A 53,986-nucleotide genomic window follows, 5' to 3' on the forward strand; every position below is an offset into this window, starting at 1 on the left:
CCGCGCGCCAGGTGCTTCTTGAGACGACTGCGCACCTCGGGCTCCAGCGCACGCAGGGCCTCCGGCAGATGGATGCGCAACTCGAGATAACGGTGGTTGACGCTTTTCAGCTCCCAGTCGTAGGCCCCCTCGTCCAGCGTCATTGGCTGCCGGGCAAAGCCCGTCATGCTCGCGATCATAAAGTCCCCTTGTGATAGCCCTGCGCGTGGATGTTTCGTCGGAGCCCGCCACCGCGCCTGGTCGCGGCAACCCCCTCGCCGGGAAGACGCTCATATCAGAGCCTCCCTCGTCTCCCGTATACTGCGCGCCTCCCCAATCTAGCAAGGATGAAGCATGCGACCCAGTGGCCGACAAGCCGACGAGATGCGTCCGGTGCGTTTTACCCGCCATTTCACCCGGCACGCGGAGGGCTCCGTGCTGGTGGAGTTCGGGGACACGCGGGTGCTGTGCAACGCGACCATCGAGTCGCGCGTGCCGCCGTGGCTGAAGAACAAAGGCCGCGGCTGGGTAACGGCGGAGTACAGCATGCTGCCCCGCTCGACGCATGACCGCATGGCGCGCGAGGCGGCGCGAGGCAAGCTGGGCGGACGCACCATGGAGATCCAGCGCCTGATCGGCCGTTCCCTGCGCGCCGTGGTCGATCTCGAGGCGCTGGGCGAGCGCCAGATTATTGTCGACTGTGACGTGATCCAGGCCGATGGCGGGACCCGTACCGCCTCGATCAGTGGTGCCTATGTCGCCCTGCGCGACGCGATCCGCAAGGCGCGCGAGCAGGGCATGATCCGCAAGGACCCGCTGCACGGGCACCTCGCGGCGATCTCCGTGGGCATCTTTAACGGCACGTCGGTACTCGATCTCGATTACGACGAGGACTCCCAGGCCGAGACCGACCTGAACCTGGTGATGAACGAGGCCGGCGGCGTGATCGAGATCCAGGGGACGGCCGAGGGCCATGCCTTCCGCCGCGACGAGCTCAACCAGATGCTGGATCTCGGCGAGAAGGGCATCCAGCAGATCGTCGAGGCCCAGCGGGCGGCGCTGGCCGAGGGCTGATCATGGACTCCTCCCGTCGCGTCGTCCTCGCCACCGGCAATCCCGGCAAGCTGCGCGAGATCCGGGCCCTGCTGGAACCGCTGGGGCTGGCGATCGAGCCGCAGTCGGAACACGCGGTGCCCGAGGCCGACGAAACCGGGCTGACCTTCGTCGAGAACGCGATCCTCAAGGCGCGCAACGCCGCGCAGCATACCGGCCTGCCCGCGATTGCCGATGACTCCGGCCTGGAGGTCGATGCCCTGCGTGGCCAGCCGGGCATCTACTCCGCACGTTATGCAGGGCCGGAGGCGGACGATGCCGCGAACAACGCCAGGCTGCTGGAGGCGCTCGCGGGCGTTCCCGAGGCGCAGCGAACCGCGCGGTTTCGCGCGGTTGTTGTGTTTCTGGACCACGCCGAGGACCCTTCTCCGCTGATCGCCGAGGGTGTCTGGCCGGGCCGCATCGTCGAGCAGCCCAGCGGTGCCAACGGGTTCGGCTATGACCCGCTGTTCTTTGTACCGGAGGAGGGCTGCACCTCGGCCGAATTGCCCCCGGAGACGAAGAATCGCCTGAGCCATCGCGGTCAGGCCCTGGCCAAACTGGTGACGCAACTGCGGGAACGTGCCGATCACTGAGCCGGCACCTATGCTCCCGGGATGAACATATCCCCGATCCCGCTGGCCCTGTACGTGCACCTGCCCTGGTGCGTGCGCAAGTGCCCGTACTGCGATTTCAACTCCCACGAGCCGCGGGGCGAGGCCCCGTTCGACGCGTATGTCGAGGCGCTGATGCGCGACCTCGAGTCGCAGCTGCCGGATGTCTGGGGGCGGCGCGTGGACAGCGTGTTCATCGGCGGCGGCACGCCCAGCCTGTTCCCGCCCGAGGCGCTGGCCGATCTGCTCTCCGGAATGCGTGCGCGGCTGCCCCTGCGCGCGGATGCCGAGATCACGCTGGAGGCCAACCCCGGGACCGCGGACCGCGCCTACTTCCGTGGTTACCGCGAGGCCGGGGTCAACCGGCTGTCGCTGGGCATCCAGAGCTTCGACGACGTCATGCTCGAGCGCCTGGGACGCATCCACGGCGGGGCCGAGGCCCATGCCGCGGTCGAGCATGCCCGCGGCGCGGGGTTCGACAACATCAACCTGGATCTCATGTTCGGCCTGCCGCAGCAGTCTGTCGAGGCAGGGCTGGCGGATCTCCGGGCCGCGATCGAACAGGAACCCGAGCACATTTCCTGGTATCAGCTGACCCTGGAGCCGAATACCTATTTCGCGGCCCGGCCTCCGGTGTTGCCACCGGATTCCACGATCGAGGAATTGTTCACACAAGGACAATGTGTGCTCGCTGCGGCTGGCTATACTCGATACGAGGTTTCCGCGTATGCCACGAGGGGGCGGGAATGCCGGCACAACCGCAATTACTGGACGTTCGGCGACTACCTCGGTATCGGGGCCGGGGCGCACGGCAAGCTGACGTTGCCGTCCCAGGGGCGGGTGCTGCGGCGGACCAAGCCGCGCCAGCCCGCGGCCTACCTGGAGACGCCCGACCAGCACCGCGACCAGGCGGTCCCCGAGGCCGAGCTCCCGTTCGAATTTATGCTCAATGCGTTGCGTCTGGTGGAGGGGGTGTCCGCGCATCGCTTCGAAGAACGCTGCGGTCTGGACCTGACTACGCTGGAACCGGCACTGGGCGCGTTGCGGACGGAGGGTCTGCTGGTATCCGATCCGCAGCGCCTGCAGCCGACGGAACAAGGGCTGGCCTTTCTCAATGAGATTCTGGAGCGGTTTTTGCCGACGGATGCGGCGGATGTGACAGCCGGGACCCAGGTAATTGTGGGTCCGGAGGAGGTGCGGTGATGCGACCGGTGGAGTTTGTCGGCTTTACCTGCCCCTGGTGTGGCGAACCGGGCGAGACGACGGTGGACATGGTCAGCGCGGACGGTGAATGGATCGAAGACTGCGGGGTGTGCTGCGCGCCGATCGTGTTTCGGCGTGTCGAGGCCCCGGATGCCGAGATCCCGCAGGTAGAAGCCATTCGGGAGGGGGAATGAGCGTGACCCCACCGTATACCCCGATTGCCTGTGAACGCTATTCCGAACTGGAGCTCGCGATCCTGCGCGGGCAGCACCTGCGTACCCACTGGCGCCGGGGCGAAATGGATCGGATCGCGGTGGTGCGGCCGCTGGATCTGCGCACGCGGCGCGGGGCCGAATATCTGATACTGCGCGACACCGAGGGTCGGCGGCAGTGGTGGCGGCTGGACCGCCTGGTCAGCTTCGAGCCGGTGCCTGGCTGATACGCCGTCCTTGCGCGGCGCGCGCCTGGCGCGGCTCTGGAGATTGCCGCGCTCGCGCTGACGAAAGGCGGGCGGAGCCGGCTTTCCGTCAGCTGCGCTTCATCTGGTCGAAGAACTCGGAGTTGGTCTTCGAGGACTGCATGCGGCCGAGCAGGAATTCCATCGCCTCGATGTCGTCCATGCCGTGCAGGAACTTGCGCAGGATCCAGAGCTTTTGCAGCTCGTCCGGCGCGGTCAGTAGTTCTTCGCGACGGGTGCCGGAGCGGTTCACGTTGATCGCCGGGTAGATGCGCTTCTCGGCGATGCGGCGCTCCAGGTGCACTTCCATGTTGCCGGTGCCCTTGAACTCTTCGTAGATCACCTCGTCCATCTTCGACCCGGTCTCGACCAGCGCGGTGGCGAGGATGGTCAGGCTGCCGCCTTCCTCCACGTTGCGCGCGGCACCGAAGAAGCGCTTCGGGCGGTGCAGGGCGTTGGCGTCCACACCGCCGGTCAGCACCTTGCCGGAGCTGGGTGCGACGGTGTTGTAGGCGCGCGCCAGGCGGGTGATCGAGTCCAGCAGGATGACCACGTCGCGTTTGTGCTCGACCAGGCGCTTGGCCTTCTCGATCACCATCTCGGCGACCTGCACATGGCGCTGGGCCGGTTCGTCGAAGGTGGAGGAGACCACCTCGCCCTGGACCATGCGGTCCATCTCGGTCACTTCTTCCGGGCGCTCGTCGATCAGCAGTACGATCAGGTAGCACTCGGGGTAGTTGGTCGCGATGCTCTGGGCGATGTTCTGCAGCATCAGCGTCTTGCCCGCCTTGGGCGGGGAGACGATCAGGCCACGTTGGCCCTTTCCGAACGGCGACACGATGTCGATGACGCGGGCGGTGATGTCTTCGGTGGAGCCGTTGCCGCGCTCCATGCGCATGCGCTCGGAGGGGTGCAGCGGCGTGAGGTTCTCGAACAGCACCTTGTGTCGGGCATTCTCCGGCGGCTCGAAGTTGATCTCCGCGACCTTCAGCAGGGCGAAGTAGCGCTCGTTGTCCTTCGGCGGGCGGATCTTGCCGGCGATGGTGTCGCCGGTGCGCAGCCCGAAGCGCCGGATCTGGCTGGGGGAGACGTAGACGTCGTCCGGCCCGGCCTGGTAGGAGCTGTCGGCGCTGCGCAGGAATCCGAAGCCGTCGGAGAGGATCTCCAGGACTCCGTCACCGTAGATGGCTTCGCCGCTTTTGGCGTGGGCTTTGAGCAGGGCAAATATGATGTCCTGCTTGCGGGCGCGAGACATGTTCTCGATGCCTTTTTCTTCAGCAAAGGCGACGAGATCGGCAGCGGACATCCGCTTCAGTTCGGTCAGGTTCATTCGTGGGGTGCTGTTTTCAACGTGGATGATCGGCGACCGGGGATGGCCGCTCGGCTTGCCTTGGATTGAATATCGGGGGCAGGTAGCGGTCTGGCGACCGCCTGAACAGAACCGATGGTAAGCGACGCGCCCGACTGGGGCAAGGCCTGAAGCAGTTTTTTGGTGCTTGTTGTGCCCCGGGCCGTTCAGGCCGGCCCGGGGCGCGCAGGATCAGAGGTGCTGGTCCAGGAAGGCGGTCAGTTGCGACTTGGACAGCGCGCCGACCTTGGTGGCTTCGACGTCGCCATTCTTGAACAGCATCAGTGTCGGGATCCCGCGGATGCCGTACTTCGGCGGTGTGGACGGGTTCTCGTCGATGTTCAGTTTGGCGACTTTGACCTTGCCGGCGTATTCTTCGGCGATTTCATCCAGAATGGGCGCGATCATCTTGCAGGGCCCGCACCATTCGGCCCAGTAGTCCACCAGGACCGGCTGATCCGCCTTCAGGACGTCCTCGTCGAAACCGGCGTCCGACGTGTACACAATTTTGTCGCTCACTCCGAGCCCTCATTACTTGGGTTGGGGGGAACAGCCCGCAACGCCGGCTGCACGGCTCTTACTATCGACGATGATCGCCAGACAGTTCAAGTAATAGAGGATTCCCATGACCGATCCCGCGCAGGAAACGCTCCGCTTCGACCAGCTCGATCTGCCCGAGGCCGTACAGGCGGGCATCCGCGCCACCGGTTTCGAGACCTGTACTCCGATCCAGGCGTTGACCCTGCCGATTGCGCTGGACGGACGCGATGTCGCCGGGCAGGCGCAGACCGGTACGGGCAAGACGGCGGCCTTCCTGATCGCCACCTTCAATCGCCTGTTGCGCCAGGCCCCTGCGCCCGATCGCCGAGCGACCGATGTGCGCGCCCTGATCGTGGCCCCGACACGGGAGCTGGCCATCCAGATTCACAAGGATGCCGAGATGCTGGGGCGCGAGACGGGGCTCAAGCTGGCGCTGGCCTATGGCGGTACCGGCTACGACAGCCAGCGCGAACAGCTGGAGGCCGGGGCCGACATCCTGATCGGCACGCCGGGGCGGATCATCGACTACTTCAAGCAGAAGGTGTTCGGGCTCAAGCACACCGAGGTGGTGGTGCTGGACGAGGCCGACCGCATGTTCGATCTTGGCTTCATCAAGGACGTACGCTTCCTGATGCGTCGCTGTGCGCCGGCCAGCGAGCGGCTGTCGATGCTGTTCTCGGCCACGCTGTCGCTGCGCGTGATGGAGCTGGCCTACGAGCACATGGACAACCCGGAAAAGGTCCAGGTCGAGGCCGAGACCCTAACCGCGGATCGTGTGCGCCAGATGATCTACTACCCGGCGAACGAAGAAAAAATCCCGCTGCTGCTGGGGCTGGCACGTGATCTCAAGCCCGATCGGGCCATTGTGTTCGTGAACACCAAGCACGGTGCCGAGAAGGTCTGCGACTGGCTGAATACGAATGGCCAGAAGGCCGCGCTGCTCTCCGGCGACGTCCCGCAGAAAAAGCGCACAAGCCTGCTGGAACGCTTCACTGCGGGCGAGTACACCTTCCTGGTGGCGACCGACGTCGCGGCACGCGGGCTGCACATTCCGGCGGTGACCCATGTGTTCAACTTTGATTTGCCGCAATCGGGCGAGGACTACGTGCACCGCATCGGGCGCACGGCGCGCGCCGGGGCCGAGGGCGATGCCATTAGTTTCGGCTGTGAGGACTCCGCGTTCTATCTGCCGGACATCGAGTCGTATCTCGGCGAGCGGATCCCCACCGAGAGCGTGGACCCGGAGGCCCTGTTCAGCGACCCGGTGCGCCCCAAACCGCGCCCGCGCAAGCCGCGCGATGACCGGCGCGGTGGTGGTCGCGGGCGCGGCGATGCGCGCGGATCGGGCAAACCATCGGGAGGCGGCGGCCATCGTCGGCGCAGCGGGGGCGGCAAGCCCACGGGGGCTCCCAGCGGCGGCGCATAGAGGCCGGTGCCAGCAGGCGAAACGGGAACAGACGGAAATGGTGCCGACGGCAGGAGTCGAACCTGCGACCTATCGATTACGAATCGATTGCTCTACCAACTGAGCTACGTCGGCGAAGCGCGCCATAATAGCGGGGGTGGGGCTCGACAACAATCCCGCGCGGCCACAGGGAAACTCTGATGAGTGTTTCCCTGTGTGTCGCTGGCGGCGCGGGTGACGGATCAGGCCTTGCGGCCGCTGACCCGGATAACGACGTCTACTCCCAGCAGTTCCTTGTCTTCCGGTAGCGGGGGCAGGTTCGAGATATCGACCCGCGCCGGGTCGACATCTTCCAGCTCGCCGGTATCGGTGTGGAACAGGTGGTGGTGCGGATTCAGGTTGGAGTCGTAGAACAGCTTGGTCGGGTCGATCACGACCTCGCGCACCAGGCCCTTCTCCGCGAACAGCTTGAGCGTGTTGTAGACCGTCGCCTTGGATACGCGTGACGAATGCTGCACCAGACGACCAAGGATCTGCTCGGCGCTCAGGTGTTGATGACGCGCAAACATAACCCGCGCGATTTCCACGCGCTGCTCCGTCGGCGAGATCGAGTGTTCGCGCAGCAGGGCGCGCGCACCATCGACGTCCAGCAGATTCGGATTGTCAGATGTAGCAGACATATTCCGGACAATATAACAGCTGCTGGATCACGTCCAGATCACGGGGGTTCGATGGGGCAAGTATTTGATAGAATGGAGCGGGTGATGGGAATCGAACCCACGTTCTCAGCTTGGGAAGCTGATGTTCTACCATTGAACTACACCCGCTTGAGCCGGCGATTGTAGGCCCTGCCGGCCTTCGGCTCAACGGTACACGATCCTGACCGAGTAACCATGCAGATCCAGTTGAACGGTGAACCCTTCGAACTCCCCGACAAAGGTGAGGCTACCCTGGCCGCGTTGATCGAGGCGCGTGGCCTGAGTGGTCGCCGTCTGGCGGTGGAGGTCAACGAGGAGCTGGTGCCGCGCAGCGAGCACGCCGCGCATCCGTTGCGTCCTGGCGATCGTGTGGAAATCGTGCAGGCGATCGGGGGCGGCTGAGTCCGAATCCCCGTCCGTAACTCTTTCAACGAAGGAATCACCATGACCGAATTGGCCGCCGCGTCTGCCGACGACCTCTTCCGCGTGGGCACACGCGAGTTCACCTCCCGCCTGCTGGTGGGGACCGGCAAGTACCGCGACCTCGACCAGACCCGCGATGCCATCGAGGCCAGCGGGGCGGAGATCGTCACGGTCGCGATCCGTCGCACCAACATCGGCCAGAACCCGGACGAGCCCAACCTGCTGGACGTGATCTCGCCGGATCGCTACACGCTGCTGCCGAACACGGCCGGCTGTTTTACGGCCGATGACGCGATCCGCACCTGCCGCCTGGCGCGTGAACTGCTGGATGGTCACAACCTGGTGAAGCTGGAGGTGCTGGGGGACGAGAAGACCTTGTACCCGGACGTGTTCGAGACCGTGAAGGCCGCGGAGATCCTGGTGGCCGAGGGTTTCGACGTGATGGTCTACACGACCGACGACCCCCTGCTGGCGAAGCGCCTGGAAGAAATCGGCTGCCTGGCAATCATGCCACTGGCCGCCCCGATCGGCTCCGGGCTGGGTATCCAGAACCGCTACAACATCCGCGAGATCGTCGAAAACGCCGACGTTCCGGTGCTGGTCGATGCCGGCGTGGGCACGGCCTCGGATGCCTCGATCGCGATGGAGCTGGGCTGCGACGGGGTGCTGATGAACACCGCCATTGCGGCTGCCGACGACCCCGTGATGATGGCCTCGGCCATGCGCCACGCGATCATCGCCGGGCGCCAGGCCTACCGCGCCGGGCGCATGGCGCCGCGCCGCTACGCCTCGGCCTCCTCGCCGCAGACCGGCCTGTTCTTCAGCTGAGCATGAGTGAGTCTGCCGATTCGACTTCCGGCGACAAGCCGTTCTACCGCCGTATCCGCAGTTTCGTGCGCCGCGAGGGCCGGCTGACGCCGGGGCAGCAGCGCGCGCTGGACGCGCTGCTGCCCCGCTTCGGGCTCGCACTGCCGGAGCCCGCGGCACCGCTGGACCTGACGGCCGTCTTCGGCCGCGAGGCGCCGGTTACGCTGGAGATCGGTTTTGGTGACGGCGAGAGCCTGGCCGAGCAGGCGGCGCAGAATCCGGAGCGCGATTACATCGGCACCGAGGTCCATCGTCCGGGGGTGGGGCACCTGCTGCGCGAGGTGGAACAGCGCAGCCTGACCAACGTGCGCGTCTCCGATCACGATGCCGTGGAGCTTCTGGAACACTACATCTCGCCGGCGGCCCTGGATGGCGTGCAGGTGTATTTCCCCGACCCTTGGCACAAGAAGCGCCACCACAAGCGCCGCCTGATCCAGCCACCGTTCGTGCGCCTGCTGGCCTCGCGCATGCGCCCGGGCGGGCGGTTGCACCTGGCGACCGACTGGGCCGAATACGCCGAGCACATGATGGCGGTAATGGGGGAATGCGCGCCGTGGTTCGAGCCGGACGGCCCGGTGCCGGCCCCGGGGCGGCCGCCGGAACGCCCGGTGACCAAATTCGAACGGCGCGGCGAGCGGCGCGGACACGCGGTCGCGGATCTGCTCTACCGGCGCACGGACGCCGAGGCCTGACAGATTCAGAGCCTCCCGGGGCGACTCAGGCCTCGCCCATCCACCAGGCGCTGACCGCGCCGGCCAGGCTCATCAGGGCGAGCACGAAGATCGCAAACTCGGTGCCCGCCAGTTGAGCCAGCAGCCCGAACAGCCCACCCACGAGCAGCAGCGCCCCGATTACGGTATTGCTGACCGCGGTGAACGCAGCGCGGGTCTTCTCGGTGGCCATGTCCACCAGATAGGTCTTGCGCCCCAGCCGCACGCCGGCATGGCTGACCCCCAGCAGGAAGAACAGCAGGGCAAAGACCACCCCGCCCGGCACCAGCGCCGAGTCGGTGTCCGCCGGCGCGAACCAGACACTCAGCGCGACCAGGATGCCGAGCCCGGCGGCCAGCAGGCCCGAAAGGATCAGCACCCAGCGAGCGGAACGATCGGAAAGGCGTCCCCAGATCGGGGCGCTGACCGCCGAAGCCAGGCCGCTGGCGAGGATCAGCAGTCCCAGTGTGCCCAGATCACCCGAGGTCGCATCTTCCGCCAGCAGTACATAGAACGGCAGCGCCAGGGCCGTGCTCATCAGCAGCGCGCGGGTGAACACGAAATGCCCGAACGCCCGGTCGGTCCATAGCAGGCGCACCGAGGACAGCGCCTGGGTGATCGCGTTGCCGCCGCCCTCGGTGGAGCCCGGTGCCTCGTGCAGGCGGGTAAAGGTCGCGGCCGCCACCCACCAGGCGCCGGCGGAGGCGGCCAGCAGGGCGACGAACACGCCAATGCCGGCATCCTCCAGGTTCGCCAGGGTCAGATAGACCCCCAGCCCCAGTGTGAAGAAACCGGCCAGCGAGGCGGCATAGCCCATCACGGTGCCACGGCGCTGCTTGGCGATTGTCTTGCCGAGCACGTCCTTCGCGGCCACCGAGTTGATGCCGCGCGCCAGCGCGAACACGGCCAGCAGCCCGAGGATCGCCCAGCCCGCCGCTGCGCCCTCCAGGGTCAGGGCGACGATCGCCATCCCGGCGACCGCCAGTCCGGATAGGGCCGAGCCCAGGATCCAGAACCCCTTGCGGATGGCGCGGCGGCGAATGGAGGCGGCGACGAACAGCTGCGGGAGCAGCGACCCGGATTCGCGGATCGGGACGAGGAAGCCGGCAAACGCGGCCGGGGCGCCCAGTGCCCCCAGTAGCCAGGCCAGCACCAGCCGCGCCGATGCCAGCTCGTCGCCGATCTTGCTAAGCGTGTTGGAGACCAGGTGGACGAAGAAGTTGACCGGCTGCGCGCGGCAGGCATCCTCCGGGATGTCCTTGCAGACGCGCGCGTCCTCGTCCCCGGCGATGGTCTCGTACAGGTGCAGGATCGGACGCGGCAGCTTTTCCGAAGCGGTCTCGGCCATGGGTACCTTTGGTTACAGGAAGCCTCTCGTTATTGCGAGGCCCCGGGCGCAGCAATTGACGAAAACTGACGCGCGGGTGGAAGTCGGTGGCCCCGGGAGAGGTGACAGCCCGCTTGGCCCGCCTTCTCGGCTGCCTTAGCGCCGGCCGGCGAGCGGGTCGTTCGGGTCGACGCTGTCGCGAAACGGCTTGCGCCGGTCGAGGTTCGTCAACTGATAGACATTGCCCAGCCAGTTGTTCATCACCGCCAGCGCCGTGTCGTGCCAGGTGTTGTCCAGACGGTCGAGCAGCAGCGCCTCCGGCAGTGCCGGGATCTCGGTGCAGTGCTCGACCGCGACCTGCACATGCTCGCGGTGCTCGTCGAGGATCGCCGCCGCCTGTGGCAGCAGGTAGTTCTCCGGCAACGGCGGATAGCTTTCGCGCTCGCCCTGGATGTAGCGCACGACCTCGCGCTTGTACTCCTTGAGCAGGCTGATCGAGTCGTACTCAGGGTGGCCCTGGAAGAAGACCATGCGGAAACCATCCGGCGATGCACCCAGATGGATGCCGGACAGCTCGCTCTCCACCAGCACACGCAGGCCGTGGCGTTCGAATTGCTCGCGCGAGACATCGTTATAGCGCGAGTGTGGCACGTCGAAACGCGTGTTCACGCCGGTGACCAGCGGGTGGCCGCGGTCCACCACGCGATGGGGGAACACGCCCCACAGCTTCTCGCCCATGTGCCGGCGATGCTCGCCGTAGCGGGCCTGCAGCACGGCGTGGGTAGCGAGGCAGGAACAAAGAGTGGACGTCACGTTGTCCCAGGCCCAGTCGACGACCTCCGCCAGGGGCTCCCAGAAGGGCTCCAGCGCCAGATCGGGCTGGGTCACGTTGGCCCCGGTGATGATCAGCGCGTCGAGGCCCTCCTTCTTCAGGTCCTCGAAGTCCTCGTAGTACTGCTTGATGTGGTCGCGCCCCTTTGGCCCGCGCTTGAGCTGCGGCAGGGTGAAGGGGTGGATGTAGAACTGCGCGATCTGGTTGCTCTCGCCGATCAGGCGGAAGAACTGGCGCTCGGTGGCCGCTAGGGCGGCGTCCGGCATCATGTTCAACAGCCCGATATGCAGCGCGCGGATCTCCTGCTGCTGAGCGAAGTCGCTGGGCAGTACGGTCTCGCCCTCGCTCTTCAGGCGGGCGAAGGTGGGCAGATCGGAGTGGGCAACGAGTGGCATTACAGTCGTGCCTCCCGTTCCAGCGCCATGCAGACCAGGTCGTCGAAGTCCGCGGCGTTGCGGACCTGCGCGAGTTCCGTGGTGCTGATGGTGTAACCGTGCGCCTCGGCGATCGCCTCGTAACGTGGCAGGCGTGCACGAAACAGGCGCGAGAACACCCAGCGCACGAAGGCGTCCGGGTCGATCTGGGCGACATAGTCCAGCCCCTCGTCGCGCATGTATTCGGCCAGTTGCTGGTCGAGGAACGCCTCGCGGTAGTACAGCGGTTTCGGATCGCGTTCCGCGCGCTCGATCAACTGGCGCTCGTCTTCGTCGGTCGCCTTGATGTAGAGGATCAACGTGTGCTCGGAGAGAGTCTCCAGCACGCCGGGGCTGTCCAGCTCGCAGACCGAGCCGCCGGCATCGTTGACGAAATGCGGATAGCCAAACAGCGTCTGCGCCTTGTGGATGAAGTCCGGCACGTCGAGCATCGCCTGCACCTCGGCCTCGTGGTGCAGGTTCTGGCGCCGCTTGAACTCGGTCAGGGGCAGACCGCCCAACTCCGGGTTGCCGAGCTTGCCGAGAAAGCTCGCGACCGGGTGCAGGTTGTCCACCGTGATGTTGTTGATGATCTGGATCGAGTCCGAGCGCAGCAGGTCGCGCAGAAACGGAACGGCCATCGCCTGGGCCTTGATGTTGTCCAGGATCGGCTCGCTCAGGTAGCGCGTACCGATGCGGTAGTCACCCGAGTAGTGGAACCATTCCTCGCGCCGGAGCATGTTGGACAGGCGCGTCTTGCCGACACCGGACATCCCCAGCAGGGTGATCCGGCGGTGGTCGAGTTGGCGATATTCCTCGGGCGTCAGGCGCATGTCTGGGCTTCGGTTAACGTCGCAGGATGAACAGGATACCTGCGATCACGGCCAGACCGCTGATCACATAGTGGTCGTACTGAAACTGAAGGCCCAGCAGGCCGCGCAGGCCGAACAGGATCAGCCACGCGCCCAGCAGAATGTTTCCTAGCATGCGCATCCCTGCGTTTCTCCCTGTTATTGGTTAGCGGATCAGTTGGCTGAGCTCGCGGAACTGTGGGTCGGCCGCGTCGCGCAGCCACTCGAACAGCACCGATTCGTGGTTGGTGATGATCGCGCCCGCCGCGCGCAGGCGCTCCAGTCCGTTGCGTTTGCGCGTCGCGTCACGCGAGCAGACGCCGTCCTCGACGACGAATACGGTAACACCTGCGTCCAGCAGTTCCAGCGCGGTCTGTGTGACGCAGATATGCGCTTCGGCCCCGGTCAGGATGACCTGGTCGCCGCCGGTCAGGCGCGCGTGCAGGTCATCTTCTGCACAGCAGGAGAAGGCCGTCTTGTCGGTCAGTATGCCGTGGCCGTCCAGCGCCTGCTGCAGACTCGCGGCGACCTCGCCCAGCCCCTTCGGATACTGGCGCGAGACTTCGATCGGGATTTCCAGCTTGCGCGCGGCCTCGACGAGCCGAGCTGTGTGGCGTTCCACTGCCTCGCGCTCGTTGTCCGGCATCGCCGCTAGCAGCCGCTCCTGCAGGTCGATCAGGACCAGGCGGGAACGGGCACGGTCGCAGCGGGCGCGTGGATCGGCCGTCATCGCTCCAGCAACTGGTTGATCGATTCCAGGTCCGCGACACTGAGGCGGCCCGCGGCGCGCTGAAGGCGCAGGGAGTCGGTGAGGAATCCGTAGCGCGCCTCGGCGTAGTCCCGCTCGGCGCGGAACACCTCGCGCAGGGCCAGCAGCACGTCGACCTGCGTGCGCGTACCAACCTCGAACCCGGCCTCGGCCGCTTCAAAGGCGGACTGGGTAGAGATCAGCGCCTGTTCCAGGGCGCGCACGCGCGAGCTGTTGGCGATGACCGACAGGTAGGCGTTACGGGTGTCCTGCGTCGTACGGCGTTCCACCAACGACTGGCTTTCCTGTGCGGCCTGGAAGTCCTCGCGGGCCTGTCGTGTGAGTGCGTTTACACGCCCGCCCGAGTAGAGGGGGAACTCCAGGCGCACTCCCACTTGTGCCTCGGTTCCCTCGTTGAAGAACGGGCCCACACCCTGCTGAGTTGTGCCACCGTCATCGATGCCGTGGAAGCGGTTTTCGCTGACCGATGCGTTGAGGTTCAGCCTTGGGTAGCCCTCGGCGCGCTGACGATCGATCTGCTCGCGGGCCGTCTCCGTGGTCAAGCGCTGGGCGGCCAGTTCCAGGTTGTTCTCCAGCGCGATATCCACCCAGGCTTGGGGGTCGGCCGGGTCCGGCGGGGTCAGCTCGGCATCCTCGCGCAGGATGTCGAGCTCGTCCCAGTAGGTGTTCGTGATCACCGCGAGCTGTTCGCGCGCCACATCCAGCTGATTTTCGGCGGCGATGCGCTCGGCCTCGGCAATGTCGCGCTGGGCCTGGGCCTCTTTCACGTCGGTGCTGGCGATAAGGCCCACCTCGAAGCGGCGTTCGGTCTGTTCCAGTTGTTGACCAATGGCCTCGAGCTCCGCCTCGCGAAAGGCCAGCGTCTCCTGCGCGATCAATACATCGAAATAGGCTTCGGATACCCGCAGGATCAGGTCCTGGCGGGCCGCGTCCAGCTCGGCCTCCGCCCGCGCAATCTCGAGATCCGCCTGTGCCAGCTCAATGTAGTTGCGCCGGTCGTAGAGGCTCTGCACCAGGGAGACGCCAAAGCTTGTCTGGCGTCCGTCGAAACTGTCCTGGCCACGATAGTCGTTGTAGAAGGCACCGGCCTCGGCATCGCCGGTGATCTGCGGCCGGAACGCGGAGCGGGCAAGCGGGCGGCGCTCCAGAATGCTGCGATACTCGGCTTTGGCTGCACGCAGCTCGGCGTCCTCGGTGGCGGCGCGTTCGTAGACCTCAAGCAGGCTGGCGGCAGGGGCAGGGCTCGCCACCAGCAGGGCAATGCCGGCGACAGCCAGCACGGAAGAGATGCGTTTGACGGACCAGTTCATCGGCGCGGTTTCCTGAGCGGACAGGGAAAGCCCCATCGTAGGGAAACGCCAATCAATGTGCACGCGGATCGGCGTTTCCGTGATGAAAGCCCAGCAGGTGAGCCCCGAAGCAGGGGGTTCAGAACTCGAAGGCGGGCTTCGGTTCGAAACCGACCAGCGGCTTTACGCGGGTTTCGAACAGGACGTCGTGGCGGACGCTGTCCTCGGTGGTGCGGGTGATCAGGTTGGCCTGCATGATCGGGCCGTCACCCATAATTACGAATAGCCGGCCACCGAGGGTCAGATAGCGCTCGAGGAAGTCGTTGTAGTCGGTCATCGCGCCGGTCAGCACGATCACATCATAGCGCTCGCGCGGAGGTGCCCACTCAGGGGTCACAGTGGCGGTGCGCAGGCTGGAGTTCTCCAGACCCAGGTCGACCAGTGTGTTGCGGGCATTCAGGCGTAACTCGTCGACGCGCTCGATGGATTCGACGTGCGCGGCCAGACGCGCCAGGCAGGCGGTGACATAGCCGGATCCGGTGCCGATCTCCAGCACCGTCTCGGTCGGTTGTGCCGCGACAGCCTGCAACAGCCGTCCGATTACTACGGGTGGCAGGGTGTGCGCGCCGTGGCCCAGCGGGATCTCGGAATCCGCGTACGCCAGGGCCTTGTAGGCGTCTGGCATGAAACGCTCGCGCGGGAGCGTCTCCATCACGTCCAGCACGCGCATGTCCAGCACCTCCCAGGGGCGGACCTGCTGTTCGACCATGTTCAACCGGGCCTTGGCGAAATCCATCGCGGTGTCCTCGAGTACATCAATAGCCGCGAAAGAGTACGTTCGCGCGCTCGTCCAGGCAAGTTGTAGGAGGCCAGCCCTCTGGCCGATGGGATGTTGATCAGGCCCCATTCGGCCAGAGGGCTGGCCTCCTACGGGTTCGGGGCGGTGTGCAGGGCATCCTCGATCGCCCGGATACGTTCGCGCTCCAGGGCCTCGCCAAGGGCCTTGCCCTTGTGTCCTTCGGCCATCAGGGGCTGTATGTCGACCCCCTGTGCGGCGGCCACGGCGCGGCGTACTGCATTGGCCTGCGGATAGGGCTTGTCCTCCCAGCCGGTGCGGCCGCGAAAATCCGCCTCCACCGCGAGCAGGAAGGGCTCGACGTTCTCCGGCCGACGCAGGGCATCCAGTCCGTCCACCAGTTTCATCACCGTCTTCGGGCGCAGGTCGAAGACCCGGTGCACCAGTCCGTGGTAGCGCGCGACCCGTACTGCCAGATCGCGGTAGCGGTTGGGGATGCGCAGGCGCTCGGCCAGCGCGCGGATCAGCACGACCCCGCGCTCCTCGTGGCCGTGGTGGCTGGGCAGGATCTCGGGGTCGGTATTGCCCTTGCCGAGGTCGTGGACCAGCGCGGCGAAGCGGACCTCCGGGGCCTCGGACAGGCGGGTGGCCTGGTCCAGCACCATCAGGGTATGCACGCCGGTGTCGATCTCCGGGTGATAGCGCGCCGGCTGCGGGACACCAAACAGGCATTCGACCTCGGGAAACAGTCGGCCCAGCGCCCCGGCCTCGCGCAGTACCTCGATGAAGCGGCGTGGGGCGGGGCTTTTCAGGGCCTTTTCGCACTCGGCCCAGACCCGTTCGGGTACCAGCGCATCGACCTCCCCGGAGGTGACCAGCTCGCGCATCAGCTCCCGCGTGTCGTCGGCGACCCGAAAACCCCACGGCTCCAGCTGCGCGGCAAAGCGCGCCACGCGCAGCAGCCGCACGGGGTCCTCGGAAAAAGCGGGGGAGACATGGCGCAGCAGGCGTGCCTTCAGGTCGGCCTGCCCGTTGTAGGGGTCGATCAGGTGGCCGTCGGTGTCCTCCGCCATCGCGTTAATGGTGAGGTCACGGCGCTCGAGGTCGTCTTCCAGCGGGACCTCGGGCGAGGCGTTGAACTGGAAACCGTGGTAGCCGCGCGCGGTCTTGCGCTCGGTGCGCGCCAGCGCGTATTCCTCGTGCGTATCGGGGTGCAGAAAGACCGGGAAGTCGCGTCCCACCGGGCGGAAACCGGCGGCCTCCATCGCCTCCGGCGTGGCGCCGACCACCACGTAGTCGCGTTCGTGCACCGGGCGCCCCAGCAGCCGGTCGCGCACCGCGCCCCCGACGAGATAGGTCTGCATGGCGCTCGCGCGGCCGCTAGCCGCGATCGACCTCGCGCGTATGGGTACGCAGGGCCTGCTTGCGCGCCTCGAGGCCGCCACCGAGATACTCCGGTGCGATCGACTCGAGCCGTGTCGGGCAGGGCAGGCGGGAATCGCCTTCGCAGACGCTGTCGATGGTCAGCGAGGCGAAGTTGTCACGCGACAGCGGCTTGCCGGGCACGAACTCGAACACGCTGGCCTGCAGTTTGCCGGCCCAGTCGGGCAGCGCGATGACCGGGCGGCGATGGCCGATCAGACGGCCGACATAGCGCACCAGTTCTTCCAGGCTGTAGGTCTGCGGGCCGCATAGCTCAAAGCCCTCGCCGAAGGTCTCGGGGTTGTCCAGGGCATCCACGAAATGCTCGGCGACGTCGCCCACGTAGACGGGCGCGAATTTCGCATCCGCGCGCGCCAGCGGCATGACCGGCGAGATCTTCAGCAGGGTAGCGAAGCGGTTCAGGAGGGAGTCATCGCGTCCGAAGATCACCGAGGGGCGAAACACCGTGACCGGGAAGGCCTCGCAGGCGAGCGCCAGCTGTTCCGCCTCGCCCTTGGTCCGCAGGTAGTGGCTCGGCGGATTCTCCATGTCGGCGTTCAGCGCGCTCATCTGCAGGAAGCGGCGGACCCCGCAGCTTTCGGCGGCCGCCAGAGCCTTTTGTGTCAGCTCCACATGTGCGGCGCGAAAGCCGGAGCCGTTGCGTCCGCGCTCGTTCAGGATGCCGACGAGGTTGATCACCGCGTCTTGTCCGGCGAAGACGCGTTCCAGCGTGGCCGGGTCGTGGGCGCTGCCCTCGATCAGATCGACCTCGGGGTTCACCAGCAGGTCACGGTGGCGGTGCGGGCGGCGCGACAGTACGCGCACGCGGATACCGCGGTCGATCAGGCGGCGGATGATCTGATGGCCGACAAAGCCGGTGCCGCCGAGCAGGCAGACAGAGCGAATCGAATCAATCGACATGGTCCCAAGGTCCTTCCGAAAGCCAGTGGGGGTGGTCTTATACTCGGGTGACTGTCAATCTTCAAACCGGGTTCCGTCAGGGAAACACTGATCAATGTACTCACTCGCGTTGGCACCCCAGGTTTTCCGAGACAAGGCGCGCCGTGCAGCGGGTAGTGGTTCTACCCGCAAGCGGCGCAACGCAGGATCGGGGAACCTGGGGTGCCAACCCCGAAGGGGCTCGGCCGCCCGTTGTTATCGAAAACGGGCGTGGGAACGGCGTTGCGGTTCCCTTGTGCAGAATGACTGCACGGCAGTTACCGCGCCTTGTTCTCACGCAATAGCGACGAAGCAGCGAGCGTGTACATTGATCAGTGTTTCCCTTGTTCATTCCGAGGCCTCGACATGACCGACCTGACCGCGATCAATCCCGCCACTGGCGAAACCCTGGCCCAGTACCCGCGCATGGGTCCCGAGGCCCTGGAGGCCGCGCTGGCCCGGGCGGCCAGCGCTCAGCAGGACTGGGCGGCGCATCCGGCATCGGTACGGGCTCAGTGTCTGCGCGACCTGGCCACTGTGTTGCGTGATCAGCGCGAGGTGCTGGCGCGCACCGCCACGCAGGAGATGGGCAAACGCCTGATCGAGGCGCGCGCCGAGGTCGACAAGTGCGCGAATGCCTGCGAGTACTACGCCGACCGCGGGCCGGACTTTCTCCAGGACACGATGATCGCCTCGGACGCGAGCCGCTCCTTCATCGCCTGGCAGCCGTTGGGTACCGTCCTGCTGGTCATGCCCTGGAACTTCCCCTACTGGCAGGCGTTTCGTCAGGCACTCCCGGCGACCCTGGCCGGCAACACCGTGCTGCTCAAGCATGCCTCCAATGTCCCCGGCTGCGCGGAGCATCTGGGGCGTGTGTTCACTGAAGCCGGTATGCCCGAGGGCGTGTTCCAGAACCTGCCGGTGGGGTCGGACGCGGTGGAAGGCATCATCGCCGACGCCCGCGTGCAGGGTGTGAGCCTGACGGGGTCGGAGCGCGCTGGGCGCGCGGTGGGCGCGGCCGCCGGCAAGGCACTCAAGACCTCGGTACTGGAACTGGGCGGCTCGGATGCCTTTGTCGTGCTGGCGGACGCCGATCTCGACCACACCGTCGAACAGGCGGTGCGCGGGCGTTTCCAGAACAACGGCGAGACCTGCATCGCCGCCAAGCGCTTCATCGTCGAGGAATCGATCGCGGACGCCTTTGTCGAGCGATTCCGGACGGCCATCGAGGCGCTGGTAATCGGCGATCCGATGAGCGACGACACGAATATCGGGCCGCTGGCGCGCGGCGACCTGCGCGACGAACTGCACGACCAGGTCAGGCGTACGGTCAACGCCGGCGCGCGGCTCGTGAGCGGCGGCGAGTCGCTGGATCGCGCGGGTTTCTTCTATCCGCCCACGCTGCTGGACGCGGTCGAGCCGGGCATGCCCGCCTTCGACGAGGAGACCTTCGGCCCGGTGGCCGCGGTGACCCGGGCGCGTAACGCCGATCACGCGGTTACCCTCGCCAACCGCTCGCGTTTCGGCCTGGGCGGCAGTGTCTGGACCGCCGACCCGGTCCGTGGCGAGGCTCTGGCCCGGCGCCTGGAATGCGGCTGCGCCTTCGTCAACGGCATCGTCAAGAGCGATCCGCGCCTGCCCTTCGGCGGGGTCAAGGACTCCGGTTACGGCCGCGAACTCTCCGAGCTCGGCATCCGCGAGTTCCAGAACGCCAAGACCATCTGGGTGGGCTAGAGCCCCTCGGATCACTGATGCCGTCTGGGCCGTTAGTGTGCAGCGGCCCGCCGTGGTCTGGCGCGGTACAGGCCGAGTTCCAGGCGGCTGTGGCGGTCGGCGTGATCGCGCTTTTCCAGGATGCGGGCCACCAGGGGCTCGTCGCGGTCCAGTAGCTCGGCGGCCAGGCTGTTCCGATCACGCGGCAGGTAACCAAGTTGATGGTCGACCCAGTCGATGGCGACGGCCTTGTCATCGTGCGGGTTCAGCCGTTCCCGGCGCAGGGTCAGGGCCTGGCCGCGCTTCAGCGCGTTCCACAGCTTCGGGGCGTCGTGGTGGCGGAAGCCGGCTAGCGGGATGGTCTGCAGCAGTTCCTCGGTGGTCGCGGTCGCGCTGTAGCGCCCGCGTTTGGCGTAGTAGCCGCGTAGGGTGGGGATCGGGCGGGCTTGCTGGGTCTTGTTGGGCATCTCGGACTCCGTTCTTGTCTGTATCAGGAGTCCGTTGTAGCACCGGGGGTGGCTCACAGAATGAGCCACCGGGCCTGAGGGCGTTCTCGCTCAGGCGGGTTTGGGCCGCGGCTTGGCGGTAATGGGGGCCTTGACCTTGTTGCCGGGTGGGTCTTGCAGAAGAGGGGTTGCGGGGGCAGGGCGTTGTTCCGGCGGACGCCAGAGGTCCTCCCAGTCGAGGCCGGTGAAACAGGGGCCCATGGCGGCCTCGGCGAAGGTAATCGCCGGCAATCGTGCATTCCACTCGAGCAGGCGAACCTCGCCCTGGCGGCTGATGGCGACATCCCAGCCGATGCAGCCGACATGGGGGATCCGGTTGTGGAGTTTCTCCACGACCGAGACGGCCTCACGGAAGGCGGGGACCTCGAGACCCGCGAACATGATGCCGGATACGGGGTGGCGTTCTGTCTCGGTCCAGTCAGGGAGATAGCCGAAGGCGCCCAGACGTCCGGTATCGACCGAGACGGGGATGTACAGTTCTTCCAGCTCCCCCGTGGCATGATTCAGCGGAATACAGAAGTCGGCCGCCTGTGGAGCGTGCTGGTTGGGGTCGATACCCGTGCGCAGGAACGCGGCGCGGGCGCGAGCCTGGCCATCGGGATGCAGGACGGTGGTAATGCGCAGGGTGGTCACAAACCCGGGGGCAATCTGGTCGAACAGTTCATGCTGGACTACAAACTCCTGCAGGGTGCCGTCGGGCAGTGTGCGCAGACGTTCACGGTCCAGTGAACGGGCGTCCAGAAGCATCACCCCGCTGCTCTCGCGGCCACCGTCGGGTTTGAAGACGACACGACTGGAATGGCGAAACAGCGTGCGCTCCCAGGCGTCGTCCGGGATCGGGCGAAAGGATGGCGACATCAGCCGACCGTTCATCACGTGGGCGCGATCGGGAAAGTGAGGACTGCGAAAGAGATGCCGCGATAGCGAGCGGACGCTGGAGATCTGACCCGCCTTGCGGTTGATGGTCGGCAATACCACCTGGCTGTAGTAGTTGCCGGGAATCCATCCCTCGCGAAATTCTCCGGCCACGGCCGCGTACACCTGAAGCCAGTCGGCATAGCCGCCCCAGCCGAGCACTTCAGTCGCATATTCCTGCGTCTGGCGGCGGACGGCCCGGGGCAAGCGACCCTTTTGTCGCTCGATCGGTCGCAGCAATTTCATCGCTTCCTTGCGATGTACCTGGTAAAGCCGATAGCGGCCATAGCGCCTTTTTATTGATCGATATGCGCGCCACATCCCTGAGGTTCCTCCCCCTTTGTTAGATGCTGTCCACGTGTATTTCGAATGCTAGGGATCGTGGCGGAGGTAGAGAAGCAGCTGGATGAACGAAAGTTCACAAAACTTCCTTGCCGCTCGCGGGCATGCTTCCGTTTTGTGACTTCGCATGCGCGGCGCCGGTCTGGTGATTGCGCAGCGTCGGCTCTTACGGGTACTGGCGGGCCGCTTCCCTGAGGGCCGAGGCGACGCGCATGCGCAGGCTGGCGGGGGCGAGCACCTCGACGCCGGGCCCATGGCGAAGGATCTCCTGGATCAGTTCGGTCGGGTCGGCATAGGGGATTCGCAGGCGGTAGGCCTCGCCCTCGTATTCGCCGATCTGGTCCGGATGCCAGGTCTCGTCGGCGACCCAGCGCGCGTGTTCCGGGGTGAAGCGCAGCTCGGCCCATTCCCGTGCCGGGCCGGTAAAGATACCGAAGGCCGAGCCGGTGTGGGCGTCCAGCGTGGCCTCGTCGATGTCGCGATAGGTGCCCTCGGCCAGGGCTGTCGAACGGATGCGTTCCAGGGCAAAGGTGCGCAGGTCCTGTGCCTGCTCGCACCAGGCAATCAGATACCAGTTGTCGCGGTAATAAAGCAGGCGCTGTGGATGCACGACGCGCTGGGTCGCGGTGTCGCGGGCGCGACCGTGGTACTCGATCGCGATCGGCTGCTCGTCCAGCGTGGCGGTGGCCACGGCCTGAAAGCCCTCGCTGCGGCCGCCGCGCTGCGCCAGCGGCTGGATGCGGATGCGGCGGCGCACGGCGTCCGGCTGGTGCCCGCCGCTGGCAAGCAAGTCGCGAATGCGGTCCTTCAGCGGGCCCAGTGTGGGCGCCAGCAGACCCGGCTGCACATCCTCCAGCAACTGCTCCATGGTCAGAAGCGCCAGCAACTCGGACTCGTTGAACCACAGCCCGGGCAGTTCGAAGGCCGGGGCGTCCTGCTCGTATCGGTAGCCGTTGGTCTGCGGGTCGTATTCGATCGGCGCCTGCATGAAATCGCGCATGTACTCGATGTCACGCTTGATCGTGGCGCGCGAGACCTCGAGCCGTTCCATCAGGTCCGCCAGCGACGGCGGGCGCCGCGCTTGCAGCAGACGGTGCAGATGAAAGATGCGTTCGGCGCGGTTCACCGGATCAGTAGGGGGAAGGGCATTTCCGGAACGCTAAGCGCAACGGTGGTCGTTGCGCAATATCGAGAGCCTCGTGGTGGATCGGAACGCGTCGGGTAGAGCCAATGAGCTGGAGGTTTCGGGGCCGGCCGTCGGGCTGGTTTGGTGCTTTACTGCTCGCGAGCTGTTCGAGCGGGCACTGGGATGTCGCCGAGGCTTCGCACTGCGAGACGTGCGGCCGATCACGTCGGCAGACGGTCAGCCCTTCCAGGCATGCTTCCAGCATGAGCTCCCGAATCGTTTCATGTTCGGACTCCCGGGAGCGTGGTCCGCAGCATTCATCCGGTGCGATCGTGCCGGATTCGAACAGGTGGTGCAGATCTTCTCCCTGCCATTCGGCGATGACGCGGCGTGAGGCGCTGTCGACGATCCGCAGCGAAGGGTGGGTGCGTTCCAGCCAGGCGTCCAGTGTGAACATTCGAGACCTCCTAAAGTAAATGAGAATCGTTCGTAATTGGAGGTTGAAGAAAGACAGTGCACGGGTCAAGTGGCTTTCCGGGTTTTTGTGAAAAATTCAGATCCGCCTCCTGGGTTGCCAAGGGAGAGATGCTGCGGCTCCTGCCGCTCGCACCCAGGAGGTTGTTTCAGTGGGGCAGGCCCCGCGCGATACCGGAGACAAGCGTTATGGATAGTCCAGACGGAGCGCGAGGCGGCGCTGTCCGGGGGGAATGGGAGGCGATCGATGCACCGCGCCGCGCCCATTTTCCGACGCGTAGCGTTTGCCCTTCATCAGGATGGCCTGTCCGGCTTCGGTGGTTAACGGGGGGCGCCCGCCTAGCACGCCCTCGTTGTCGTTCTATTGCAGTCGTTCGCGGTTCAGGTGTCGCTCGTCCGCGTACTCGGTGCCGGGCCCGACGTAGGTGCACAACATGCGAAGGACATTGTTGTCCACATGGAACAAAGGGCAGGGCTGGTGATCGAGGACTTCGAGCTGAATCCTGACGCTGACCGCGCTCGCAACGATGGCGAATGCATGGGCGAGATGTTCAATGTCCCGGCCCAGCAGATGGACCTGGAATGGGGGCTGTCCGGTGGCTTCCAGGAGCCGGAGCCGTACCTGGTCGGGACGGCAGCGGGTATCCAGCAGCATACCCGGCTCGGTGCTGGCCAGGGCTTCCGACTGAGTTGACAGGGCTGGGCCCAGAGATCGCCTCCAGATCAGGGCATTGACCTCTTCACGGTGGATGCCCAGGAGCTCCCGGGCCTGGTCGACGAAGCGGTGACGGCTGGAAGGCCCTGGGCGATTCGCGGGTTGATTCTCCGGACTCATGCGGACGAAACCTCTCGGGTCCGGGATTCTTCCGGTGATCCCTCGGATTCGTCCGAAAGGCGCCAGATCGGAAACGGGTCCTCGAAGTACTGCCATTGCTGCGGGCCCGCCGCCATTTCGTCGTCGGTGAGCAGGCAGGCATCGAGACGCTGCCGCATCGCGTCTGCGTCCATTTTTATACCGATCAGTACGATCTCCTGGCGGCGATCTCCGAAACGTTCGTCCCATACTGGCGCTATGGCCGTGTCCCACCAGTCCTCGTCAGTGGGGCGTTTCTCCCGCGGTACGGCGGCCCACCAGAAGCCGGCGGCGTGATGCGTCAACGCGCCGCCGGCCTGCGACAGTGTGCCGGCCCAGTCCGGGCGCGAGGCCAGCCAGAACCAGCCCTTGCTGCGAATCACGTCGGGCCATTCCTGGTGCAGCAGGGCGAAGAAACGGGCCGGATGGAACGGCCGATTCACCCGGTACACGATGCTGGAGATCCCGTATTCCTCGGTTTCCGGCGTGTGGCCGCCCATCATCTCCTGCGCCCAGCCAGCGGCGTGCGATGCGCGGTCGAAGTCGAAGCGACCGGTCCCCAGCAGAAATTCGAGGGGAACGTTGCCATGGGCAGCCTCGATCACATGCGCTTCGCGGTTAAGACCGCGGACCACGCCGCGAACGGTCGCGAGTTCATCGGGCGTCGCGCGGTCCACCTTGTTGACGACGATGACATCCGCAAACTCCATTTGATCCACCAGGAGGTCAACGACGGTGCGCTCGTCCTCCTCGCCCAGTGATTCACCACGATCTCCGAGATAGTCGGTGGAGGCATAGTCCTTCAGCAGGGCGCCGGCATCGACGACGGTCACCATGGTGTCGAGGCGGGCCACATCATCCAGGGACTGCCCGTTCTCGTCGCGGAAGGCGAAGGTGGCGGCAACGGGCATGGGCTCGGAAATGCCGGTGGATTCGATGACCAGGTAGTCGTATTGCCCGGATTCGGCGAGGCGGCGTACCTCCACCAGCAGGTCGTCCCGCAGCGTGCAGCAGATGCAGCCGTTGGTCATCTCGACCATACGGGCATCGGTACGCGTGACGGCATCCTGGCCGCCGCGTACCAGGGCGCTGTCGATGTTGATCTCGCTCATGTCGTTGACGATGACCGCGACGCGCAGCCCCAACTGGTTGTGCAGGATGTTGTTCAGCAGAGTGGTCTTGCCGGCGCCGAGAAAGCCGGAGAGGACGGTGACGGGAAGACGTTTCATTGCTACCTCCAGGGGAAATGCTCGGGCCGCTGGAGCGCGCCCGAGTCGAATGGGGATGCGGCCTCAGCGAACGATTACGTGCTCGGTCTTTTCCTGGCGTTCCTTGACTTCGATGCAGAGGGTCGCCGTGGGACGCGCCAGCAGGCGTGGCAGGCCGATGGGTTCACCGCTCACTTCGCAGTAGCCGTATTCGCCGGTCTGAATACGATCCAGGGCCTGGTCGATCTTTCGCAGCAGGCGTCCCTCGCGTTCCTGTACACGCATGGAGAGGAGCCGGGACTCCTCCATTGCAGCGCGGTCCAGTTCGTCCGGGGTGCGCTCGTTGTCGAGCAGCCCATCTCGGGCACCCTCGATGTCGGCCAGGATCTCGTCGCGCATTTCGAGCAGGCGCTCGCGGAAGTACGCGAGTTGGGGCTCGCTCATGTAGGCCTCGGCAGGCATGGCCAGCAGTTCGTCGCGGGTCATGGGGTTCCGTCGGTTGCGCTAGGAATGTTATACTATAACGTTTCGATTGAGCCCCGACAACACGGATCGGCCACCGTCCTGTGATGGGGTCGACCCGCCTGCAACAAGGTGTCTTATGTCCTCTACCTGTGTGTCTCCGGTCTCACCGGATACGGAAACCTCCGCGACCGATCCGCTACCGGATATTGCCGCGTCGGCTGCTACGCACGCCTCCGCACTCGACTGGGTGGGTATGGAAGACATCACCCTTCCGCTGTATCTGACCGGCCAGCCAGTGGTCGCCCGGGCCAGCGCGGGGGTGAGCCTCGACGATGCAGGTGCGCGCGGCATCCATATGTCGCGGCTCTACGGGGCCCTGCGGCAGCTGGAGTCCCGCGAGCTGGATGTTGCGCGGCTGTGTGGCGTGCTCGAGGCGTTTCTGGCTTCGCACGATGGCCTGTCCAGCGTGGCCGAGGTCCGGCTTGGCGGTGAGCTGCCGCTGGAACGGCCGGCCCTGGTCAGTGCGGCTGCGGGCTGGAAGCGTTACCCGTTCCGGATCGCTGCACGCAGCGAGTCCGGGGCGGTGTCCCTGGAACTGGAGGTTCAGGTGGGCTATTCCTCCACCTGTCCGTGCTCCGCCGCCCTGGCGCGGCAGGCGCTCCAGGAGCAGTTCGACCGTGACTTCACGCGTTCGGCGGTGGATGCGGCAACGGTGCGCGAATGGCTGGGGCGGGCCGAGGGGGTTGTCGCGACCCCCCACAGCCAGCGCAGCGAGGCGACCGTTACGGTCGCACTGGACCCGCGGGTGTCGAAGCTGCCCCTGCCCGCTCTGATCGATCGCGTGGAGCAGGCGCTGGGCACCGCTCTGCAGACTGCGGTAAAGCGTGTGGACGAGAAGGCCTTCGCGCTCGCCAATGGCCGCAATCTGATGTTCTGCGAGGATGCAGTCCGGCGGCTCGATGACGCCCTTGATGTGGATCACTCTACCCTGGGTTATCGCATCCACGTTCGCCATCGCGAGAGTCTGCATGCGCATGACGCGGTCGCCCGTGTTGAACGAAGGGCGACTGGCCATCGCTGAAGACGTCGGCCCGTTGCGTACTGGCACACCTGGCGGTAGTGACAATGCATAAAAAAGCCGCCGGATTGCTCATCCGGCGGCAACGCTTACGGAGGTTGGAGAGACCAAAGGCAGAAAGCCGCCTTTCGTCCTGGCGACACACAGCTGTCCGGGCCGCGTATCTAAATGAGAATCATACGCAAATGTGTATTGGTGTCAATATGCTCGGGCAGTAATGCGGAGTGCCGTTCGGTAAACCGGTGTCGGCTTAGGACTGCGCCGGGTTCGGTAGGGTCTGATGAGGTTGCAGCGGGCCGTGCAGGCTGCGATGCCGGTCGGCCATCGGTTCGGCCACGATCAGGTAGTCTGCGCCGTGTTTCAGCCCCTCCTGGCTGCGGGCCAAAGGCAGGGCGCGTTCACGCAGGGCCTCGATCTGGTGGTGCATGGCCTTGGCCAGACCCTCGTCGCTGAAATGCGGCAGTTGCCGCAGGCACAGGTCGAGCTGGCCGTTGACGAACCGTTCGCGATAGTGGATGGGAAAATAGCGGACATCCAGAACCCGGAATCCCGCGATTCCAAGCTGACGCATGACCCAGGATGATGGATATTCGCGATAGGGGCGATTGCCGGCAATCAGCAGGCAGGCGTCACGCAGGCGTCCGATTTCCCTCACGAGCGCGCCGGCTTCATCTTTCGGTTCCACCAGCACGTAGGGTTCGACACCCACCAGATACAGTCGGTCGCCCACGTGGGGCCGTAACCGGTGCAGGGCGCGGTCCTGCCAGTAGGGCGCGAAACCTTCGATGGCCCCGATAAAGTAGTCCAGCAGCACCGTGTCAAAGCGTTCACCGAACAGAAGCTGATCCGACATCCAGTTGCCGACCAGGATGCGGTCCTGCCGGCGCCGCGCCGCGCCCGCCGCCTTGCGGGTTGTTCGCGCCATCTCCTGGGAGGCCGTTACCGCCGTCCAGCGCTCGGTGTCCAGGCGGCTGATCCACTCGATGGACTTGCGACCCGTCCCGGCATCAAGAAAGCTGCCCCAGGGCTGGTCGCCCTGCGCCTTCTCGATGGCCTGGAAAATCGGCGAAGTGCCGTTCGAACTCGTAGATGACGAGAGGTCGTTATTGGATGTCATGGCATCAGTCGCTGCTTGCAGTGGGGTGGAGCGCTTTAGGTTGGGTCAGCGCAGCATGGCGGCGAGGCGGGCGCCGAGCGCGAGCATGACGTTGACCAGGACCAGCACCGGTGCGAAGGGCTGATCCAGCGGCAGGCTGATGGTCCAGGCGACAAGGAAACCGAACAGGGCGATGCCCTGCGTCCAGAGCACCAGCCCGGTGAAGTTGCGTGCGAGCCAGGCCGCACCCCAGGCCGGCAGTAACAGGGTGGCCAGGGCAGCAGGAAGCCCCAGGACCATGCTCCCCAGCACGATAGCGGCGACCAGCCAGGCGATTTCGCCGAGATGCTGCCAGACAGCCGGCCTGCTGGCCGCCGACACATCCGGGGCGATCTGCGCATGCAGCCATACGCGGAGGAGCACCGGGACCATCAGGACGGTCAGCAGGCTAAGACCGATCGCCGCCCAGAGCTCATTGGGGCCGGCAAAGTAGAGCTGGCCTTCGGCCCAGGCAGCGGCCGCCAGGCTGGCCTGAGCAAAGTTGGCGGCCAGCAGCGTGACCGCCGCCAGGCCGGCGAGGAAAACGGCCAGGGGCAGGCGCTCCCGATCCCGGCTGCGCTGCAGCAGCACCATGATCCCGCCACCCAGCAGCAGCGCCACGGGCAGCACCGGCCAGTGCAGGACCGAGGCGAGAACCCCGCCCACCGCCGCCCATTGCCCCAGGGCCAGCGCCTGCCAGACGGAGCCGCGCAGGAAAAGGCCAGCCCCGGCGAGCGCCAGCACCATGGTGACCAGCACGCCGGCAATGAAGGGTGTCAGCAGCAGGTCACCCGGCATCCAGGTACTCCGCCAGTGGATGGTTCTCCAGGCCGAGCGCCTGCAGGAATTCATCGTCGTGGCTGGTGATCAGCAGGGTCGTCTCGGCTGGAACCGCCTTGATCAGTTCCACCGCGTCGGCACGGACCTCGGCATCCAGATGGTTGGCGGGTTCATCCAGCAGGATTAACCGCTGCGCCGACGGGTATTCTTCTCGGCTGGTCAGCACGGCGGCCAGACGCAGAAGTTGCCACTGACCGCCGCTCAGGCGGTCCAGCCGCCGATTCAGCAGGGCCCGAACGCCTTCATGTTCGGGTACGCGGGCCCCCATCGCGCGAAGCCAGTCGTCTCCAGACAGGGGCCAGGGCTGCGGGCGGGCGTGGTCCTGTGCCAGCAGGCTGGGGTGCGTACGAGGGGCGAGTTCAAAACGCCCGCCGTGAACGCGGGCCTGTCCGGTAATGGCTTTCAGCAGCAGCGACTTGCCCACCCCGTTGGGTCCGGTCAGGGCCCAGCGGGCACCTGCTGGGATCTCCAGGGACAAAGGCCCGATCACCGGACGGTCGAACCCCAGGAGGGCCGACTGGGTATGCAGGATGGGCGGGACTGGCTCGGGTGGCATGCAGGTTCGCGCGAATGGGGCGGTGGCCAATGATAACGGACCCGAAAAGCGCCTTTCCGGGTCCGTCGTGACAGCGACTTCTGCTTTCTTCAGCGCTGGGGCAGGGCCTGCGCCCAGGTGCTCATCAGCTCGAGGTAGCCGTCGAGGCCGGAGTCCGCCGGTGGATCCAGCGGTACGGCGTGCGTCGGCCAGCCCAGGTTCCGTTCCAGGAATTCGGCGCCGCGCGGTGGCTGGAACTCGGCGTACAGGACAGTGCCCTCGGTGCCTTCGAGATCATCCACGAGACTGCGCAGATGACGCGCGGTGGGCGGGATCCCAGGCGCTGGCTCCAAATAGCCCACGATCTCGACTGGCAACCACTCTTCCAGATAGTCGAGGTCCTCGTGGTAGACCACGATGCGCTGGTCTGGCTCCACACGCTCGGCCAGCTTCTCGGCGTGTTCACGCAGGCGTTCGGCGGCTGCCTCTGCGCGCTGCATGAAGGCTTCGGCGTGATTCGGGTGCAGCTCGCTCATGCGTTCGGCCAGCGCGAGCCCGATATCGGCCATGCGCAGGGGGTCGGCATTGAAATGCGGATTGCCCTCCTCGTGCACGTGGCCCATGTTCGGCCCGTCCATGGTGATGGAACGGCGCAGTTCGACCTTGTCGGCTGCGCGGAAGTGGCCCGGCTGCCCCGAGTTGATTGCGCGGTTGTTGGCGCCGCGCTGGGCGGCGGGCAGCCAGCCTTCCTCGAGGCCGGCCCCGATCTCCAGCAGCATGTCGGCCCGGCGCAGGGCGGCCATGAAGCTGGGGCGGGCGTCCAGGTAATGTGCATCGCGGTCCGGCGGCGCGAGCACACGGACGTCGGCCTCGTCACCACCGATCTCGCGGGCCAGGGCTCCTAGGCTGGAGGTGGTGGCCACGATGTTCAGTCCGGCGGCCGCGTGCGCGGGTAGCAGGATGAGGGCAAGTGCCGCCACCGAGGCAACGGCGGCGAGGGTCCGGGTGATCCGGGTGCGAGTCTTGCTAAAAGGCATGCGGGACTCCTGGTGATATCGGGGTACGGATAGGGCCGGCAGGGTGTTGAAGGTCCTGCCAGCCCTGAACAAGGCAAGGGTGATCAGAAGCGGTGGGCGCCGTGCGCGCCGAGCGCCACGTTCAGCTGCAGCATGAACTCCAGCCCGCGGTCGCGATCACCGTCCTCGTCGACGAAGTCGTTCTGCGACAGCTGCGCGCGCAGGAATACCGGCTCCACGGGGCGGAAGGTCACCTGGGCGGAGTGGCGGTAGCTCGTGCCGAACGAGGGTTCCGCAAAGTTGCGCTCGCTGCCTTCGTTCGTGGGCAGGCCGCGGTTGGTCAGGCCCAGGGCCTCGGAACGCAGGCCGGCCTCCCAGCGTGGTGCGAAGCCGTACACCCCCTGGATATAGAGACCATCCTGGCGCGCCTTGCCCCTACCCTGGGCGTTGCCGGCGATGGTGGTCTGGTCTTCGCGACGCTGGTAGTCGACGTCGATCTCGCGATAGAAGTACTCGCCCTGCAGCCGCCAGTCGCCGTGGCCGTAGGCGCGGCCCGAGCTGTACTTGTAGACGGCGTCCAGCCCTGCGAACCAGGCATCGCCATCCCATTCCTCCAGGCCCGAACCGTGTTCGGTCTCTTCCTGCCAGGTGCGGGCATAGCCACCGGAGATGCCGAACTGCATGGCATGATCCGGCCCCAGGTCGGGCCCGAACTTGGCGAAGGCAGTGATCAGACGCGGACCCGACACACTGGAGAACGAGGAGCGAATCTCGTCGCCGTCGTTGGTGGTATGCGAGCCGCCCGAGCCCTGATAGGGGATGAAGCTGTTGTCGCCCTGGAGGAGCTCCACCCCGAGTTTGGTGTAGGTCTCGGTCGGGGCGAGCCAGGTCGCCTGGACGCCCGTTTCCTGCAGGCCGTGGTCGCCAAACAGGTATTCGTTGACCAGCGGGCGGTCGACGAAATCCCAGTCGTGGCCGTGGCGGCTGTTGATGTAGCCGATGTCGGAGAAGAACTTGCCGGCCTTGATCTGGAAGCCGCCGGGCAGGGCCCGGGTGGTCAGGTAGGCCTCTTCGACGTCGAGGTGGTCCTCGTCGAACCCGAGCATCAGGAACCCGTCGAACAGGTCGCCGAGATTGGCCTCGAAGGCCAGTTCGTTGTGTCCGAGGTTGAAGCCATCGTCGAAGCCGCCGTGGTCATGGCCATCGCCGTGTCCATGGTCATGGCCGTCATCGAAGCCGGCCGGTTCGCTGATCCCGTGCGACATCTCGTTGTAGTAGATCCCTTCCAGGATCAGCGAGATGTCCAGCCCCCAGTTGCGTTCTCCCGCGCGGGTCTCCCACTGTTGGGCGGTGGCGCTGGCCGGCATGGCGAGCGCGAGGGCGGTCAGTCCGCCCAGGGCCGGGCGGAACAGGTTCGTGTGATTCGGCATGACGAGCTCCCGGAAACGAGCAGGCGCGCCGGGATTATTGGCACGCCTGAATTGTTATATCGTTACGTTCTGGTGAGAATGTTATGAGATAACATTTTACCGCGCAACCCCGTCACAGCTGCCCTGCGGCGCCAGGCAGGTCTACTAGGGTTTCTCAGGGATCCCGGCGCGTGCCAGCGCTTCGGCCCATGCCTCGAGCTTGGCCTCGAAGCTCCAGCGGGCGTTGGCCGGGCTGGTCGAGGGCAGGCGCAGGGCCTCGACGCCGAGTGCCCGGGTCTCGTGCAGGCGGCGAGCGCTCTCCGCGCCGTTGTGCAGGACGAGGCGCAGTTCCGGCGCTTCCCGGGTCAGCCGAGTGAGGTCATTGGGTGCGGCGGCACGGATGGCGCTGTCCAGGCTGCCCTCGCGCTGGCAGGTGCCGTAGACATCCCAGAGGCCGATGCGGTGTTCGAGCAGGCGGCGGATGCGCTCTGGGTATTCAAGATCGGGGAAGGGTTCGCCAAGGATGGCGGCCATGATCGGCCAGAACTGGTTGCGCGGGTTCGCGTAGTACGCCTGGGCCTGGAGGGAGGCCACCCCGGGGAAGCTGCCCAGCACGACGGCGCGGGTGTGGGCGTTCAGGACCGGTGGAAAGGCCTGAAGGTGAGCGGGCTCGGCCATCCCGGATCGGTCAGGCGTTGCGACAGTCCGCGCAGTGCCCGTGCAGCTCGACCATGCGCGAGTCGATGGCAAAGCCCTGGGCGGTGGCTTCGGCCTCGAGCGCCTGCGTGGCCGGGTCCGGTGTGTGGAATTCGGTGATCTGGCCACAGCCGTCGCAGATCATAAGAGCCGATTCATGGCGCTCGCCCGGGTGGGAGCAGGCCACGAAGCCGTTGAGGCTCTCGATGCGGTGGATCAGTCCCTGCTCCAGCAGGAAGGCCAGTGTCCGGTAGACCGTCGGCGGCTTGATGCTGTGGTCGTCCGAGGACAGGGCATGGATCAGGTCGTAGGCCTTGATCACGCCGTCGGTGCGCAGGATTTGTTCGAGGATGCGGCGGCGCTGCTCGGTCAACCGTGCCCCGCGCATGGCGCATACGCGCTCGGCATCCGCCAGGGCCTGTTCGATATCTGCCGGGCTGTGGGAGTGTGCGGTGGTCATGGGCCCTAGGATAGCGAAAAGTGGGGCGGGCCTCCCGGGGGTGCGACAAACTCGGGCCTGAGTCCGGGGAGCGGGAGCTTCCGGTCAGTGTTTCCCTAGCGCGCCTCCGTGACGGTCTGTCTGGTGCCTTCCGGGGGCAATTCCTCCGGGACGGCTTGCGGTGGGGACGCTTCCGTCGCCTCGGGGCGGGCGAAGACCTCGGCTGCCCAGTGGGCGCGCTGCTCGGGTGCCTCGGTGCCTTCGCGTCCGACCAGGTGGGCGTCGACGGCGAGCAGTCGGCTCTCGAGCCCCTCCCCATTGGCAATCTGGATAGCGAGCCCCGGGCGGGCATTGAGTTCGAGGATCAAGGGTCCGCGGTCCTGATCAATCACCACGTCGACACCCAGATACCCCAGCCTGCTGAGCTCGTAACATCCCGCCGCCAGTTGCATCAGGTCATCCCAGCCGGGGATTTTCAGACCCACGATGGTGTGCTCGGTGTCCGGGTGTTCCCAGACAGGGCGGTTGTACTGCACCCCGCCAATGGTTCTTCCGGATCCCAGATCGACGCCGGTGCCGACGGCACCTTGATGCAGGTTGGCCTTGCCGTCGGAATCCTGGGTGGGCATACGCATCATGGCCATGACCGGGTAGCCCCGGTAGACGACTGTCCGGATGTCGGGCACACCACGGTAGGTGACCTGATCGAAGGCGGACGAAAAGCGGACCCTCTGCTCGATCATCGCCATGTCCGGGCGGCCGCCCAGACTGTACATCCCGGACAGAATGTTGGAGCAGTGGTCATGCAGTTCGCTCAACTCTATCGTGCGCCCACTGGCGCGCTTCAGCCGATCTCCGCGCCATCCGTTGATCACCAGGATGCCGTCACCAGCAGCCCCATGCGCCGGTTTGATCACGAACCCGTCCGGGTAGGCGCGGAGCATCCGGTCGAGCTTGCGAATCTCGTGATGCGAGCGGACGACGCCGTAGAGCTCGGGTACTGACAACCCGGCCTCCAGGGCGAGGCGCTTGGTTTCGAGCTTGTCGTCCACGCGGGGATAGAAACGTCGCGGATTGTACTGGGCAATAAAGCGGGCATTGCGCGCGTTCATCCCGACGATGCCCTGCTCGCGTAGGGTCCGGGGCAGCACGAACCGCGGCAGCCAGCCCATGCTAGCGATTCTCCGTTCGGTTCGATGACTGCATGGCGTCCTGTATGCGGCCGAAGCGGAACAGCTCGCTCAGTCGGTAGCCCGTATAGCGCCCGAGCAGCAGGGTTATCGCCAGCAGTACCAGGAGCAGTTCGGGGAAGACGAACAGCAGGTGTTCCAGGTGGTAATTGGCCATCAGGCCATACGCGGCCGCCGCGACGACCAGGCTGCCGATACCCTGGGTAATCGCATCCGAGGGTCCGTGTTCCTCCCAGACTACCGACATGCGCTCGATGGTCATGGCGAGGATGACCATCGGGAACAGCGACAGTGCCAGCGCGCGTTCGAATCCGAGTTGGTGCGAAAGGATGCTGATCCCGAGCATCAGCATGATGACCACGCTGACGACGGCAGCCAGCCGGGGTACGAGCAGTAATCGCAGGTGTTCGAGATAGAAGCGTACGGCCAGGCCGAGCGACACAATCAGCGTAAACAGGATGATCCCGGCCAGCAGCTGTGTCTCGCGAAACGACAGCGCGATCAGTACCGGCATGAAGGTACCGAAAGTCTGGATCCCGATTACGTTGCGCAGGAACACGATAATCATGGCTCCCAGGGGCACCATGAGCAGCACGCGATAGGTGTTCTGGGTTCCCAGGGGAAGGTTCAGGGTGGAGAACTCCATGAACTGAGCGTTGACAGTCTCGCCGAATCGCTGCGCGGTGGTCAGGGCGTCCTGCACGCCTCGCGAGACGGCAAAGCGGACCTCTGCGTCGCGTCCGTTGGAGACCTCCAGCAGTGGTGTGGATCCATGGGCCCAGACGACTACGTCGTTGGGATATTCGATCTCGCCCGTTAGCGGGTGGATGGGAACCCATCGCCGTGTGTTGTGAACCTCGATCCAGGTTTCCGGGCGTATGTCTCGGCGGCCGTCGCGCAGATGCAGGGTCGTCACAATGCGCGCGGGGATTCGGGCAGTGGCCAGGAGCTCAATCAGGGTCTCACTGCGTCTCGCGCGATCGCCGTTGTCATCGGCGAATACCGCAGCATTCGACGCGGGCGCGGCGTGGGCGAGATCGTTCACCAGCACCGAGGCGAAGGTCTGGATATCGGACGAGCGACTGCGGACGTCCTCGATCAGTGCGTCCGCCGCGGAGCGGTAGGGCTCGGTCCATTCGGGGGATGCAACGGGGCCGGGGTAGTCGGCATCGGAACGGTCATCGCCGTCGCGGTAGAGGGTGGCGCGGTAGTACAGCACCTGCTCCCCGCTCGGCTGGCGTGTTGTCCATTGCGCGATTCGGTCATCCTGGCCACGCAGCGTGTTCAGGCCGTAGCCGCGCGAGACGAAGTTCTCGTCCAGGATGGCGAAATTGGGCAAGCGGTCCGGGATGCGCAGTTGCACATTGGCGGCACCGCCCGTGGGCTGATACCGGACCCGGGCCTCAACCTGCCAGGTCTCGGCCGATGCCCCGGGCATGACGGGCATGTCCAGCGCGATGACCTTGTAGGCGAAGATCCCGAGTCCGATCGTGCTCAACAGCACGATCAGAATCGGGAGATGAAAGCGTTTCACGAATCCTCGTCTCCGCAATCGGGCCGATGTGTATGTTCGGCCCCAGAGTCGACCAGAATATGTCCGGCGAGGTGGGTGCGGCCAATGAGGGCCTGATACGTGAGGTTAGTGCGGTCAATGAGGGTCGTGTCGCCCTTGATGCGCTGATCACCGATGCAGAACTCCATCGAGATCACCGGACGCTCCTGGCTTTCGCCACTGTGCTGGCGGATTCGGACGTTGCGTTCGATCGGGCGCTCGAGGGTGATGTAGGCATCTTCGTCATCCGGGTCGACGACGTCGAAACGGATCCACTCGTCGCCGTCGCGTTCGAACTTTTCCTTGTTGAGTGCGTTCAACGACGACGAAGTCGCGCCGGTGTCCAGGCGTGCCTCCAGCACAATGCCCTCGGCCGGGATCTTGACGTCTTCGACCGTGCCCAGAATGGCCAGCGAAGAGGGGTCGTCCTTGGCGTGAGCGGGGGCCAGGGCAAGGGTCAAGCCGAGCAGCGCTCCCCCGAGGGCGGTTTTCGTTAAGCTGGATGAAAGGGTTTGACGCATGGACACGTGGCCTCCTCAGGTATGGGGTCAAAAATAGATTCAGTCTATCCCAGTGGCGTCACTAACCCGTGTTAGACAGTTCACAAACCTTTTCTGGAGGCGCAATGCGCTGGGTAGTCGATCTCGACGATCTGAGTATGGACGATGTGGCCAAAGTGGGGGGCAAGAACGCCTCCCTGGGCGAGCTTTTGCGTGAGTTGGGGCGGGCGGGTGTGCGCGTGCCCGGCGGGTTCGCGACCACGGCCGACGCCTTCCGCGCGCATCTGGAGCACGAGAACCTCGCTGCCCGGATCAAGGAGCGCCTGGCCGATCTCGACATCAACGACATCGAGGCCCTGCGTGAGGCGGGGCGCGAGGTGCGTGGGTGGATCGAGGCGGCGCCACTGCCGGACGAACTGGAACAAGAGGTGCGCGAGCACTACGAAAAGCTGGGCGATGACGTGCCCGTCGCCGTGCGCTCGTCGGCCACGGCCGAGGACTTGCCCGAGGCCTCGTTTGCCGGGCAGCAGGAGACGTTTCTGAACGTGCGCGGTATCGATGCGCTGCTCGCCCGACTGCGCGAGTGCTTTGCCAGCCTCTACAACGACCGTGCGATTGCCTACCGCGTGCACAACAACTTCGCCCACGACGAGGTCGCCCTCAGCGCCGGGGTGCAGCGCATGGTGCGTTCCGATGTCGGCGCGAGCGGGGTGATCTTTACCCTCGATACCGAGAGCGGGTTCCGTGACGCGGTGTTTATCACCGGGGCCTGGGGGCTGGGCGAGACGGTCGTGCAGGGTGCGGTCAATCCGGACGAGTATCAGGTCTACAAGCCGGCCCTCGCGGCCGGCAAGCGGGCGATCATCGGCCGCACCCTCGGCACCAAGGCCATTCGCATGGTCCTGGACGAGGGCGGCACACGCACCGAAGACACACCGCGGGACCTGCGCGAGCGCTTCTGCCTCAGCGATGCCGATGCCGAGCAGCTGGGCCGCTTCGCGGTCGCGATCGAACAGCACTACGGCCGGCCCATGGATATCGAGTGGGCCCAGGACGGCGAGACCGGCGAGCTGTTCATCGTCCAGGCTCGCCCGGAGACGGTGGAGAGCCGCGTCGAGCTCGGTGCGGGAGAGCGCTACGAGCTGGCCCCGCACAGCGAGACGCCGCTGGTCACTGGAAGGGCGATCGGTTCGAAGGTCGGCGCCGGTGTCGTGCGCGTGCTGGATTCGCCGGATTCCATGCACACCATGGAGGAGGGCGACATCCTCGTGGCGGATATGACCGACCCGGACTGGGAACCGGTGATGAAGCGTGCCGCCGCGATCGTGACCAACCGCGGCGGGCGCACCTGCCACGCGGCGATCATCGCCCGCGAAATGGGGATCCCGGCGGTGGTCGGCTGCGCCGATGCGACCGAGGCGCTGTCCGATGGCATGGAGGCCACCGTCTCCTGTGCCGAGGGTGACGATGGCCATGTCTACGCCGGTCGGCTCGACTACTCGGTCAAGAAGACCGATGTCGGCGAGCTGCCGGAGCTGCCCGTTAAGCTGATGCTGAACGTCGCCAACCCGGGGCGTGCCTATGCCTTCTCGCAGCTGCCGCATGCCGGGATCGGGCTCGCGCGGCTGGAATTCATCATCAACGGCACCATCGGCGTCCATCCGCTGGCACTGCTGGACTATGCCGAGGACCCGGAGCGGCTGGATGCCGATGTGCAGGAGCGTATCGCCGAGCGCCTGCGCGGGTTCGACGACGGCCCGCGCGAGTACTTCGTGCGCAAGCTCTCCGAGGGCATCGCCACACTGGCGGCGGCCTTCGCCCCGGAGCCGGTGATCGTGCGCCTGTCGGACTTCAAGTCCAACGAATATGCCCATCTGATCGGGGGTTCGGGCTACGAGCCGGAGGAGGAGAACCCGATGCTCGGGTTCCGCGGCGCCTCGCGCTACCGCTCCGACACCTTCCGCCCCGCCTTTGCGATGGAGTGCGAGGCCCTGCGCCGCGTACGCGAAGAGATGGGGCTCGAGAACGTGCAGATCATGGTCCCGTTCGTGCGTACGCTGACCGAGGCCGAGGACGTGATTCGCGTGCTCGGCGAGGAGGGGCTGCGCCGGGGCGAGAATGGTCTGAAGGTCGTGATGATGTGCGAGATCCCGTCGAACGCCCTGTTGGCGGCGCGCTTCCTGGAGCACTTCGACGGCTTCTCGATCGGCTCCAACGACCTGACGCAGCTCACCCTGGGGGTCGATCGTGACTCCGGCCTGGTGGCGGATTCCTTCGACGAGCGCGACGATGCGGTAAAGGCGTTGCTGACCATGGCAATCCGCGCTGCGAAGGATGTCGACAAGTACGTCGGGATCTGCGGACAGGCCCCGTCCGACTACCCCGAGATGGCCGCGTGGCTGATGGACGAAGGCATCGATTCCTTGTCGTTGAACCCGGATGCGCTACTCTCCACCTGGGAGCAACTGGCGAAGGTGAGGGAATAGCTCATGGCGGATCCGAGCTGCCCGCAGGTATATCTGATCTCCGACGGGACCGGGATCACCGCGGAGACGCTGGCGCGCTCGCTGTTCACGCAGTTCCCGGACCTGGCCCCGGCCTGGCACCGGCTGCCTTTTGTGCAGACCCCGGGCCGGCTGTCCAGCGTGTTTGCGCGTGTCGAGGCCGGGCCGCAGCCGGCGGTGGTGGTGGCCACTCTGGCCAACGCCGACCTGCGCCAGGATCTGCGCCACAGCCCGGTTCCGGTTATCGACGTGTTCGGTGAGCAAGTCAGTCGACTGGAGGAGATTCTTGGCGTCCCGGCCCAATCGGTATCCGGACGCGCTCATGGCATGGGGGATGTGACGCGCTACGACCGACGCATCGAGGCCCTGAACTACACGTTGTCGCACGACGATGGCCTGTCCACCCAGGATTTGTCCGTGGCCGATGTGGTGCTGCTGGGCGCTTCGCGCTCGGGCAAGACGCCCACCAGTCTCTATCTGGCGATGAACTACGGTCTGTTCGCGGCGAACTATCCGCTGGTGCCCGAGGATCTGGGTCAGGACGACACGCCGCACATGCCGCGTAGCCTGCGCGGTCTTGGCCAGCGCATGGTCGGCCTGACCATTACCCCCCAGCGCCTGTCCCAGATCCGCGAGGGCCGCCGGCCAGGGAGTCAGTACGCAAGCCTCAACCAGTGTCGGGCGGAATGCACCGCGATTCAGGAGTTTCTCGAAACCTGGAGCATCCCTCACCTTGATGTCACCGAGTTGTCCATCGAGGAGATCGCGACCCAGGTGCGCGATACCCTGGACCGGGTTCAGGGTAACTGAGCGAGTCCCCGGAAGAACGCTGGATTCAGTCAGCGCCTCCCTTGGCATCCCGTCAGGCATGCCGGAGAATGTCGCGGACTTTCCGTCGAACTGCAGCAAGGAGCCCGCATGAACGCCGCCGGACCCGGACAAGAGATCGCCATCTTCCTGATCAGCGTCGTCTTCGGGATCTACATCATCCTGTTGATCCTGCGCACGATCTTCGGGCTGGTGCGGGCGGAATACCACAACCCGATCTCGCAGACGATCGTGATGCTGACCGACCCGCCGCTGCGCATCCTGCGACGGGTGATCCCCTCGGTCGGTCGGGTCGATCTGGCGGCGATCGTGCTGATTGTCGTGCTCAAGTGCGTCGAATTGTGGTTGCGTGCGGCGATCCTCGGGGCAGATGTGGGGCTTGGCGTGATCTTCTACGTCGCCATCCGCGAGGTCCTGACCACCGTGATCTGGGTGTTCATCATCGCCCTGATTGTCGAAGTCGTGATGAGCTGGATTCAGGCTGGCGGCGGTGGTGGGGGGCACAACCCCATCCTGCGACTGGTCGGCGATGTCAATCGACCCATTCTCGGGCCCCTTCGCCGGACCCTGCCGCGGGCCGGCGCGATTGATTTTTCCCCGATGGTCGCCCTGGTCGGGTTGTACATCTTGCTGATTCTCGTGCGCTCTTTTTGATCGAGATCATCCAGACCCGGAAACCCTCCTGTTTTGCCGGTTTCATCCGCACGAAAAGGCGCTAGACTCGAAGACAGGGTGTGGTGCCATCCGCCTTGGTGGTGGCCCCCCCTTATACCCTCAACGGCAGAGGAGTCAGCCATGGTAAAAGTGCATCGGGTCATCACCGGCTTCATCGTCGCCCTGGCGGCGGTTGTTCTCGGCAGCTCGATGGCGTCCGCCAACGAGGCGGAGTTTGATAACTACGTGGTCTACTACAACGTCATCAATACCACCTTCCTCTCCCCCGAGGTCGCTCAGGCTTACGATGTGCGCCGCAGCGCCAACCGCGCAATGGTCAACGTGACCGTGATGGAGCGCACCGATGACGGGCTGAAGGCCGTATCCGCGAATCTTAGCGGTACTGCGACCAACATGAACGACCAGATGCGCAATCTGCGCTTTCGGGAGATTCAGGATGGCGATGCCATCTATCAGCTTTCCGAGGTGACCGTTCGCCGCGGCGAGACCCTTGAGTTCGCGCTTGAGGTAACGCCGGAAGGCAGCGAGCGGGCCCTGCCCATCAGCTTCAGCCGTGAGTTCTTCGCCGACTGAACCATTGGTACCCCCGCCGGGAGGCGGGGGTTACATTACCAGCCGCAGTAGCATCCAGCCGCCGTAGAGCAGGATCGCGGTTCCCGCCAGGGCGCGAACCCAGCGCTGCTGAACAAACGCAGCCATGCGCGCCGCGAAGACTCCCATTAGCAGCAGGTTTGGCAGCGTACCCAGCGCGAAGGCCGCCATCAGCAGCGCACCTTCGGTGGCTCCGCCGGCGCTGAGCGACCAGGCCAGCACGCTGTAGACCAGCCCGCAGGGCAGCCAGCCCCACAGCCCGCCAACCAGAAGCGCCTGGCCGGCATGCCGCACCGGTAGCAATCGCCTTCCCAGCGGCTCGATACGACGCCACACCACGCCGCCGGCCTGTTCCAGGCGTGCGAGGACCGGCCACCAGCCGCCGATGTACAGCCCCAGCAGGATCAGGAAGGCTGCGGCAAACCCCTGCAGGATCGCCTGCCCGGCCGGCAGCCCCCCCAGCAGGATGGCACCCAGCCAGCCGGCGAGGGCCCCGGCGATCACATAGCTGCCCATGCGCCCGAGGTTGTAGGCCAGGAGCAGGTCAAACCCCGGACCCCGGCGGCCATGCCCGAGCGAGATCGCGCCCACGATGCCGCCGCACATCCCGAGGCAGTGAACGCCTCCCAGGATGCCCACCGCAAGGGCGGCAAGCAGTGTGCCCGGGTCACCCATCAGTTCCTCTTCCTGTCAGTCCGGGTCGGCGGCATCACCCAGGACCTCGTGCTTGGTGCGGATGAACGTCGAGTGCGGGACATACAGGAGATCGGCCAGGTGCCGGATCACGGCCTCCTGACGCTTGTGCAGGTCTTGATTGGCCCACGCGGCGCGCCACAGCGCGCGCATGATGTCAGCCTTCTGGCCGGCGTCGAAGGCCGCGTTGACCTCGCGCACCATCGGGTGGATCGACACGAGTTCGTCGCTCTTCTCGCGGGCGATCTCGAGCAGGCCGTCAGCGGTGTCCGCATCCAGTTCGAACAGCTCGATCAGGCTGGCGCGCACGGAGTCGAGTTCAACCTCGTGCAGTTCGAAATCGGCGCGGCAGACCTCCATGATCAGCGCGGCCGCCGCGCGCTCCAGGCGGTGTTCGTTGTCGCCGGATTCGTCGTCGCTCAGATCCGTGCGCATCAGGCGCTGCCAGTGGCGGCGCAGTTCGTCGATCATCGGGGCTCCTTTCTGCAGGCGGGTGCTTTGCGTATGGTGCCCGAATGCACGCTACGGACAAGTACACGGGCGAAGCGCCCCCCGATCTGCTCCTGCTGTCCGGCGGTATCGAGAGCAGCGCCCTGCTGGTGCAACAGCATGCGCAGGCCCGGTCGCTGCGCGCCCTGTGGGTGGATTATGGCCAGCGCAATGCCGAGCGCGAGCGGGCCGCGATCCGCGCCCTGGGCGCGGATTGTGGTGTCGAGCCCGTCGAGATGGATCTGCGCGCGTTGCGACAGGCGTTTGCCAGGCGTTCGGAGTGGGTCGCGCATGTGCCGCTGCCGCAGCGCAACCTGCTGGTGCTGGCGCTGGCGATCAATCTCGCCGAGCACCAGGGAGCGGGGCGCATCCTGCTGGCCCTCAATCGCGAGGACCAGGGGCATGGCCCGGGCTCGCGCCCTTCCTTTATCGGGCATCTCGCGACGCTGGCGGACGAGCTGGTACCGGGGCTGGCGATCGAGGCCCCGCTGATCGAGCGGTCCAAGGCCGAGATCATCCGCGACACCGATCCGCTGGGGATCGACTGGTCCCGCACCTGGAGCTGCCTTCTGGCACAATCACTTCACTGTGGACGCTGCCCGCAGTGCCAGGCGCGTCGCGCGGCCTTTGCCGCGGCGAGCGTGCCCGATCCGACCAGCTACCGCGAACCACCCCGATGACCGAGTCCGTTCTTCCCAAGCATGTGATCGAGCGCCTGGAGATCGCCATCCTCACGGGCGAGACCCTGCAGCTGAACTGGGCCGAGCCCGATTCCAGTCAGGCGTGGTGGGGCAAGGTGATCCCGCGCGAGGTCCGCGAGGCGGACGGGTATCACTGGCTGGACGGCGAGTGCGATGGCCGCGATGTACAGATCCGGCTGGATCTGATCCGCAACCTTCCGACTCCCGTCAAGTAGCGGGCCGTGACCGGCCCGGCAGCCCGGGCAGCAGGTCGGCCAGTGATTCCAGCAGCAGGAAATCCCGCGAGTCCATCGGCTCCCCGCGTTCGTCCGGGTAGCGCATGCCGCGCAGCTCGGACAGGCCCTGCAGCGCTGCGCTGGCCAGGGCCAGCAGGTTGTCGTCGACCAGCAGTGTGCGGGCCGGATTGTAGGGGGCCACGCGCTGCAGGCGTTCCCAGAAGTCGGTGTCCTCCTTGGCACACTCGAGATCGTGGGCAGAGACGATTGTGTCCAGGTGGTCCCCGATCCGCGTGAGTTGGTGCTTGAAGTTGTAGACCTTCGGATGGGCGTTGGTCACCAGGACGCGTCGACGACCGCTACGCTGCAGGGCGTCCAGCAGGGCCTCGGCATGCGGCTTGATCGTGACGTGGTGGGCCAGTTCGCGCTTCAGCCCCAGCACGTCGAGCCCGGTGAAGCGGGTCCAGTGGTCCACGCAGTACCATTCGAGCTTGCCGCGCACGCGCTGCATCTCGTCTTCCAGGCGCCGGCGGGCGCACTCCGGGTCGTCCGGCTGGCAGCGGATGTACTCGGCGGGGATCAGCTCGCGCCAGAAGCGGTTGTCAAAGTGCAGATCGAGCAGCGTGCCGTCCATGTCGAACAGCACCGTGTCGATGTGCGACCAGTCGACATGCACCGATGATTCCTGCGGATTCGGATTTTTTTCGGGGTTTTTGGGGTCCACAGCGAACGGAACCTCAAAGAGGGTGAATTGCGATGGCCTCCATAGTACCCGAATACCGTCTGACCCCCGGTCCCCTGTTTTTGGCGCTGGCCTCTCTGGCGCTGCTGCCGCTTTCCGCACAGGCGATGGATCCGGACGACCCCGATTACGACCCCTTTGAGGACGACAGCCTGTGGGGCGAGACCGTGTCGCCGGACGAGACCCAGACGACCAGCCCCGATCTCAAGTTCCTGACCGAGGAGCCAGAGAAGGTTCCCCATCACCACCAGAATCAGATCACGCTGAGCCAGTCTTCGCTGGAGGACGGCTGGGTGGAATTACGCCAGTGCCATAACGACATTACGCCGATCCGGCGCATGGTGATTGTATACAATGAGGAGCGAATCGATGACCTTCAGGTCGAATCCACAACGAATATCGACCGCGCCGAGGCGCTGGGTGATCGCGTCGATCTGCGCGGAGTGGAGAAGGGCTCCGAGGTCTGCATCACGGCGCGCATGCGCGTGATCGAACATGAGGGGGATGGCATCTACAAGATGGAGAACGGTCCGTTCGTGCGGCGTTTTCTCGACGGCTATTTCCCCATGCGGGTGACCATGGCCGTGAACTGGGGTGACCTGGATCTGCGTCTCGAGGACACCCGGCCCGAGGCTCAGGACGGTTTCGAGGTCGTCGAGTCCGATCATGGCATCATCCTCGACACCCTGTTCGAGGGCGAGCTGAGAACCCAGGTACGCCTGCGCAACGCCGAATGAAGGACGCATGAGTCGAGACAAACCGGATGTCCAGAGTCGTCGCACGGTCGCCCGTAGTCGGCTTTTCGAGGTCGAGGAGCTGGATCTTGAGTTCAGCAACGGGGCACGTACCTGCTTTGAACGCCTGATCAGTCGAGGATACGGCTCGGTCATCGTCGCCCCGGTGCAGGCCGATCGAACCGTGTTGCTGATCCGCGAATACGCGGCCGGTACCCACCGCTACGAACTCGGACTGCCCAAGGGCCGCATCGAGGCACGCGAAGACATTCTGGTCGCCGCTAACCGCGAGATCATGGAGGAGGTCGGGTATGGCGGTCACCGCCTGACCCACCTCGGCGCGTTGACCGTCGCGCCCGGCTACATGTCGCACGAGACGCACCTCATTGTCGCGGAGGACCTCTACCCCCAGCGCGCAGAGGGTGACGAGCCGGAGGCCATCGATGTCGTCCCCTGGTCACTGGACCGGCTGGGTGAACTGGTCGCCCGTGAGGATTGCACCGAGGCGCGCTCTATCGCGGCGCTCTACATGGTGCGTGATTTTCTCGACGCCTGAGCCGGGTTCTGCCAAGGTACGCGCATCCCGTACCACCCGACAGAAAGGATCCCCAATGATCGAACCGCCCAGGGACGCGGCCCTGACCGCCCTGATGCAGGAAGTGGGTGGTCTGGCCGAGGATGCTGGCCGTGCCATCCTCGAGATCTACGAGACCCGCTTCGCGGTCACCGAGAAGGATGACCGTTCCCCGTTGACCGAGGCCGACCTGGCCGCGCACCGCGTGATCGCACAGGGGCTGCGCGAAATTGCGCCGGAGTGGCCGGTGCTGTCCGAGGAGGGGCAGGATGTCCCGTTCGAGCGCCGCCAGCAGTGGCGGACCTACTGGCTGATCGATCCCCTCGATGGTACCCGCGAGTTCGTGAAGCGCACGGGCGAGTTCACGGTCAATATCGCTCTGATTCATGAGCACGAGCCGCTGATGGGGGTGGTCTGGAGCCCGGTCCTGCAGCGGCTGTACGCAGGCCACGCCGGGGGCGGCGCCATCCGGCGTGATGGTTCGGAGGCCCCGCGCACCATCGAAGTGGCGCGCGACCGTATCGACACCGAGCACCCGCTGGTGGCAGGCAGTCGTTCGCACGGGGCCGAGCGGCTGAATGCCGTGCTCGAACGCCTGGGGCCGCACGACCTGGTGAGTCTGGGCAGCTCGATGAAGCTATGCATGGTGGCCGAGGGGGCCGCGGACATCTATCCGCGGCTGGGGCCTACCAGCGAGTGGGATACCGCGGCGGCGCACGCGGTAGTGCGGGCCGCGGGCGGGCATGTGACGGACCTCCGCGGGCAGGAGCTTCGCTACAACACCAAGGAGAGCATGCTCAATCCCGAGTTTCTGGTCTGCGCCGGCAATCCGGCGCGCTGGCTGCGCCGCCTCGGCCTCCCCGACGACTAGCCTTCTCCCGCCCACCAGCTAGCGGGCCTTGATGTGCCCTGGTTGGCCCTCAGCGTCGCTGAGGCTGGGCTTGGTTCGGCCTCTGGAGTTTACGGTGCCTTCGGTCCACCGCCTGCCAAGCGCTCACTCGCGAGCGCACCGCGAGATACTTTCTTGCTTGCCCAAGAAAGTACCCGTCGAGGCGCACCCGGATTCCGCCCGGGGACCTTGCTCCAGGGCCCTCGGGCCGGCGGCGCTGAAACTCGCTGCGCTACGCTCCGCTCAGACAGTCAGCGCCCCCGTTTTTATTGTGAATCGTCCGTCCCGAGGACCCTTCCGCAAGGGGCTTCATACGGGGGGATAAGGTCAAAACAGAAGGTCTCCCCGCGCTTGTGCTTAGCTCCAACGCCGTAGAGTGCGGTTGAGCGCAGCGAAACGCACCGTTCCGACGTCGGGGCAATCCTGATGCGATTCGCTACGCTCATCGGCATCCTGCCTATCCCCCGGCGCCCGCTTGCGGGCGCGGCACGCCATGGCCGTAGGCCGCGCGTGCCGATGATGTCCGAAGACCTAGCCTCCACCCATAAGCACAATCGCCGGGACAGCCGTTGTCTTGACCTTCACCCCCGTTGTCGTCGCGCCGAGTGGAGAGGGTTTTCGCGGGAAGAGAGGCGCTGACTGTCTGAGCGGAGCGTAGCGCAGCGAGTTTCAGCGCCGCCCGCGAAAAGCCTCGGAGCGAGGGAAACCCCGGCCCGCACAGCGGGCCGGGGTCGCGGCAGTCGGGCGTGTTTCTTGGGTACTTCTTTGCACGAGCAAAGAAGTACCTCGCGGCGCGCTCGCGAGTGAGCGCTTGGCAGTATGCGGACCGAAGGCACCGTAAACACCGGATGATGAACCAAGCCCAGCCTGAAAAGCGGTGGCGCGGAGCGCTCTACTGTCCGAGTTCGCGCGAGCGCTCGGCCGCTGCCGCCATCGCGCGGCGCATAAGTCCGCGCAGGTCGCCGTCCTCCAGCACCTGCAGGGCCCGCTCGGTGGTGCCGCCCGGTGACGTCACGCGGTGACGCAGTTCGGCGGGTGGCTCGTCGCTTTCGGCGGCCAGCCGGGTCGCACCCGCCAGTGTGCCGAGGGTCAACTCCAGGGCGGTGTCGGGTGGCAGCCCGAGCGACTGCGCGGCGTCCTGCATCGCCTCGATCATCATGAAGACGTAGGCCGGGCCGCTGCCCGAGGTCGCCGTGACCGCGTGCATCAGCTCCTCGTCCGCTACCGGGATCGCCCGCCCCACTGACTCCAGCAGGCGATTGGCGGTGTCACGGTCCTCGGCGGTGGCCGTGGGGGCGGCGAACAGGCCGGTCACGCCGGCGCCGACCAGGGCCGGTGTATTGGGCATGGCGCGCACGAGGCGAGTGTCGTCACCGAGCCAGCCGGCCAGTTGGGCCGTCGTTATGCCGGCGGCTACCGAGATCACCAGGGGTTGCCCGCGGGCGACTGCCTCGCGCAGCGTGGGAGCCAGGTCCGGCAGGGTCTGTGGCTTGACCGCGAGCACCAGCGTGGCGCTGCCCTCGGCGAGCGTCTCGGGGTTCGCGGCCTGCAGCCCGGGATAGCGGGCCTGGAGATCGCGCACGCGTTCGGCGCTCTTGTCGGCGATCGCGATGCGTTCGGCATCGTGGCCGGACTGGACCAGCCCCTGCAGCAGGGCTTCCCCCATGTTGCCGGCGCCGACAAAGCCGACTTCGAAGCGATGTTCCGTCATGCGGACTCCTGTGTTGATGGGTTACTGGCTGGCGCCGCTCGTGGGCCAAACAAGGCGGTGCCAATGCGAATCACAGTGGCACCCTCGAGAATTGCGGCCTCAAGATCGCCCGACATGCCCATGGACAGGGTGTCCAGGGAGTGCCCCCGCGCATTGAGTTCGTCCTGCAGCTGGCGCAGCCGGGCAAACGGCTGACGCTGGCACTCGCGATCACTTTCCGCGGCCGGCAGGGTCATCAGGCCGCGCAGCGTCAGCCCGGGCAGGTTCGCGACGGTGTCGGCCAGCGCGGCGGCGGCCTCCGGAGGGACACCCGCCTTCTGGCTCTCGTCCGAGACATTGATCTGCAGGCAGACCTGCAAGGGCGGCAGGTCTGCCGGGCGCTGTTCCGACAGGCGGCGGGCAATGCGCTCGCGGTCGATGGTGTGTACCCAGTGAGCGCGCTCGGCGACCGGGCGGGTCTTGTTGCTCTGCAGCGCGCCGATGTAGTGCCACTCGAGCCCCAGGGGCTCCGGGCCGGTCTCGAGTGCGTCGAACTTGTCGACCAGTTCCTGCACATAGTTCTCGCCGAACGCTGTCTGTCCGAGGGTGTGCAGCGCGCGGATGTCGTCGGCCGCACGGGTCTTGGATACGGCCAGCAGCTGCACCGTGTCGGGGTCGCGTCCGGCCTGCTCGCAGGCATGAACCATGCGTTCGCGAACGGCCTTCAGTGCGTGGTCTGGTGCGCTCATGGCCCTATGATATAGTCCGATGAAACGTAAGGGCACCGCCGTCAGGCGGGTGGTGTCCGCCACACGCTGGGGGGCCCGGCAGGGCGCCGCCCGGGATGGGGCGCTGGGGCTGGCGGCCTGTCTCCGGCTGGACAGGGGGATGCATGGATATCACGCAGCTGCTGGCCTTTTCGGTCAAGAACGGGGCCTCGGATCTGCACATCTCGGCGGGCATGCCGCCGATGGTGCGCATCGACGGCGATATGCGCCGCGTGAATGTGCCGGTCATGGACCACAAGGAGGTCCAGGGCCTGATCTACGACATCATGAACGACCGCCAGCGCAAGGACTACGAGGAGTTCCTGGAGACGGACTTCTCGTTCGAGGTCTCGGGGCTGGCGCGTTTTCGTGTCAACGCGTTCAACCAGGACCGGGGCGCTGCGGCGGTCTTTCGTACCATTCCCTCCAAGGTGCTCACGCTGGAAGAACTGGCGGCACCGCGTATCTTCGAGGAGATCGCCAACTATCCGCGTGGCATTGTGCTGGTGACCGGCCCGACCGGTTCGGGCAAGTCGACCACGCTGGCGGGCATGGTCAACCACCGCAACGAAAACGATTACGGGCACATCCTGACGATCGAGGACCCGATCGAATTCGTGCACGAATCGAAGAAGTCGCTGGTGAACCAGCGCGAAGTGCACCGCGATACCCATGGCTTTTCCGAGGCGCTGCGTTCGGCCCTGCGCGAGGATCCCGACACCATCCTGGTCGGCGAGCTGCGTGATCTCGAGACGATCCGCCTTGCGCTGACTGCGGCCGAGACCGGTCACCTGGTCTTTGGAACCCTGCATACCAGTTCCGCCGCCAAGACGATCGACCGTATTGTTGATGTGTTCCCGGCGGCCGAGAAGGACATGGTGCGAGCGATGCTGTCCGAGTCGTTGCGCGCGGTGATTGCGCAGACCCTGATGAAGAAGATTGGGGGTGGTCGTGTCGCGGCGCACGAGATCATGCTTGGAACACCGGCCATTCGAAACCTGATCCGCGAGAACAAAATCGCGCAAATGTACTCGACTATCCAGACCAGTGCCGGAACCGGTATGCAGACCCTCGACCAGTGCCTGAAGGACATGCTGGCCCAGGGCGTGATCAGTCGCGACGACGCCAAGCGCAAGGCCTCCAACCCGGATTCGTTCTGAGCCCCCATCCCGGGTTGGGGATCTGACAACGGGAGAAGCACCATGGATCGTGACAAGGCGATCAAGTACATGCATGACCTGCTGCGGGCCCTGGTGGACCGTGGTGGCTCGGACCTGTTCATCACCGTCGGCATGCCCCCGGCGGCGAAGATCGACGGTCGTGTGGTGCCGATGACGGAGCAGAAACTCACACCGTCGCACACCCAGGCACTGGTGCGTGCGTTGATGAACGACAAGCAGTCGGCGGAGTTCGAGCGACACCAGGAGTGCAACTTCGCGATTGGCTTGCAGGGGGTCTCGCGTTTTCGCGTGAATGTGTTCACCCAGCGTGGCAGCCCCGGAATGGTGCTGCGTACGATCAACTCGGTGATTCCTAGATTCGAGGACATCCAGATGCCCCCGCAGCTGGAGGAGATCACCCAGGAGCGCCGAGGCCTGGTGATCTTTGTCGGCGGCACCGGCTCGGGGAAGTCGACCTCGCTGGCCGCCATGATCGGTTATCGCAACCGCACCTCCGCGGATCACATTGTCACTATCGAGGACCCGATCGAGTTCGTCCACGAGCATGACAAGAGCATCATCACCCAGCGCGAGGTGGGCGTGGACACCGAGGGTTACGAGATCGCGCTGAAGAACACCCTGCGCCAGGCGCCGGATGTCATCCTGATTGGCGAGATCCGCGACCGCGAGACGATGGATTATGCCATCGCCTTTGCCGAGACCGGGCACCTGTGCCTGTCCACCCTGCATGCCAACAGCACCAACCAGGCGCTGGACCGCATCATCAACTTCTTCCCCGAGGACCGGCGCGAACAACTGCTGATGGATCTGTCGCTGAACCTGAAAGCGGTGATCTCGCAGCGCCTGGTGCGGCAGGAACATGGCGAGGGCCGCGTGCCGGCGGTGGAGATCCTGATCAACACCCCGCTGATGGCCGATCTGATGCTGAAGGGTGCGGTGCACGAGATGAAGGAACTGATGTCGCGCTCCCGCGAGCAGGGCATGCAGACCTTTGACCAGGCACTGTTCGACCTCTACGAGACCCGCAAGATTAGTTACGAGGAGGCCCTGCGCAACGCCGATTCGGTGAACGACCTGCGCCTGCGTATCAAGCTCGATTCACGGCGTGCACAGGACGATGGTGCTCCGGCGGTGTCCGACGAGGGCGAGGGTCTGGCGGTGGACGAACGTCCAGAGGACTACAGCGTCCGCTGACGGCCTGCGCCGACCGGGAGATCACTAATGAGCCAGATGCAGATCGAACCGTACCTGAGTCTGATGGCGCAGAAGAGGGCCTCGGATCTGTTTTTCGTGACCGGTGCGCCCGCGAGTATCAAGGTCGACGGGATCCTGCAGCCGATCTCGCGCAAGGCCCTTGCCCCCGGTCAGGCGGAGGCCATCGCGCGCGAGATGATGAACGAGCACCAGGCCGAGATCTTCGACCGCGAGACGGCGGTCAACTTCGGCATTTCGCGCTCCGGGCTGGGACGCTTTCGCGTGAACGTCTATCGCCAGCGCAGCGAGGTTGCGATGGTGATCCGCTTTATCCGCATGTCCATTCCGACCATCGAACAACTCGGGCTGCCCGCAGTCTTGCAGGAGTTTGTCGCGCACCAGGATGGGCTGATCCTGATCGTCGGCGCCACCGGGACGGGGAAATCCACCACGCTGGCTTCGATGATCGATCATCGCAATACGCATTCCAGCGGTCACATCCTCACTGTCGAGGACCCGATCGAGTTTCTCTTTACACACAAGCGTTCGATCGTCGGGCAGCGTGAGGTGGGGATCGACACGCCGAGCTATGATCACGCCCTGCAGGAGGGTATGCGCGAGGCCCCGGACGTGATCATGATTGGCGAGGTGCGTTCGCGCGAGACTATGCGCGCGGCGCTGACCTATGCCGACACCGGCCACCTCGTACTGACGACCCTGCACGCGACCAATGCCAGTCAGGCCCTGGATCGCGTGATCAACCTGTTCCCCGAAGACAACCGTTCGCAGATCCTCTCGGATCTGTCGCTGAACCTGCGCGCGATCATCGCCCAGCGGCTGTTGCAGACCAAGGACGGGCAGCGTGTGGCCGCGCTGGAAATCATGGTGAACACGCCGTATATCGCCGAACTGATCCGTGACGAGAAGATCAGCGAGATCAAGGAGATCATGGCCAAGGGCAGCTCGGTGGGTATGCAGACCTTCGATCAGGCCATCGTCAAGCTGTTCAAGGGCGGCCGGGTCATGCTGGACGAGGCCCTGAACAAGGCGGATTCGCGCGCCGATCTTGAATGGCGCCTCAACTTCGGTGGCGGCGTCTCCGCAGCCGACGAGGCCGAGGAAGACCTTCAACTCCCCGAGCGGTAGGATGCGCTGAGCGAAGCGAACCGCATCACCCTCCGTTCCTGCAACTCAGACTCCGGATCGTCTCCGTGAGCTTTACGGGGTGAAGGTCTCGGTCGGGGTTCGCCCCTCAGGCCCGCGCCGGCTCCGGGAATACGTCGGCGGCGGCGAATACCGGGCCATCCACGCAGACTCGCTTCATCGCGACTCCGTCGGGGGAGCGCACCGGTACCGTGCAGCCGGCGCAGCCGCCCACCGCGCAGGCCATGAATTCCTCCAACGAAACCTGACAGGGCAGGCCGAACTCTGCCGCCAGTTCCGCGCAGGCCTCGAGCATCGGGTGCGGGCCGCAGGCATAGAGCTCGACCTGATCACGTTCCGCAGGCGAGAGCGTCTTGAGCCAGGCCCGGCCAAGATCGGTCACGAAGCCGTCGTGGGCGCCGGGGATACCGGCCTTCGAGGTCAGGCGGCAGGCCACGCCCCAGTCCTCCAGCAGCGGCAGGGTCGCGATCGCCCCGTCCGGCAGCCCTGGCCAGAGGATTTCCGAGGGTTTGGCGCGAAACGGGAACGGCACCTCGGAGCCTAGGATCGCGCGGGTCTGGCCCGCCTCGCCCTGGCGGCGCAGGTGGTCGGCCAGAAAGATCATTGGAGGGATGCCGACGCCCCCTCCGAGCAGCAGCCGCAGCGGGCGTTCGGGATTCAGCCGGAACGGGACCCCGATCGGCCCCAGCACACTCAGAGAGTCGCCCACCGGTTGCTGCGAGAGCGCCCGTGTGCCGTCGCCCACCACCTTGTAGAGGAACTCGACCCATCCGGCGTCGCGGTCGACCCGCTGGATCGACAGGGGGCGCCGCATCGGCAGATTCGGCGAACACTGGATGTGGGCAAACTGCCCGGGCGCGGCATGGCGCGCGCATTCGGGCGCCTCGACGCGCAGGATCCACTGCTCGGCCCCGGCATCCTGGTGGTCCAGTATGCGGGCGGCCTCCTGGAAGATTGTGCCGCGGTGGGGGCGTTCGGTGCCGGTGGCGGTCATGCGTTGTCCTTAGGGAAACACTGGATAATGTACACGCTCGCGCTCGAGTCGCTTTTGCGTGCGAACAAGGCGCGGTGACTGCCGTGCAGTGACTCTGCACAAGGGAGCCGCAACGCCGTGCGCATGCAAAAGCGGCCGAGCCCCTGCTGTAATGGCTTGTGGGGTTGGCACCCCAGGTTCCCCGATCCAGCGTTGCGCCGCTTGCGGGTAGAACCACTACCCGCTGCGCGACGCGCCTTGTCTCGGAAAACCTGGGGTGCCAACGCGAGCGTGTACATTATTCAGTGTTTCCCTCAGTGGGCTGAGTCCAGGCCGGACGGCCCGCCACCCAGGTCTCGCGGACCTGGCCGGAGAAGGTCCAGCCGAAAAACGGCGAGTTGCGCCCGGTGCTCAGCCAGTCCTGCTTTCGCATCTCGTGCAGTGCGGCGGGATCGTACAGCACGAAATCGGCGCGCGCACCGGCGCCCAGACGGCCCTGTTCGAACCCAAGGATTTCCGCGGGTCCGGACGTCACGCGCGCCAGCGCCTCGCCCAAACTCAGCAGACCATCCTCGACCAGGCGCAGGGTCAGGGGGAGCAGGGTCTCCAGGGCCGAGATCCCGGGCTCGGTCCCCGCAAACGGCCCGAGTTTGGCGTCCGCCTCATGCGGCTGGTGGTCCGAGCAAATGGCGCTGATCTCGCCGCGCGCGACGGCCGCGCGCAGACCGTCACGGTCGCGCTGGGCACGCAGCGGCGGGATCACATGGCCGTTCGGGTCATACTCGGCCACATCGACCTCGGTCAGGAACAGCTGGTGGGCGGCGACATCGGCGGTGACCGGCAGGCCCTCGGCGCGTGCCTTGGCGATCATCTCGGCCCCGCGGCGCGTCGACAGCCGCGCGACGTGCACGCGTGCCCCGGTCTGTTCGACCAGGGCCAGGATGGCGCCCAGTGCGGCGGTTTCGGCCGCCTCCGGGATGCCCGACAGGCCCAGGCGCGTGGAGACCGCACCCTCGTGCATGCAGCCCGACCCGGTCAGCGACAGGTCCTGGGCGGGCAGTACGATCGTCAGACCGAAAGTGGTCGCATATTCCAGGGCTCGGCGCAGCACCAGCAGGCTGGCCAGCGGCCTGTGGGCGTTGCTCACACCGCGGGCCCCCGCCTGCTGCAGCGCCGCCATCTCGGCAAGCTGCTGGCCCTCCAGACGTTGTGTGAGGGCACCGAGGGTATAGACCCGCACCCCGCAGGCCTGCCGCGCGCGGCGCGCGATTAGCTCGATCTCGGCCGGGGAGTCGATCGGTGGATCGGTATCCGGGGGAATCACGACGCTGGTGATGCCCCCGCGCGCGGCGGCCAGCGTCTCGCTGGCGATGGTGGCCTTGTGCTCCTCGCCGGGCTCGCGCATGCGCGCGGACA

At 65.8% G+C, this 53,986-nt stretch carries 59 protein-coding genes, 2 tRNA genes and 1 pseudogene (2 of these 62 only partly in view); 23 read left to right on the forward strand and 39 right to left on the reverse strand.

Annotated features, from left to right (window positions below):
- A protein-coding gene (locus C935_RS0103815; protein ID WP_018861192.1) for a YicC/YloC family endoribonuclease crosses the window boundary here: on the reverse strand, positions 1–179 show its 5' portion. The gene continues 685 nt to the left of window position 1, outside the view; the window shows 179 of its 864 coding nt (coding positions 1–179); the start codon lies at positions 177–179; the stop codon falls past the left edge of the window.
- A 154-nt stretch (positions 180–333) separates the two neighbouring features.
- Between C935_RS0103815 and rph the strand changes: the two genes are divergently transcribed.
- The 5 genes from rph to C935_RS0103840 are packed head-to-tail and all read left to right on the forward strand — an operon-like array spanning position 334 to position 3,327.
- The gene (gene rph, locus C935_RS0103820; protein ID WP_018861193.1) at positions 334–1,053 is read left to right on the forward strand and encodes a ribonuclease PH; all 720 of its coding nucleotides are present in this window, start codon (positions 334–336) and stop codon (positions 1,051–1,053) included.
- 2 nt (positions 1,054–1,055) lie between these two features.
- Complete coding sequence (gene rdgB, locus C935_RS0103825; protein ID WP_018861194.1) at positions 1,056–1,667, forward strand: RdgB/HAM1 family non-canonical purine NTP pyrophosphatase; 612 nt, start codon at positions 1,056–1,058, stop codon at positions 1,665–1,667.
- Between the two features lie 21 nt (positions 1,668–1,688).
- Positions 1,689–2,888, forward strand: a complete 1,200-nt coding sequence (gene hemW, locus C935_RS0103830) for a radical SAM family heme chaperone HemW (protein ID WP_018861195.1) — start codon at positions 1,689–1,691, stop codon at positions 2,886–2,888.
- Entirely contained in the window at positions 2,888–3,082 is a 195-nt protein-coding gene (locus C935_RS0103835) for a CPXCG motif-containing cysteine-rich protein (RefSeq protein ID WP_018861196.1), read from the forward strand. The genes hemW and C935_RS0103835 overlap by 1 nt, the downstream gene beginning before the upstream one ends.
- Entirely contained in the window at positions 3,079–3,327 is a 249-nt protein-coding gene (locus tag C935_RS0103840) for a transcriptional antiterminator, Rof (protein WP_018861197.1), read from the forward strand. Before C935_RS0103835 ends, C935_RS0103840 begins: the two co-directional genes overlap by 4 nt.
- Positions 3,328–3,415: 88 nt before the next feature.
- Here C935_RS0103840 and rho read toward each other — a convergent pair whose 3' ends face one another.
- Together rho and trxA are read right to left on the reverse strand one after the other, a co-directional pair.
- Positions 3,416–4,675, reverse strand: coding sequence for a transcription termination factor Rho (rho, locus tag C935_RS0103845; RefSeq protein ID WP_018861198.1), 1,260 nt, complete (start codon positions 4,673–4,675; stop codon positions 3,416–3,418).
- 210 nt (positions 4,676–4,885) lie between these two features.
- Positions 4,886–5,212: a thioredoxin TrxA gene (gene trxA / locus C935_RS0103850; RefSeq protein WP_012983830.1), complete on the reverse strand. Its 327-nt coding sequence runs from the start codon at positions 5,210–5,212 to the stop codon at positions 4,886–4,888.
- A 106-nt stretch (positions 5,213–5,318) separates the two neighbouring features.
- On the opposite strand from trxA, the gene rhlB reads away from it, so the two are divergent.
- Positions 5,319–6,659: an ATP-dependent RNA helicase RhlB gene (rhlB, locus tag C935_RS0103855; protein ID WP_018861199.1), complete on the forward strand. Its 1,341-nt coding sequence runs from the start codon at positions 5,319–5,321 to the stop codon at positions 6,657–6,659.
- A 38-nt stretch (positions 6,660–6,697) separates the two neighbouring features.
- Here the strand turns inward: rhlB and C935_RS0103860 are convergent.
- The 3 genes from C935_RS0103860 to C935_RS0103870 all read right to left on the reverse strand — a co-directional run bounded on the left by C935_RS0103860 (position 6,698) and on the right by C935_RS0103870 (position 7,465).
- Positions 6,698–6,773: transfer RNA gene (locus tag C935_RS0103860), tRNA-Thr, on the reverse strand.
- Positions 6,774–6,880: 107 nt separating this feature from the next.
- Entirely contained in the window at positions 6,881–7,318 is a 438-nt protein-coding gene (locus tag C935_RS0103865; RefSeq protein WP_018861200.1) for a Fur family transcriptional regulator, read from the reverse strand.
- Positions 7,319–7,391: 73 nt separating this feature from the next.
- Positions 7,392–7,465: transfer RNA gene (locus tag C935_RS0103870), tRNA-Gly, on the reverse strand.
- A 66-nt stretch (positions 7,466–7,531) separates the two neighbouring features.
- Between C935_RS0103870 and thiS the strand changes: the two genes are divergently transcribed.
- From thiS to trmB, 3 genes are read left to right on the forward strand one after another with little or no spacing between them, the layout of a single operon-like run.
- Positions 7,532–7,738 carry a sulfur carrier protein ThiS gene (gene thiS / locus C935_RS0103875; protein WP_018861201.1) on the forward strand — a complete coding sequence of 69 codons (207 nt, stop codon included), beginning with the start codon at positions 7,532–7,534 and terminating at the stop codon, positions 7,736–7,738.
- 42 nt (positions 7,739–7,780) lie between these two features.
- Positions 7,781–8,587, forward strand: a complete 807-nt coding sequence (locus C935_RS0103880) for a thiazole synthase (RefSeq protein WP_018861202.1) — start codon at positions 7,781–7,783, stop codon at positions 8,585–8,587.
- Positions 8,588–8,589: 2 nt separating this feature from the next.
- Complete coding sequence (gene trmB, locus C935_RS0103885; protein ID WP_018861203.1) at positions 8,590–9,318, forward strand: tRNA (guanosine(46)-N7)-methyltransferase TrmB; 729 nt, start codon at positions 8,590–8,592, stop codon at positions 9,316–9,318.
- Positions 9,319–9,343: 25 nt separating this feature from the next.
- Here trmB and C935_RS0103890 read toward each other — a convergent pair whose 3' ends face one another.
- From C935_RS0103890 to C935_RS0103930, 9 genes are all read right to left on the reverse strand, one after another.
- On the reverse strand, positions 9,344–10,684 hold the full coding sequence (locus C935_RS0103890; protein WP_018861204.1) for an MFS transporter: 1,341 nt from the start codon (positions 10,682–10,684) through the stop codon (positions 9,344–9,346).
- Positions 10,685–10,819: 135 nt separating this feature from the next.
- Positions 10,820–11,890 (reverse strand): homoserine O-succinyltransferase, encoded by a 1,071-nt coding sequence (locus C935_RS0103895; protein ID WP_018861205.1) that lies wholly within the window; start codon positions 11,888–11,890, stop codon positions 10,820–10,822.
- Complete coding sequence (locus C935_RS0103900) at positions 11,890–12,741, reverse strand: hypothetical protein (protein WP_018861206.1); 852 nt, start codon at positions 12,739–12,741, stop codon at positions 11,890–11,892. The genes C935_RS0103895 and C935_RS0103900 overlap by 1 nt, the downstream gene beginning before the upstream one ends.
- Positions 12,742–12,754: 13 nt before the next feature.
- Complete coding sequence (locus tag C935_RS13330; protein ID WP_196799362.1) at positions 12,755–12,895, reverse strand: hypothetical protein; 141 nt, start codon at positions 12,893–12,895, stop codon at positions 12,755–12,757.
- Positions 12,896–12,925: 30 nt separating this feature from the next.
- Complete coding sequence (locus tag C935_RS0103910; protein WP_018861207.1) at positions 12,926–13,489, reverse strand: isochorismatase family protein; 564 nt, start codon at positions 13,487–13,489, stop codon at positions 12,926–12,928.
- Positions 13,486–14,838 carry a TolC family outer membrane protein gene (locus C935_RS0103915; RefSeq protein WP_018861208.1) on the reverse strand — a complete coding sequence of 451 codons (1,353 nt, stop codon included), beginning with the start codon at positions 14,836–14,838 and terminating at the stop codon, positions 13,486–13,488. Before C935_RS0103915 ends, C935_RS0103910 begins: the two co-directional genes overlap by 4 nt.
- Positions 14,839–14,956: 118 nt before the next feature.
- Positions 14,957–15,613, reverse strand: a complete 657-nt coding sequence (locus C935_RS0103920) for a protein-L-isoaspartate O-methyltransferase (protein WP_018861209.1) — start codon at positions 15,611–15,613, stop codon at positions 14,957–14,959.
- Positions 15,614–15,744: 131 nt separating this feature from the next.
- Positions 15,745–16,977: a multifunctional CCA addition/repair protein gene (locus tag C935_RS0103925; RefSeq protein ID WP_018861210.1), complete on the reverse strand. Its 1,233-nt coding sequence runs from the start codon at positions 16,975–16,977 to the stop codon at positions 15,745–15,747.
- Between the two features lie 16 nt (positions 16,978–16,993).
- Positions 16,994–17,956 carry a complex I NDUFA9 subunit family protein gene (locus C935_RS0103930; RefSeq protein WP_018861211.1) on the reverse strand — a complete coding sequence of 321 codons (963 nt, stop codon included), beginning with the start codon at positions 17,954–17,956 and terminating at the stop codon, positions 16,994–16,996.
- A gap of 384 nt (positions 17,957–18,340) precedes the next feature.
- Between C935_RS0103930 and C935_RS0103935 the strand changes: the two genes are divergently transcribed.
- Positions 18,341–19,708 carry an NAD-dependent succinate-semialdehyde dehydrogenase gene (locus C935_RS0103935; protein ID WP_018861212.1) on the forward strand — a complete coding sequence of 456 codons (1,368 nt, stop codon included), beginning with the start codon at positions 18,341–18,343 and terminating at the stop codon, positions 19,706–19,708.
- 32 nt (positions 19,709–19,740) lie between these two features.
- Here C935_RS0103935 and C935_RS0103940 read toward each other — a convergent pair whose 3' ends face one another.
- From C935_RS0103940 to dksA, 7 genes and pseudogenes are all read right to left on the reverse strand, one after another.
- Positions 19,741–20,154, reverse strand: a complete 414-nt coding sequence (locus C935_RS0103940; protein WP_018861213.1) for an HIRAN domain-containing protein — start codon at positions 20,152–20,154, stop codon at positions 19,741–19,743.
- A 90-nt stretch (positions 20,155–20,244) separates the two neighbouring features.
- Entirely contained in the window at positions 20,245–21,354 is a 1,110-nt protein-coding gene (locus C935_RS0103945; RefSeq protein WP_018861214.1) for a sugar-transfer associated ATP-grasp domain-containing protein, read from the reverse strand.
- A gap of 262 nt (positions 21,355–21,616) precedes the next feature.
- On the reverse strand, positions 21,617–22,576 hold the full coding sequence (locus C935_RS0103950) for a YafY family protein (protein ID WP_018861215.1): 960 nt from the start codon (positions 22,574–22,576) through the stop codon (positions 21,617–21,619).
- A 4-nt stretch (positions 22,577–22,580) separates the two neighbouring features.
- Positions 22,581–23,033 (reverse strand): hypothetical protein, encoded by a 453-nt coding sequence (locus C935_RS13265; protein WP_155996725.1) that lies wholly within the window; start codon positions 23,031–23,033, stop codon positions 22,581–22,583.
- A gap of 204 nt (positions 23,034–23,237) precedes the next feature.
- Positions 23,238–23,885, reverse strand: a pseudogene (locus C935_RS12695) (DUF1826 domain-containing protein).
- Positions 23,882–25,132, reverse strand: a complete 1,251-nt coding sequence (gene zigA / locus C935_RS0103965) for a zinc metallochaperone GTPase ZigA (protein ID WP_018861219.1) — start codon at positions 25,130–25,132, stop codon at positions 23,882–23,884. The pseudogene C935_RS12695 and the gene zigA overlap by 4 nt, the downstream one beginning before the upstream one ends.
- A 63-nt stretch (positions 25,133–25,195) precedes the next feature.
- Positions 25,196–25,597 carry an RNA polymerase-binding protein DksA gene (gene dksA / locus C935_RS0103970; RefSeq protein WP_018139451.1) on the reverse strand — a complete coding sequence of 134 codons (402 nt, stop codon included), beginning with the start codon at positions 25,595–25,597 and terminating at the stop codon, positions 25,196–25,198.
- A gap of 115 nt (positions 25,598–25,712) precedes the next feature.
- Between dksA and folE2 the strand changes: the two genes are divergently transcribed.
- Positions 25,713–26,657: a GTP cyclohydrolase FolE2 gene (folE2, locus tag C935_RS0103975; RefSeq protein WP_081616566.1), complete on the forward strand. Its 945-nt coding sequence runs from the start codon at positions 25,713–25,715 to the stop codon at positions 26,655–26,657.
- Between the two features lie 247 nt (positions 26,658–26,904).
- On the opposite strand, the gene C935_RS0103980 is transcribed toward folE2, so the two are convergent.
- The 10 genes from C935_RS0103980 to C935_RS0104025 form a co-directional block, all read right to left on the reverse strand.
- The gene (locus tag C935_RS0103980; RefSeq protein WP_018861221.1) at positions 26,905–27,771 is read right to left on the reverse strand and encodes a class I SAM-dependent methyltransferase; all 867 of its coding nucleotides are present in this window, start codon (positions 27,769–27,771) and stop codon (positions 26,905–26,907) included.
- A gap of 45 nt (positions 27,772–27,816) precedes the next feature.
- Positions 27,817–28,587, reverse strand: a complete 771-nt coding sequence (locus C935_RS0103985; RefSeq protein WP_018861222.1) for a metal ABC transporter permease — start codon at positions 28,585–28,587, stop codon at positions 27,817–27,819.
- Complete coding sequence (locus C935_RS0103990) at positions 28,577–29,185, reverse strand: AAA family ATPase (RefSeq protein ID WP_018861223.1); 609 nt, start codon at positions 29,183–29,185, stop codon at positions 28,577–28,579. Before C935_RS0103990 ends, C935_RS0103985 begins: the two co-directional genes overlap by 11 nt.
- Before the next feature lie 89 nt (positions 29,186–29,274).
- A complete protein-coding gene (locus C935_RS0103995; RefSeq protein ID WP_018861224.1) occupies positions 29,275–30,201 on the reverse strand; it encodes a metal ABC transporter substrate-binding protein in 927 nt (308 codons plus the stop codon).
- Between the two features lie 83 nt (positions 30,202–30,284).
- A complete protein-coding gene (locus C935_RS0104000) occupies positions 30,285–31,610 on the reverse strand; it encodes a hypothetical protein (protein ID WP_018861225.1) in 1,326 nt (441 codons plus the stop codon).
- Between the two features lie 144 nt (positions 31,611–31,754).
- Positions 31,755–32,267 (reverse strand): DNA-deoxyinosine glycosylase, encoded by a 513-nt coding sequence (locus tag C935_RS0104005; RefSeq protein ID WP_018861226.1) that lies wholly within the window; start codon positions 32,265–32,267, stop codon positions 31,755–31,757.
- A gap of 10 nt (positions 32,268–32,277) precedes the next feature.
- Positions 32,278–32,745, reverse strand: a complete 468-nt coding sequence (locus C935_RS0104010) for a transcriptional repressor (RefSeq protein WP_018861227.1) — start codon at positions 32,743–32,745, stop codon at positions 32,278–32,280.
- Between the two features lie 95 nt (positions 32,746–32,840).
- Positions 32,841–33,896 (reverse strand): alpha-L-glutamate ligase-like protein, encoded by a 1,056-nt coding sequence (locus C935_RS0104015; RefSeq protein WP_018861228.1) that lies wholly within the window; start codon positions 33,894–33,896, stop codon positions 32,841–32,843.
- Position 33,897: 1 nt separating this feature from the next.
- Entirely contained in the window at positions 33,898–35,448 is a 1,551-nt protein-coding gene (locus C935_RS0104020) for an inactive transglutaminase family protein (RefSeq protein ID WP_018861229.1), read from the reverse strand.
- Positions 35,445–35,987 carry a RimK/LysX family protein gene (locus tag C935_RS0104025; protein WP_051074679.1) on the reverse strand — a complete coding sequence of 181 codons (543 nt, stop codon included), beginning with the start codon at positions 35,985–35,987 and terminating at the stop codon, positions 35,445–35,447. The genes C935_RS0104020 and C935_RS0104025 overlap by 4 nt, the downstream gene beginning before the upstream one ends.
- A 104-nt stretch (positions 35,988–36,091) precedes the next feature.
- Between C935_RS0104025 and ppsA the strand changes: the two genes are divergently transcribed.
- The 4 genes from ppsA (at position 36,092) to C935_RS0104045 (ending at position 40,546) form a co-directional block, all read left to right on the forward strand.
- Positions 36,092–38,452: a phosphoenolpyruvate synthase gene (ppsA, locus tag C935_RS0104030; protein ID WP_018861231.1), complete on the forward strand. Its 2,361-nt coding sequence runs from the start codon at positions 36,092–36,094 to the stop codon at positions 38,450–38,452.
- Positions 38,453–38,455: 3 nt separating this feature from the next.
- Positions 38,456–39,280 (forward strand): pyruvate, water dikinase regulatory protein, encoded by an 825-nt coding sequence (locus tag C935_RS0104035; RefSeq protein ID WP_018861232.1) that lies wholly within the window; start codon positions 38,456–38,458, stop codon positions 39,278–39,280.
- Between the two features lie 108 nt (positions 39,281–39,388).
- A complete protein-coding gene (locus C935_RS0104040; RefSeq protein WP_018861233.1) occupies positions 39,389–39,952 on the forward strand; it encodes a YggT family protein in 564 nt (187 codons plus the stop codon).
- A 141-nt stretch (positions 39,953–40,093) separates the two neighbouring features.
- Positions 40,094–40,546: a DUF4426 domain-containing protein gene (locus C935_RS0104045; RefSeq protein ID WP_018861234.1), complete on the forward strand. Its 453-nt coding sequence runs from the start codon at positions 40,094–40,096 to the stop codon at positions 40,544–40,546.
- 30 nt (positions 40,547–40,576) lie between these two features.
- On the opposite strand, the gene C935_RS0104050 is transcribed toward C935_RS0104045, so the two are convergent.
- Together C935_RS0104050 and C935_RS0104055 are read right to left on the reverse strand one after the other, a co-directional pair.
- The gene (locus C935_RS0104050; RefSeq protein WP_018861235.1) at positions 40,577–41,239 is read right to left on the reverse strand and encodes a sulfite exporter TauE/SafE family protein; all 663 of its coding nucleotides are present in this window, start codon (positions 41,237–41,239) and stop codon (positions 40,577–40,579) included.
- Between the two features lie 15 nt (positions 41,240–41,254).
- Positions 41,255–41,728 carry a TerB family tellurite resistance protein gene (locus tag C935_RS0104055; RefSeq protein ID WP_018861236.1) on the reverse strand — a complete coding sequence of 158 codons (474 nt, stop codon included), beginning with the start codon at positions 41,726–41,728 and terminating at the stop codon, positions 41,255–41,257.
- 44 nt (positions 41,729–41,772) lie between these two features.
- Between C935_RS0104055 and C935_RS0104060 the strand changes: the two genes are divergently transcribed.
- Both C935_RS0104060 and C935_RS0104065 read left to right on the forward strand, forming a co-directional pair.
- Positions 41,773–42,426 (forward strand): 7-cyano-7-deazaguanine synthase, encoded by a 654-nt coding sequence (locus tag C935_RS0104060; RefSeq protein WP_018861237.1) that lies wholly within the window; start codon positions 41,773–41,775, stop codon positions 42,424–42,426.
- On the forward strand, positions 42,423–42,662 hold the full coding sequence (locus C935_RS0104065; RefSeq protein ID WP_018861238.1) for a hypothetical protein: 240 nt from the start codon (positions 42,423–42,425) through the stop codon (positions 42,660–42,662). Before C935_RS0104060 ends, C935_RS0104065 begins: the two co-directional genes overlap by 4 nt.
- On the opposite strand, the gene C935_RS0104070 is transcribed toward C935_RS0104065, so the two are convergent.
- The gene (locus tag C935_RS0104070) at positions 42,655–43,338 is read right to left on the reverse strand and encodes an HAD family hydrolase (protein ID WP_018861239.1); all 684 of its coding nucleotides are present in this window, start codon (positions 43,336–43,338) and stop codon (positions 42,655–42,657) included. The two genes, C935_RS0104065 and C935_RS0104070, sit on opposite strands and share 8 nt — an antisense overlap.
- Positions 43,339–43,427: 89 nt before the next feature.
- Here C935_RS0104070 and C935_RS0104075 point away from each other — a divergent pair, with 89 nt between their 5' ends.
- The 3 genes from C935_RS0104075 to cysQ are packed head-to-tail and all read left to right on the forward strand — an operon-like array spanning position 43,428 to position 45,583.
- A complete protein-coding gene (locus C935_RS0104075; RefSeq protein WP_026278628.1) occupies positions 43,428–44,141 on the forward strand; it encodes a hypothetical protein in 714 nt (237 codons plus the stop codon).
- A gap of 7 nt (positions 44,142–44,148) precedes the next feature.
- On the forward strand, positions 44,149–44,694 hold the full coding sequence (gene nudE / locus C935_RS0104080) for an ADP compounds hydrolase NudE (protein ID WP_018861241.1): 546 nt from the start codon (positions 44,149–44,151) through the stop codon (positions 44,692–44,694).
- Between the two features lie 55 nt (positions 44,695–44,749).
- Entirely contained in the window at positions 44,750–45,583 is an 834-nt protein-coding gene (gene cysQ, locus C935_RS0104085; RefSeq protein WP_018861242.1) for a 3'(2'),5'-bisphosphate nucleotidase CysQ, read from the forward strand.
- A 910-nt stretch (positions 45,584–46,493) separates the two neighbouring features.
- On the opposite strand, the gene proC is transcribed toward cysQ, so the two are convergent.
- Positions 46,494–47,312 (reverse strand): pyrroline-5-carboxylate reductase, encoded by an 819-nt coding sequence (gene proC, locus C935_RS0104090; protein WP_018861243.1) that lies wholly within the window; start codon positions 47,310–47,312, stop codon positions 46,494–46,496.
- Positions 47,309–48,040: a YggS family pyridoxal phosphate-dependent enzyme gene (locus C935_RS0104095; protein ID WP_018861244.1), complete on the reverse strand. Its 732-nt coding sequence runs from the start codon at positions 48,038–48,040 to the stop codon at positions 47,309–47,311. Before C935_RS0104095 ends, proC begins: the two co-directional genes overlap by 4 nt.
- A gap of 143 nt (positions 48,041–48,183) precedes the next feature.
- On the opposite strand from C935_RS0104095, the gene C935_RS0104100 reads away from it, so the two are divergent.
- Genes C935_RS0104100 through C935_RS0104110 form a run of 3 tightly spaced genes read left to right on the forward strand, consistent with a single transcriptional unit; the run spans position 48,184 to position 51,579 of the window.
- Positions 48,184–49,218, forward strand: coding sequence for a type IV pilus twitching motility protein PilT (locus C935_RS0104100; protein ID WP_018861245.1), 1,035 nt, complete (start codon positions 48,184–48,186; stop codon positions 49,216–49,218).
- Positions 49,219–49,260: 42 nt separating this feature from the next.
- On the forward strand, positions 49,261–50,433 hold the full coding sequence (locus C935_RS0104105) for a PilT/PilU family type 4a pilus ATPase (RefSeq protein ID WP_018861246.1): 1,173 nt from the start codon (positions 49,261–49,263) through the stop codon (positions 50,431–50,433).
- Positions 50,434–50,460: 27 nt separating this feature from the next.
- A complete protein-coding gene (locus C935_RS0104110) occupies positions 50,461–51,579 on the forward strand; it encodes a PilT/PilU family type 4a pilus ATPase (protein ID WP_018861247.1) in 1,119 nt (372 codons plus the stop codon).
- A 106-nt stretch (positions 51,580–51,685) separates the two neighbouring features.
- On the opposite strand, the gene C935_RS0104115 is transcribed toward C935_RS0104110, so the two are convergent.
- Positions 51,686–52,591 (reverse strand): dihydroorotate dehydrogenase electron transfer subunit, encoded by a 906-nt coding sequence (locus tag C935_RS0104115; RefSeq protein WP_018861248.1) that lies wholly within the window; start codon positions 52,589–52,591, stop codon positions 51,686–51,688.
- 277 nt (positions 52,592–52,868) lie between these two features.
- A protein-coding gene (locus tag C935_RS0104120; RefSeq protein ID WP_018861249.1) for a dihydroorotase crosses the window boundary here: on the reverse strand, positions 52,869–53,986 show its 3' portion. Its footprint extends 178 nt past the window's final position; only the last 1,118 of its 1,296 coding nucleotides appear in the window; its start codon lies beyond the right edge, outside the window — the gene reads right to left on this strand; the stop codon is at positions 52,869–52,871.

The organism is Thioalkalivibrio sp. ALJ3, from assembly GCF_000377205.1.
Lineage (GTDB): Bacteria > Pseudomonadota > Gammaproteobacteria > Ectothiorhodospirales > Ectothiorhodospiraceae > Thioalkalivibrio.

What these genes read in the sequence shown, in the direction of transcription:
- C935_RS0104025 (WP_051074679.1), bottom strand. Translation starts at nt 35,987, where the DNA reads ATGCGTCAAACCCTTTCATCCAGCTTAACGAAAACCGCCCTCGGGGGA.
- C935_RS0104095 (WP_018861244.1), bottom strand. Translation starts at nt 48,040, where the DNA reads ATGAGCGCACCAGACCACGCACTGAAGGCCGTTCGCGAACGCATGGTT.
- rdgB (WP_018861194.1), top strand. Translation starts at nt 1,056, where the DNA reads ATGGACTCCTCCCGTCGCGTCGTCCTCGCCACCGGCAATCCCGGCAAG.
- hemW (WP_018861195.1), top strand. Translation starts at nt 1,689, where the DNA reads ATGAACATATCCCCGATCCCGCTGGCCCTGTACGTGCACCTGCCCTGG.
- C935_RS0104065 (WP_018861238.1), top strand. Translation starts at nt 42,423, where the DNA reads ATGACCGAGTCCGTTCTTCCCAAGCATGTGATCGAGCGCCTGGAGATC.
- rho (WP_018861198.1), bottom strand. Translation starts at nt 4,675, where the DNA reads ATGAACCTGACCGAACTGAAGCGGATGTCCGCTGCCGATCTCGTCGCC.
- C935_RS0104010 (WP_018861227.1), bottom strand. Translation starts at nt 32,745, where the DNA reads ATGACCACCGCACACTCCCACAGCCCGGCAGATATCGAACAGGCCCTG.
- folE2 (WP_081616566.1), top strand. Translation starts at nt 25,713, where the DNA reads ATGTCCTCTACCTGTGTGTCTCCGGTCTCACCGGATACGGAAACCTCC.
- dksA (WP_018139451.1), bottom strand. Translation starts at nt 25,597, where the DNA reads ATGACCCGCGACGAACTGCTGGCCATGCCTGCCGAGGCCTACATGAGC.
- C935_RS0103910 (WP_018861207.1), bottom strand. Translation starts at nt 13,489, where the DNA reads ATGACGGCCGATCCACGCGCCCGCTGCGACCGTGCCCGTTCCCGCCTG.
- C935_RS0103835 (WP_018861196.1), top strand. Translation starts at nt 2,888, where the DNA reads ATGCGACCGGTGGAGTTTGTCGGCTTTACCTGCCCCTGGTGTGGCGAA.
- C935_RS0104115 (WP_018861248.1), bottom strand. Translation starts at nt 52,591, where the DNA reads ATGACCGCCACCGGCACCGAACGCCCCCACCGCGGCACAATCTTCCAG.
- trmB (WP_018861203.1), top strand. Translation starts at nt 8,590, where the DNA reads ATGAGTGAGTCTGCCGATTCGACTTCCGGCGACAAGCCGTTCTACCGC.
- C935_RS0103945 (WP_018861214.1), bottom strand. Translation starts at nt 21,354, where the DNA reads ATGAAATTGCTGCGACCGATCGAGCGACAAAAGGGTCGCTTGCCCCGG.
- C935_RS0104035 (WP_018861232.1), top strand. Translation starts at nt 38,456, where the DNA reads ATGGCGGATCCGAGCTGCCCGCAGGTATATCTGATCTCCGACGGGACC.
- proC (WP_018861243.1), bottom strand. Translation starts at nt 47,312, where the DNA reads ATGACGGAACATCGCTTCGAAGTCGGCTTTGTCGGCGCCGGCAACATG.
- C935_RS0103900 (WP_018861206.1), bottom strand. Translation starts at nt 12,741, where the DNA reads ATGCGCCTGACGCCCGAGGAATATCGCCAACTCGACCACCGCCGGATC.
- nudE (WP_018861241.1), top strand. Translation starts at nt 44,149, where the DNA reads ATGAGTCGAGACAAACCGGATGTCCAGAGTCGTCGCACGGTCGCCCGT.
- C935_RS0103920 (WP_018861209.1), bottom strand. Translation starts at nt 15,613, where the DNA reads ATGGATTTCGCCAAGGCCCGGTTGAACATGGTCGAACAGCAGGTCCGC.
- C935_RS0103935 (WP_018861212.1), top strand. Translation starts at nt 18,341, where the DNA reads ATGACCGACCTGACCGCGATCAATCCCGCCACTGGCGAAACCCTGGCC.
- cysQ (WP_018861242.1), top strand. Translation starts at nt 44,750, where the DNA reads ATGATCGAACCGCCCAGGGACGCGGCCCTGACCGCCCTGATGCAGGAA.
- ppsA (WP_018861231.1), top strand. Translation starts at nt 36,092, where the DNA reads ATGCGCTGGGTAGTCGATCTCGACGATCTGAGTATGGACGATGTGGCC.
- C935_RS0103985 (WP_018861222.1), bottom strand. Translation starts at nt 28,587, where the DNA reads ATGCCGGGTGACCTGCTGCTGACACCCTTCATTGCCGGCGTGCTGGTC.
- C935_RS0103990 (WP_018861223.1), bottom strand. Translation starts at nt 29,185, where the DNA reads ATGCCACCCGAGCCAGTCCCGCCCATCCTGCATACCCAGTCGGCCCTC.
- C935_RS0103865 (WP_018861200.1), bottom strand. Translation starts at nt 7,318, where the DNA reads ATGTCTGCTACATCTGACAATCCGAATCTGCTGGACGTCGATGGTGCG.
- C935_RS13330 (WP_196799362.1), bottom strand. Translation starts at nt 12,895, where the DNA reads ATGCTAGGAAACATTCTGCTGGGCGCGTGGCTGATCCTGTTCGGCCTG.
- C935_RS0103995 (WP_018861224.1), bottom strand. Translation starts at nt 30,201, where the DNA reads ATGCCTTTTAGCAAGACTCGCACCCGGATCACCCGGACCCTCGCCGCC.
- C935_RS0104110 (WP_018861247.1), top strand. Translation starts at nt 50,461, where the DNA reads ATGAGCCAGATGCAGATCGAACCGTACCTGAGTCTGATGGCGCAGAAG.
- C935_RS0104015 (WP_018861228.1), bottom strand. Translation starts at nt 33,896, where the DNA reads ATGGGCTGGCTGCCGCGGTTCGTGCTGCCCCGGACCCTACGCGAGCAG.
- C935_RS0104055 (WP_018861236.1), bottom strand. Translation starts at nt 41,728, where the DNA reads ATGATCGACGAACTGCGCCGCCACTGGCAGCGCCTGATGCGCACGGAT.
- C935_RS0103930 (WP_018861211.1), bottom strand. Translation starts at nt 17,956, where the DNA reads ATGTCGATTGATTCGATTCGCTCTGTCTGCCTGCTCGGCGGCACCGGC.
- thiS (WP_018861201.1), top strand. Translation starts at nt 7,532, where the DNA reads ATGCAGATCCAGTTGAACGGTGAACCCTTCGAACTCCCCGACAAAGGT.
- rph (WP_018861193.1), top strand. Translation starts at nt 334, where the DNA reads ATGCGACCCAGTGGCCGACAAGCCGACGAGATGCGTCCGGTGCGTTTT.
- C935_RS0104040 (WP_018861233.1), top strand. Translation starts at nt 39,389, where the DNA reads ATGAACGCCGCCGGACCCGGACAAGAGATCGCCATCTTCCTGATCAGC.
- C935_RS0103895 (WP_018861205.1), bottom strand. Translation starts at nt 11,890, where the DNA reads ATGCCACTCGTTGCCCACTCCGATCTGCCCACCTTCGCCCGCCTGAAG.
- C935_RS0103915 (WP_018861208.1), bottom strand. Translation starts at nt 14,838, where the DNA reads ATGAACTGGTCCGTCAAACGCATCTCTTCCGTGCTGGCTGTCGCCGGC.
- C935_RS0103980 (WP_018861221.1), bottom strand. Translation starts at nt 27,771, where the DNA reads ATGACATCCAATAACGACCTCTCGTCATCTACGAGTTCGAACGGCACT.
- C935_RS0104045 (WP_018861234.1), top strand. Translation starts at nt 40,094, where the DNA reads ATGGTAAAAGTGCATCGGGTCATCACCGGCTTCATCGTCGCCCTGGCG.
- rhlB (WP_018861199.1), top strand. Translation starts at nt 5,319, where the DNA reads ATGACCGATCCCGCGCAGGAAACGCTCCGCTTCGACCAGCTCGATCTG.
- C935_RS0104005 (WP_018861226.1), bottom strand. Translation starts at nt 32,267, where the DNA reads ATGGCCGAGCCCGCTCACCTTCAGGCCTTTCCACCGGTCCTGAACGCC.
- C935_RS0104100 (WP_018861245.1), top strand. Translation starts at nt 48,184, where the DNA reads ATGGATATCACGCAGCTGCTGGCCTTTTCGGTCAAGAACGGGGCCTCG.
- C935_RS0104060 (WP_018861237.1), top strand. Translation starts at nt 41,773, where the DNA reads ATGCACGCTACGGACAAGTACACGGGCGAAGCGCCCCCCGATCTGCTC.
- C935_RS0104000 (WP_018861225.1), bottom strand. Translation starts at nt 31,610, where the DNA reads ATGCCGAATCACACGAACCTGTTCCGCCCGGCCCTGGGCGGACTGACC.
- C935_RS0104105 (WP_018861246.1), top strand. Translation starts at nt 49,261, where the DNA reads ATGGATCGTGACAAGGCGATCAAGTACATGCATGACCTGCTGCGGGCC.
- C935_RS13265 (WP_155996725.1), bottom strand. Translation starts at nt 23,033, where the DNA reads ATGTTCACACTGGACGCCTGGCTGGAACGCACCCACCCTTCGCTGCGG.
- C935_RS0103840 (WP_018861197.1), top strand. Translation starts at nt 3,079, where the DNA reads ATGAGCGTGACCCCACCGTATACCCCGATTGCCTGTGAACGCTATTCC.
- C935_RS0103880 (WP_018861202.1), top strand. Translation starts at nt 7,781, where the DNA reads ATGACCGAATTGGCCGCCGCGTCTGCCGACGACCTCTTCCGCGTGGGC.
- C935_RS0103890 (WP_018861204.1), bottom strand. Translation starts at nt 10,684, where the DNA reads ATGGCCGAGACCGCTTCGGAAAAGCTGCCGCGTCCGATCCTGCACCTG.
- zigA (WP_018861219.1), bottom strand. Translation starts at nt 25,132, where the DNA reads ATGAAACGTCTTCCCGTCACCGTCCTCTCCGGCTTTCTCGGCGCCGGC.
- C935_RS0103925 (WP_018861210.1), bottom strand. Translation starts at nt 16,977, where the DNA reads ATGCAGACCTATCTCGTCGGGGGCGCGGTGCGCGACCGGCTGCTGGGG.
- C935_RS0103940 (WP_018861213.1), bottom strand. Translation starts at nt 20,154, where the DNA reads ATGCCCAACAAGACCCAGCAAGCCCGCCCGATCCCCACCCTACGCGGC.
- C935_RS0104050 (WP_018861235.1), bottom strand. Translation starts at nt 41,239, where the DNA reads ATGGGTGACCCGGGCACACTGCTTGCCGCCCTTGCGGTGGGCATCCTG.